At 62.3% G+C, this 50,487-nt stretch carries 52 protein-coding genes and 1 pseudogene; 29 read left to right on the top strand and 24 right to left on the bottom strand.

What is annotated here, in order from left to right; translation table 11 throughout:
- A pseudogene (locus NKH12_RS16405) lies at positions 1–100 on the top strand (IS481 family transposase); the annotation flags it as partial.
- Here the strand turns inward: NKH12_RS16405 and NKH12_RS16400 are convergent.
- The 4 genes from NKH12_RS16400 to NKH12_RS16385 form a co-directional block, all read right to left on the bottom strand.
- Positions 97–486: a type II toxin-antitoxin system death-on-curing family toxin gene (locus NKH12_RS16400; protein ID WP_352954090.1), complete on the bottom strand. Its 390-nt coding sequence runs from the start codon at positions 484–486 to the stop codon at positions 97–99. The pseudogene NKH12_RS16405 and the gene NKH12_RS16400 sit on opposite strands and share 4 nt — an antisense overlap.
- Positions 483–704, bottom strand: a complete 222-nt coding sequence (locus tag NKH12_RS16395; RefSeq protein ID WP_095496758.1) for an AbrB/MazE/SpoVT family DNA-binding domain-containing protein — start codon at positions 702–704, stop codon at positions 483–485. The genes NKH12_RS16400 and NKH12_RS16395 overlap by 4 nt, the downstream gene beginning before the upstream one ends.
- A gap of 72 nt (positions 705–776) precedes the next feature.
- Positions 777–2,900: a methylmalonyl-CoA mutase gene (scpA, locus tag NKH12_RS16390; protein ID WP_352954089.1), complete on the bottom strand. Its 2,124-nt coding sequence runs from the start codon at positions 2,898–2,900 to the stop codon at positions 777–779.
- Positions 2,897–4,339 carry a methylmalonyl-CoA mutase subunit beta gene (locus NKH12_RS16385; RefSeq protein WP_352954088.1) on the bottom strand — a complete coding sequence of 481 codons (1,443 nt, stop codon included), beginning with the start codon at positions 4,337–4,339 and terminating at the stop codon, positions 2,897–2,899. Before NKH12_RS16385 ends, scpA begins: the two co-directional genes overlap by 4 nt.
- Positions 4,340–4,597: 258 nt before the next feature.
- On the opposite strand from NKH12_RS16385, the gene NKH12_RS16380 reads away from it, so the two are divergent.
- Positions 4,598–6,142, top strand: coding sequence for a helicase HerA-like C-terminal domain-containing protein (locus NKH12_RS16380; protein WP_352954087.1), 1,545 nt, complete (start codon positions 4,598–4,600; stop codon positions 6,140–6,142).
- A gap of 103 nt (positions 6,143–6,245) precedes the next feature.
- Here NKH12_RS16380 and NKH12_RS16375 read toward each other — a convergent pair whose 3' ends face one another.
- Positions 6,246–7,070 carry a L,D-transpeptidase gene (locus NKH12_RS16375; RefSeq protein WP_352954086.1) on the bottom strand — a complete coding sequence of 275 codons (825 nt, stop codon included), beginning with the start codon at positions 7,068–7,070 and terminating at the stop codon, positions 6,246–6,248.
- Between the two features lie 272 nt (positions 7,071–7,342).
- Positions 7,343–8,005, bottom strand: coding sequence for a haloacid dehalogenase type II (locus tag NKH12_RS16370; protein ID WP_352954092.1), 663 nt, complete (start codon positions 8,003–8,005; stop codon positions 7,343–7,345).
- A gap of 157 nt (positions 8,006–8,162) precedes the next feature.
- On the opposite strand from NKH12_RS16370, the gene NKH12_RS16365 reads away from it, so the two are divergent.
- The 4 genes from NKH12_RS16365 (at position 8,163) to NKH12_RS16350 (ending at position 11,351) form a co-directional block, all read left to right on the top strand.
- Positions 8,163–9,041 (top strand): branched-chain amino acid aminotransferase, encoded by an 879-nt coding sequence (locus tag NKH12_RS16365; RefSeq protein WP_352954085.1) that lies wholly within the window; start codon positions 8,163–8,165, stop codon positions 9,039–9,041.
- A gap of 106 nt (positions 9,042–9,147) precedes the next feature.
- Entirely contained in the window at positions 9,148–9,750 is a 603-nt protein-coding gene (locus NKH12_RS16360) for a superoxide dismutase (protein WP_352954084.1), read from the top strand.
- A 197-nt stretch (positions 9,751–9,947) separates the two neighbouring features.
- Positions 9,948–10,391, top strand: a complete 444-nt coding sequence (locus NKH12_RS16355; protein WP_352954083.1) for a c-type cytochrome — start codon at positions 9,948–9,950, stop codon at positions 10,389–10,391.
- 9 nt (positions 10,392–10,400) lie between these two features.
- The gene (locus NKH12_RS16350) at positions 10,401–11,351 is read left to right on the top strand and encodes a cytochrome c (RefSeq protein ID WP_352954082.1); all 951 of its coding nucleotides are present in this window, start codon (positions 10,401–10,403) and stop codon (positions 11,349–11,351) included.
- Between the two features lie 28 nt (positions 11,352–11,379).
- On the opposite strand, the gene NKH12_RS16345 is transcribed toward NKH12_RS16350, so the two are convergent.
- Entirely contained in the window at positions 11,380–11,763 is a 384-nt protein-coding gene (locus NKH12_RS16345) for an SET domain-containing protein (protein WP_352954081.1), read from the bottom strand.
- Positions 11,764–11,924: 161 nt separating this feature from the next.
- Entirely contained in the window at positions 11,925–14,075 is a 2,151-nt protein-coding gene (locus tag NKH12_RS16340) for a S9 family peptidase (protein WP_352954080.1), read from the bottom strand.
- A gap of 33 nt (positions 14,076–14,108) precedes the next feature.
- Here NKH12_RS16340 and NKH12_RS16335 point away from each other — a divergent pair, with 33 nt between their 5' ends.
- The 3 genes from NKH12_RS16335 (at position 14,109) to NKH12_RS16325 (ending at position 15,521) form a co-directional block, all read left to right on the top strand.
- Positions 14,109–14,492 (top strand): hypothetical protein, encoded by a 384-nt coding sequence (locus tag NKH12_RS16335; RefSeq protein ID WP_352954079.1) that lies wholly within the window; start codon positions 14,109–14,111, stop codon positions 14,490–14,492.
- A 55-nt stretch (positions 14,493–14,547) separates the two neighbouring features.
- Positions 14,548–14,823 (top strand): hypothetical protein, encoded by a 276-nt coding sequence (locus NKH12_RS16330; RefSeq protein ID WP_352954078.1) that lies wholly within the window; start codon positions 14,548–14,550, stop codon positions 14,821–14,823.
- A 272-nt stretch (positions 14,824–15,095) separates the two neighbouring features.
- A complete protein-coding gene (locus NKH12_RS16325) occupies positions 15,096–15,521 on the top strand; it encodes a Ros/MucR family transcriptional regulator (RefSeq protein ID WP_023800837.1) in 426 nt (141 codons plus the stop codon).
- 144 nt (positions 15,522–15,665) lie between these two features.
- On the opposite strand, the gene NKH12_RS16320 is transcribed toward NKH12_RS16325, so the two are convergent.
- Both NKH12_RS16320 and NKH12_RS16315 read right to left on the bottom strand, forming a co-directional pair.
- Positions 15,666–16,094, bottom strand: a complete 429-nt coding sequence (locus NKH12_RS16320; protein ID WP_352954077.1) for a SufE family protein — start codon at positions 16,092–16,094, stop codon at positions 15,666–15,668.
- Between the two features lie 134 nt (positions 16,095–16,228).
- Positions 16,229–16,579 (bottom strand): DUF5330 domain-containing protein, encoded by a 351-nt coding sequence (locus NKH12_RS16315; RefSeq protein ID WP_352954076.1) that lies wholly within the window; start codon positions 16,577–16,579, stop codon positions 16,229–16,231.
- Positions 16,580–17,110: 531 nt separating this feature from the next.
- Between NKH12_RS16315 and NKH12_RS16310 the strand changes: the two genes are divergently transcribed.
- From NKH12_RS16310 to NKH12_RS16300, 3 genes are all read left to right on the top strand, one after another.
- Positions 17,111–18,847, top strand: a complete 1,737-nt coding sequence (locus NKH12_RS16310; RefSeq protein WP_352954091.1) for an ATP-binding protein — start codon at positions 17,111–17,113, stop codon at positions 18,845–18,847.
- Positions 18,822–19,589 (top strand): peptidoglycan-binding domain-containing protein, encoded by a 768-nt coding sequence (locus tag NKH12_RS16305; protein WP_352954075.1) that lies wholly within the window; start codon positions 18,822–18,824, stop codon positions 19,587–19,589. Before NKH12_RS16310 ends, NKH12_RS16305 begins: the two co-directional genes overlap by 26 nt.
- A gap of 90 nt (positions 19,590–19,679) precedes the next feature.
- Entirely contained in the window at positions 19,680–20,027 is a 348-nt protein-coding gene (locus NKH12_RS16300; RefSeq protein WP_352954074.1) for a DUF1491 family protein, read from the top strand.
- A gap of 150 nt (positions 20,028–20,177) precedes the next feature.
- On the opposite strand, the gene NKH12_RS16295 is transcribed toward NKH12_RS16300, so the two are convergent.
- From NKH12_RS16295 to NKH12_RS16275, 5 genes are all read right to left on the bottom strand, one after another.
- Positions 20,178–21,197 (bottom strand): hypothetical protein, encoded by a 1,020-nt coding sequence (locus tag NKH12_RS16295; RefSeq protein WP_352954073.1) that lies wholly within the window; start codon positions 21,195–21,197, stop codon positions 20,178–20,180.
- 502 nt (positions 21,198–21,699) lie between these two features.
- A complete protein-coding gene (locus NKH12_RS16290; protein ID WP_352954072.1) occupies positions 21,700–22,248 on the bottom strand; it encodes a DUF1254 domain-containing protein in 549 nt (182 codons plus the stop codon).
- Positions 22,241–22,825, bottom strand: coding sequence for a DUF1214 domain-containing protein (locus NKH12_RS16285; protein WP_352954071.1), 585 nt, complete (start codon positions 22,823–22,825; stop codon positions 22,241–22,243). Before NKH12_RS16285 ends, NKH12_RS16290 begins: the two co-directional genes overlap by 8 nt.
- A gap of 116 nt (positions 22,826–22,941) precedes the next feature.
- The gene (locus NKH12_RS16280) at positions 22,942–25,101 is read right to left on the bottom strand and encodes a transglycosylase domain-containing protein (RefSeq protein ID WP_352954070.1); all 2,160 of its coding nucleotides are present in this window, start codon (positions 25,099–25,101) and stop codon (positions 22,942–22,944) included.
- Between the two features lie 203 nt (positions 25,102–25,304).
- On the bottom strand, positions 25,305–25,943 hold the full coding sequence (locus NKH12_RS16275; protein ID WP_352954069.1) for a TetR/AcrR family transcriptional regulator: 639 nt from the start codon (positions 25,941–25,943) through the stop codon (positions 25,305–25,307).
- Positions 25,944–26,125: 182 nt separating this feature from the next.
- On the opposite strand from NKH12_RS16275, the gene NKH12_RS16270 reads away from it, so the two are divergent.
- Positions 26,126–27,679 carry a trimethylamine methyltransferase family protein gene (locus NKH12_RS16270; RefSeq protein ID WP_352954068.1) on the top strand — a complete coding sequence of 518 codons (1,554 nt, stop codon included), beginning with the start codon at positions 26,126–26,128 and terminating at the stop codon, positions 27,677–27,679.
- 159 nt (positions 27,680–27,838) lie between these two features.
- Here the strand turns inward: NKH12_RS16270 and NKH12_RS16265 are convergent, their stop codons facing one another.
- Positions 27,839–28,414, bottom strand: a complete 576-nt coding sequence (locus NKH12_RS16265; RefSeq protein ID WP_352954067.1) for a cupin domain-containing protein — start codon at positions 28,412–28,414, stop codon at positions 27,839–27,841.
- A gap of 18 nt (positions 28,415–28,432) precedes the next feature.
- Here NKH12_RS16265 and NKH12_RS16260 point away from each other — a divergent pair, with 18 nt between their 5' ends.
- The gene (locus NKH12_RS16260; RefSeq protein WP_352954066.1) at positions 28,433–29,125 is read left to right on the top strand and encodes a TetR/AcrR family transcriptional regulator; all 693 of its coding nucleotides are present in this window, start codon (positions 28,433–28,435) and stop codon (positions 29,123–29,125) included.
- Between the two features lie 88 nt (positions 29,126–29,213).
- On the opposite strand, the gene NKH12_RS16255 is transcribed toward NKH12_RS16260, so the two are convergent.
- From NKH12_RS16255 to NKH12_RS16245, 3 genes are all read right to left on the bottom strand, one after another.
- The gene (locus tag NKH12_RS16255; protein WP_352954065.1) at positions 29,214–29,375 is read right to left on the bottom strand and encodes a hypothetical protein; all 162 of its coding nucleotides are present in this window, start codon (positions 29,373–29,375) and stop codon (positions 29,214–29,216) included.
- An 86-nt stretch (positions 29,376–29,461) separates the two neighbouring features.
- A complete protein-coding gene (gene groL, locus NKH12_RS16250; RefSeq protein WP_352954064.1) occupies positions 29,462–31,081 on the bottom strand; it encodes a chaperonin GroEL in 1,620 nt (539 codons plus the stop codon).
- 100 nt (positions 31,082–31,181) lie between these two features.
- Entirely contained in the window at positions 31,182–31,520 is a 339-nt protein-coding gene (locus tag NKH12_RS16245) for a co-chaperone GroES (RefSeq protein ID WP_352954063.1), read from the bottom strand.
- Between the two features lie 246 nt (positions 31,521–31,766).
- Between NKH12_RS16245 and NKH12_RS16240 the strand changes: the two genes are divergently transcribed.
- Positions 31,767–32,039 (top strand): hypothetical protein, encoded by a 273-nt coding sequence (locus NKH12_RS16240; RefSeq protein ID WP_352954062.1) that lies wholly within the window; start codon positions 31,767–31,769, stop codon positions 32,037–32,039.
- Positions 32,036–32,302, top strand: a complete 267-nt coding sequence (locus NKH12_RS16235) for a DUF1488 family protein (protein ID WP_077381973.1) — start codon at positions 32,036–32,038, stop codon at positions 32,300–32,302. The genes NKH12_RS16240 and NKH12_RS16235 overlap by 4 nt, the downstream gene beginning before the upstream one ends.
- A gap of 72 nt (positions 32,303–32,374) precedes the next feature.
- Here NKH12_RS16235 and NKH12_RS16230 read toward each other — a convergent pair whose 3' ends face one another.
- Positions 32,375–32,566 carry a hypothetical protein gene (locus NKH12_RS16230; protein ID WP_352954061.1) on the bottom strand — a complete coding sequence of 64 codons (192 nt, stop codon included), beginning with the start codon at positions 32,564–32,566 and terminating at the stop codon, positions 32,375–32,377.
- Positions 32,567–32,614: 48 nt separating this feature from the next.
- Entirely contained in the window at positions 32,615–32,863 is a 249-nt protein-coding gene (locus NKH12_RS16225; RefSeq protein ID WP_352954060.1) for a hypothetical protein, read from the bottom strand.
- Positions 32,864–33,063: 200 nt separating this feature from the next.
- Here NKH12_RS16225 and NKH12_RS16220 point away from each other — a divergent pair, with 200 nt between their 5' ends.
- The 9 genes from NKH12_RS16220 to NKH12_RS16180 all read left to right on the top strand — a co-directional run bounded on the left by NKH12_RS16220 (position 33,064) and on the right by NKH12_RS16180 (position 40,964).
- Positions 33,064–33,474, top strand: coding sequence for a DUF3168 domain-containing protein (locus tag NKH12_RS16220; protein WP_352954059.1), 411 nt, complete (start codon positions 33,064–33,066; stop codon positions 33,472–33,474).
- A 175-nt stretch (positions 33,475–33,649) separates the two neighbouring features.
- Positions 33,650–33,949, top strand: a complete 300-nt coding sequence (locus NKH12_RS16215; protein ID WP_352954058.1) for a hypothetical protein — start codon at positions 33,650–33,652, stop codon at positions 33,947–33,949.
- 70 nt (positions 33,950–34,019) lie between these two features.
- Complete coding sequence (locus NKH12_RS16210; RefSeq protein ID WP_023800820.1) at positions 34,020–34,685, top strand: response regulator transcription factor; 666 nt, start codon at positions 34,020–34,022, stop codon at positions 34,683–34,685.
- Entirely contained in the window at positions 34,669–36,120 is a 1,452-nt protein-coding gene (locus NKH12_RS16205; RefSeq protein ID WP_352954056.1) for an ATP-binding protein, read from the top strand. Before NKH12_RS16210 ends, NKH12_RS16205 begins: the two co-directional genes overlap by 17 nt.
- Positions 36,121–36,296: 176 nt before the next feature.
- Positions 36,297–36,737, top strand: a complete 441-nt coding sequence (locus NKH12_RS16200) for an RT0821/Lpp0805 family surface protein (RefSeq protein WP_352954055.1) — start codon at positions 36,297–36,299, stop codon at positions 36,735–36,737.
- A gap of 116 nt (positions 36,738–36,853) precedes the next feature.
- The gene (gene ccmI / locus NKH12_RS16195; protein WP_352954054.1) at positions 36,854–37,987 is read left to right on the top strand and encodes a c-type cytochrome biogenesis protein CcmI; all 1,134 of its coding nucleotides are present in this window, start codon (positions 36,854–36,856) and stop codon (positions 37,985–37,987) included.
- A 3-nt stretch (positions 37,988–37,990) separates the two neighbouring features.
- Positions 37,991–38,434, top strand: a complete 444-nt coding sequence (gene ccmE / locus NKH12_RS16190; RefSeq protein ID WP_352954053.1) for a cytochrome c maturation protein CcmE — start codon at positions 37,991–37,993, stop codon at positions 38,432–38,434.
- A gap of 77 nt (positions 38,435–38,511) precedes the next feature.
- A complete protein-coding gene (locus tag NKH12_RS16185) occupies positions 38,512–40,503 on the top strand; it encodes a heme lyase CcmF/NrfE family subunit (RefSeq protein WP_352954052.1) in 1,992 nt (663 codons plus the stop codon).
- Positions 40,500–40,964: a cytochrome c-type biogenesis protein gene (locus NKH12_RS16180; RefSeq protein ID WP_352954051.1), complete on the top strand. Its 465-nt coding sequence runs from the start codon at positions 40,500–40,502 to the stop codon at positions 40,962–40,964. The genes NKH12_RS16185 and NKH12_RS16180 overlap by 4 nt, the downstream gene beginning before the upstream one ends.
- Here the strand turns inward: NKH12_RS16180 and NKH12_RS16175 are convergent.
- Positions 40,961–41,269 carry a type II toxin-antitoxin system RelE/ParE family toxin gene (locus tag NKH12_RS16175; RefSeq protein ID WP_352954050.1) on the bottom strand — a complete coding sequence of 103 codons (309 nt, stop codon included), beginning with the start codon at positions 41,267–41,269 and terminating at the stop codon, positions 40,961–40,963. The two genes, NKH12_RS16180 and NKH12_RS16175, sit on opposite strands and share 4 nt — an antisense overlap.
- A complete protein-coding gene (locus NKH12_RS16170) occupies positions 41,266–41,535 on the bottom strand; it encodes a CopG family ribbon-helix-helix protein (protein ID WP_352954049.1) in 270 nt (89 codons plus the stop codon). Before NKH12_RS16170 ends, NKH12_RS16175 begins: the two co-directional genes overlap by 4 nt.
- A gap of 185 nt (positions 41,536–41,720) precedes the next feature.
- Here NKH12_RS16170 and NKH12_RS16165 point away from each other — a divergent pair, with 185 nt between their 5' ends.
- The 4 genes from NKH12_RS16165 (at position 41,721) to NKH12_RS16150 (ending at position 48,720) form a co-directional block, all read left to right on the top strand.
- Positions 41,721–43,250, top strand: coding sequence for a Do family serine endopeptidase (locus NKH12_RS16165; RefSeq protein ID WP_352954048.1), 1,530 nt, complete (start codon positions 41,721–41,723; stop codon positions 43,248–43,250).
- A 352-nt stretch (positions 43,251–43,602) separates the two neighbouring features.
- Entirely contained in the window at positions 43,603–44,277 is a 675-nt protein-coding gene (locus tag NKH12_RS16160) for a response regulator transcription factor (RefSeq protein ID WP_164547000.1), read from the top strand.
- 1 nt (position 44,278) lies between these two features.
- On the top strand, positions 44,279–45,760 hold the full coding sequence (locus tag NKH12_RS16155; RefSeq protein ID WP_352954047.1) for a sensor histidine kinase: 1,482 nt from the start codon (positions 44,279–44,281) through the stop codon (positions 45,758–45,760).
- Positions 45,760–48,720, top strand: coding sequence for a bifunctional [glutamine synthetase] adenylyltransferase/[glutamine synthetase]-adenylyl-L-tyrosine phosphorylase (locus NKH12_RS16150; RefSeq protein ID WP_352954046.1), 2,961 nt, complete (start codon positions 45,760–45,762; stop codon positions 48,718–48,720). The genes NKH12_RS16155 and NKH12_RS16150 overlap by 1 nt, the downstream gene beginning before the upstream one ends.
- 93 nt (positions 48,721–48,813) lie before the next feature.
- On the opposite strand, the gene NKH12_RS16145 is transcribed toward NKH12_RS16150, so the two are convergent.
- A partial coding sequence (locus NKH12_RS16145; protein WP_352954045.1) for a PAS domain-containing sensor histidine kinase occupies positions 48,814–50,487 on the bottom strand: 1,674 nt, incomplete at its 5' end.

Here is a 50,487-nt window from a genome sequence, read left to right as displayed (position 1 = left end):
CAGATACAATTGGCATCGTCCACACGGCAGCCTAAAGTCCAAACCACCCATCAGTCGCCTCGATATAACCCTGGACAACCTGTTGAGGCTCCACAACTAGTCCTCGATCTTGACAACATGGTCGCGGAAGAAAGCCGCCGCACCGGCCTCGTCGATCTCGCCGGCTGCAACGCCCATGACGAATTCGTAGACCGTGCCGTTGTCCGCCGTCAGCGTATAGCCGTTGACAATCAGGAACGCGCCGGCGGCGACGATGGCCGTGCGCTTGTTGCCGTCGACAAAGGCGTGATTTCTGGCGATGCCGAAGATATAGGCCGCAGCCAGATCCTCGATCGATGGATCACCATAGTTCGCCTTGTTTTCGGCGCGGGCGAGCGCCGATTCGAGAGCATTCTCGTCTCTCAAACCCTGCGCGCCGCCATGCCGACGCAGCTGCTCCGCGTGCATCGCTTCCACGGCGCGCCGGCTCAGGAATTGGCAGCTCATTCAGCGAGCTTCTGAAGCGCGACCTTGTATTTATCCATCACCTCGCGGGCAGCTTTCATTTGCCGCTCGAAGCTATCGTCCACCGGCTTCAGCGCAAGGCCGTCACCTGTTTCAACGATTTGAAGCTGGTCGCCAGCCTTCAGGTTCAGACGATCGAGAAGCTCCCTCGGCAGGATCACGCCTTCGGAATTACCGATCTTGCGGATGGTCGTGTTCATAGCGCTGCACCTTGTTGCAACACAAATTATAACGCGATCCACTCTCCGTTACAACGGATATTATAACAGGGCTCAGCGCATTTGCAGCAGCCGATCAATCAGCCGTTCCGCCGCTTCCGGGATGACCGTGCCAGGCGGGAAGATTTCGGTGGCACCCGCCTGCCGTACCGCATCGTAATCCTGCGGCGGGATGACGCCGCCGGCGACGATCAAAATGCCGTCGCGTCCGAGCTTCTTCAGCGCGTCCCTGAGTTCGGGAATGAGGGTCAAATGGCCCGCCGCCAGCGACGAGGCGCCGACGATGTGCACGTCATGCTCGACCGCGAGCCTGGCGATCTCTTCCGGCGTCTGGAACATCGGCCCAACGGTGACGTCGAAGCCGAGATCGGCAAAGGCCGTGGCGATGACCTTCTGGCCGCGATCGTGGCCGTCCTGTCCCATCTTGGCGACGAGAACGCGCGGCTTGCCGCCGGACTTTTCCTCGAACGCGACGATCTTGTCCTGCAGCCGGTCGACCACCGGATTGTCGCCGAGCGCCTTGCGATAGACGCCGGAGATCGTCTGGACCGAAGCGACATGGCGGCCGAAGACCTTTTCCAGAGCCAGCGAAATCTCGCCGACCGTGGCGTTGGCGCGCGCGGCGCGAATGGCGAACTCCAGCAGATTTTCGCCGCTCTCCGCAGCGCGGCTCAGCGCACTCAGTGCGCTCTCGACGGCGCCGACATCACGCGTGCCTTTCAGCCGTTGCAGTTTCGACAATTGACGGGCTCTGACTTCGGCGTTGTCGATCTTCAGCACGTCGACCTTGATGTCTGTCTCCGGACGATAGGCGTTGACGCCGACCAGTATCTGCTCGCCGGAATCGATCCGCGCCTGCGTGCGCGCGGCGGCCTCTTCGATGCGCAGCTTCGGTATGTTTTTTTCGGTTGCGGCGGCCATCCCGCCCAGGCTCTCGACCTCTTCGATATGGGCCAGCGCGCGCGCCGCCAGATCATGCGTCAGCCGTTCGAGATAGGCAGAGCCTCCCCATGGGTCGATGATGCGGGTGGTGCCGGATTCCTTTTGCAGGATGAGCTGTGTGTTGCGGGCGATGCGGGCCGAATGGTCGGTCGGCAGCGCCATCGCCTCGTCGAAGGCGTTGGTGTGCAGCGATTGCGTATGACCCTGCGTCGCCGCCATCGCCTCGATCATCGTGCGGATGATGTTGTTGTAAGGGTCCTGCGCCGTCAGCGACCAGCCCGAAGTCTGGCAATGGGTGCGCAGCGACAGCGAGCGCTCGTCCTTCGGCAAGAAGTTCTTCAGCATCAGGGTCGACCACAAAAAGCGGGCTGCCCTCAGCTTGGCGACCTCCATGAAGAAGTTCATGCCGATCGCCCAGAAGAAGGAAAGGCGCGGCGCGAAACGGTCGATATCGAGACCCGCCGCGACACCGGCGCGAGCATATTCGATGCCGTCGGCGATCGTGTAGGCGAGTTCGAGGTCGGCGGTCGCCCCTGCCTCCTGCATGTGATAGCCGGAGATCGAAATCGAATTGAACTTCGGCATGTGCTGCGACGTGTAGGAGAAGATGTCGGACACGATCCGCATCGAAGGCTTTGGCGGATAAATGTAGGTGTTACGCACCATGAACTCTTTCAGAATGTCGTTCTGAATGGTCCCGGCGAGGTCCTTCTGCGCAACGCCCTGTTCTTCCGCCGCCACGATGTAGAGCGCCATGATCGGCAGCACCGCGCCGTTCATGGTCATCGACACCGTCATCTCGTCAAGCGGGATGCCGTCGAAGAGCTGGCGCATGTCGAGGATGGAATCGATGGCGACGCCGGCCATGCCGACATCACCGGCAACACGCGGATGATCGCTGTCGTAGCCGCGATGCGTGGCGAGGTCGAAAGCGACCGACAGTCCCTTCTGACCGGCTGCAAGGTTGCGCCGGTAAAAGGCGTTCGACTCTTCCGCCGTCGAGAAGCCGGCATATTGCCGGATCGTCCAGGGCTGCTGGACATACATCGTCGAGTAGGGGCCGCGCACGAATGGCGGCAGGCCCGGATAAGTATCGAGATGCGGCAGCCCCTTGAGGTCGCCCTGGTTGTACAGATGCTTGATGGCCAGCCCTTCCGGGGTCAGCCGCTGGCCCTTGACCTCGATCGGCGCTCGGCGCGGCGCCGACCAACCGATCTGGCTGAAATCCGGGATCATGGCGCTGCTCCGATCGATTGATCGAGGCGGATCGGAAACAGCGGCTCGCACACCGCCACGCCCTCGGTGACGGCAGGCCGCCGCTCCGCTGCCAGCGTTTCGACCGGACGTTCGGTCTTCGACGGGTGAAGCGTCGTGCCGATGATGGCCCGCTCGCCCGCTTGATAGGCAGCATTGCGGCGGGCGGCGGCCGCCTGAACTCGTTTTTGGATGTGTCCTTGCTGCAGGCTGGACAGCACGCCGCCTTCCGCCTCGATCCGTTGGAATTCTTCCCACGCCGCTTCGCAGAGTTCGGCGGTGAGTGCTTCAACGGCGCCCGAACCGCAAGCAGGGTCGGCGACATGATCGATATGGCTTTCGTTGGCCATGATCAGTTGCGTATTGCGGGCGACACGGCGGGCAAAGCCCGTCGGCAGGCCATGCGCGATCGTATGCGGCAGGATGGAGATCGAATCCGCCCCGCCGGCTGCCGCGGCAAAACCGGCGATCGCGCTGCGCTGGATGTTTGTCTCCGGGTCCGCCGAAGTCATCATGCGGAAGGACGTCTCGGCATGAATGTTGGCGGTGGAGGCGGAGATCGAGCAGGCCTCCTGAACCCGTGCCCACAGCCTGCGCAAAGCCCTGACCTTGGCCATCGACACGAACTGGTCCTGGTCGACGCTCAACGCAAAGCCGATATGGGGCGCAGCGTAGACAAGCGGCTGGCGCGCCTCTTCGAACATCCGGAGATAGGAGACTGCCGAAGCCATCATGGTGCCCAGTTCCTGCGCTTCGGTCGCGCCGGCATTGTGGAAGCCGCGTCCGGCGGCCTCCAGAAGCACCCCCGGCACGCCCATCCAGAAAAACTGCGCCAGGGACTGCGGCATCGACGCCTGCAAGGCCTCGATCGACATACGCAACCGGCCGGTTCCGGCAAAGATCGCCGCCGGATCGATGCCGAAGGAAAGGTTGAGCTTTGCCGGGTCCGACCGGCGCTTGCTCAAGAACGCAACCAGCCAGTCGGCCACGGCGCGGCTCCAGGGATGCGCGTCGATGCGGACCTGGATGCGGTTGAGCGGCACGCCGTCCAGCACCGTCTCCAGCGCCTCGGCAGTCCTCGGCAGGCCGTAGCCGAACGCATTCGGCGCGCCTTCGAAGACAAGCGACAATCCGGTGGCACCCTGGGCGACGTCTTCCAGGGCCTGGGCTTTGGCGCGGCCGATATCCGGATCGTCGATACGCTGGCTGACGATCCACGGCGATCTGGGATTTGCCCGCGCGAGCGGCTCTGCAGTGACCGAACGGTCATACAGCGGTTCGATGCGGATGCCATCGTCCGTATGGGATACGAGCTTTTCCTCGAAGGATCCGCCGGCCAAGGCTTTTTCCGCAAGGGCCAGCCACCGTTGCCGGTCAGGGTTCGGAAGTTCGGCATCGTGGTTCAAGGCACCGGCGCCCATCCGCTCTCCTCGTCTTCTCGGCCGATAGGCCTGAAACGTCAGTCTACGGTTCCCCGTCCCAGATCACAATGCAACACGCGTCCTGCAACGATGAACCGTCAACCGATTGCCAAACATGCGCAAAATCCGCAAGCTCCAAAAACCCAATTTCGACCATGGCCATTGTCGCTGCGCAATGGCGTCATTATACCTGCGGCGAGCCCCGTTACTTTCAATAGATCAGGGCATTCAACACTTCAGGTTGCGGAGACCCGACACATGGCTGACGACACCAGTATTTTCATAGGAGCCAGCCGAAAGCCCGACGACAGCTATCAGCGCGCTGAAAATCTGCTGCTGCAGTATGGCAATCGTCATGGCCTGGTCACCGGTGCGACCGGTACTGGCAAGACCGTGACCTTGCAGATTTTGGCGGAAGGTTTCTCCAATGCCGGCGTGCCGGTCTTTTGTGCCGACATCAAGGGCGACTTGTCCGGTATCGCCATGATGGGCACGGCACAGGATTTTCTGGTCAAGCGTGCCGAGCAGGTCAAACTCGATCCCTATGATTTCCAGGAATTTCCGGTCATCTTCTGGGACCTGTTCGGCGAGCAGGGCCATCCGATCCGCGCCACCGTCTCGGAAATGGGGCCGCTGCTGCTGTCGCGACTGATGAACCTGTCCGAGGCGCAGGAAGGCATCATGAACATCGCCTTCCGCATCGCCGACGAAGAGGGCTTGTTGCTGCTGGACCTGAAGGACCTGCAAGCGCTTCTTGCCAACATCGCCGAACGCGCCGAAGAAATCGGCGCTCGCTACGGCAATGTGACGAAACCTTCGGTCGGCGCAATCCAGCGGACGCTGCTGGTTCTGGAGCAGCAGGGAGCGACGAATTTCTTCGGCGAGCCGGCACTGCGGATCGCCGACATCATGCGCACCACCCGCGACGGGCGCGGCGCGATCAGCGTGCTGGCCGCCGACAAGCTGATGATGAATCCCAGGCTCTATGCGACATTCCTTTTGTGGCTGATGTCGGAACTGTTCGAGGAGCTGCCCGAAGTTGGCGATCCCGACAAGCCGAAGCTGGTCTTCTTCTTCGACGAGGCGCACCTTCTGTTCGATGACGCGCCGAAGGTGCTGATCGACCGCGTCGAACAGGTGGTCCGCCTGATCCGTTCGAAGGGCGTCGGCGTCTACTTCGTCACCCAGAATCCGCTGGATATCCCCGAAACCGTTCTGGCCCAGCTCGGCAACCGGGTGCAGCACGCCCTGCGCGCCTACACGCCACGGGAGCAGAAGGCTGTGAAGACCGCCGCCGAGACGTTCAGGCCCAATCCCGACTTCGACTGTGCAACCGTCATCACGCAACTCGGCACCGGCGAGGCGCTGGTCTCGACGCTGGAAGCCAAAGGTGTTCCGTCCATGGTCCAACGGACTCTGGTTCGCCCGCCGTCGTCGCGCCTTGGCCCGATCACGCCTGACGAGCGCCGCACGCTGATCGCTGAGAGCCCGGTTACGGGACAGTACGACCAGACCGTCGATCGCGAATCGGCCTTCGAGATGCTGCAGAAAAAGGCCAAGGACGCTCTGGACGCCGAGGCGCAGCAGCAGGAGAGCGGCCGCTCACGCTGGACCATTCCAGGCTTCGGCAATGACGATCCCGCCCCCCAGCCCACCGGCGGGAGGCGGGCACCGGCGCCGCGAGCGTCCAATCGCCAGACGGTGGCGGAGGCGGCGATCAAGGCGGTGGTTCGTTCGGTCGGCTCGTCCGTCGGACGGGCAATCGTGCGCGGCATCCTCGGCAGCCTGGCTAGGGGACGCTGAGCATCGGGTTCAAAAGTGGGCGCCGGTTTTAGACAATCCGATGGCCAGGCAGAGGGGCATCGGATTCAAACGTACGCCGGCCGCTCCAGCGCTTTCGACCAGCTCAGAAGATCGAATCCGAGATCGACCTTGCCGGGCCGAGCAGGATGGATCCATCCGGGACGCCCGCATCGATTGGAATGGCTTTGCGGTCTGCCGTGGCAACCAGTTCCTGACCGACACCGGCGGTAACGATCACCGGCGTCTTGTTGGGCACGCGGTCATAGAGGTCGATAATGTCCTGATTTATCAAGCGAACGCAGCCAGATGACACCGATTTGCCGATGGAAAACCACTCCGGCGAGCCGTGCAGGCGGTAAAGCGTGTCCTCGTTGCCCTCGAAGAGATACAGCGCCCGCGCGCCGAGCGGATTCGTCAGCCCTCCGGGCATGCCGCCATTGTCGGCGCTGTATTTTGCGAGCTCGGGCTGGCGGGCGATCATTTCGGCCGGCGGCGTCCATTTCGGCCATTTCTGCTTCCACTGGACGACGGCGTCGCCAGACCATTCGAAACCGGCGCGACCCAGCCCGACACCATAACGAATGGCTTGTCCGCCCGGACGCACGAGATAGAGGTGGTGGCCAGCCGTATCGACGACAATGGTGCCGGGCCGTTGGCCGGTCGGATCGGGAACGATCTGACGCAGAAATTGCTCGTCGATTTTCTCGAACGGTATGCCCGGGAGCTCGAACCCACCGTCGCTGACCGGAGCGTACATTGTTGCATAGTCCAGGAGCGGCGGCTCGACATTGGCTAGCGGCGGCGGCTCGACCGGCTGCCCTCCCACCGTGGTGCAGGCGGAAACCGCAATCGAGGCGGCACCGAGCGCGGCGGCGTTGAGAAAGCCGCGACGGCTCAGGCGATAGGATTCGATTTCGGTTGTGAACATGGTTGCCTTTTTTAGGTCTCAAGTCGAAACAAAACATGGATACGCCGATCAGTACGACGCCAGCCCTACCAATGCCTGGCGCGATAGGCGGTTCCGATTCTGGCCTGACGGAGGACAAACAAAGGCAAAGCTGTGACAGTTCCGCCCCTGTTGCGCCGGGGCAACAGGCCGGCAGCGCAGCACGTCCATTAGACGCGTACAGGACGCTTGTAGCACTTTCGTTTTGCGTATGATCTTTTCCAAAAATCGATTCCGATTTTTTGGATCATGTGCTAGCCAGCGGCCAGCAGGCCCTCGAGCGAGGGCAGGATCAGGGCCGGCGGAAAGTCCCGGTATTCCTCGGGCTGGTTGGAGCGGTTGATCCAGACTGTCCGGAAACCGAATTTGGTGGCGCCGGCGACGTCCCAGCGGTTGGATGACTGAAACGACACCGCATCAGGGTAGAGCCGCCAGCCTGTCGTGACCATGTCGTAGACCGACGGATCGGCCTTGAAGCGCTTGACGGCATCGACCGAATAGATGTCGTCCAGAAACTGGTCGAGCGCGGCCGATTTGACCGCCGCTTCCAGCATTGCAGGCGAGCCGTTGGAGAGGATCGCCAGCTTGGCGCCAGACGCTTTGAGCGCTTTGAGCACGGCCGGCACCTCCGGATAGCAGTCCAGCCGCCAATAGGCGTCGAGCAGCTTGACCCTGAGTCCCTTGTCCGCGGAGGGAACCTTGCGCAGGGCGAAATCGAGCGCCTGCTCGGTGAGCTGCCAGAAGTCGGCGTAGGCGCCCATCAGCGTCCTCACCCAGGAATATTCCAGTTGCTTGGCGCGCCAGATCTCCGACAGAAGCTGGCCGTCCGGCCCGATCTGGTCGGCATGACGGCGCACGGCGGCATGGACATCGAACAGCGTGCCGTAGGCGTCGAAAACGTAAGCCGCATGGTGCATGGTGACAGTTTTGCGGCGAGGCAAGGCAAGGCGCAAGCACAGATTGCGTTCGCATACCGCTGGCCTCAACAAATCTCAGCCATAACAGTTGACGGCAGACGCCAAAGCATCTTCCAATGGCGAGACAGGACAGCTTTTTGAGACGCGGAACCAAGCGATGACACTGGCGGCTGCGGCGCAATCCGCGACATGGACCTTCGTGGATGGCGACTGGTACGAGGGCAACGTCGCCATTCTGGGGCCGCGCAGCCATGCCATGTGGCTCGGCACCAGCGTGTTCGATGGCGCCCGCTGGTTCGAGGGCGTCGCCCCGGATCTCGACCGCCACGCCGCGAGGGTGAACGCTTCGGCGATCGCGCTTGGTCTCAAACCATCCATGAGCGCCGAAAAGATCGTCGGGCTGACCTGGGACGGGCTGAAGAAGTTCGATGGCAAGACGGCGGTCTACATAAGGCCGATGTACTGGGCCGAACATGGTGGCTACATGGGCGTGCCGGCAGATCCGGCCTCGACCCGTTTCTGCCTTTGCCTGTACGAATCGCCGATGATCTCGCCGGCGGGCTTTTCGGTCACCGTCTCGCCGTTCCGGCGCCCGACCATCGAAACCATGCCGACCAACGCCAAGGCCGGCTGCCTTTATCCCAACAATGGCCGCGCCATCCTCGAAGCCAAGATGCGCGGCTTCGACAACGCCTTGGTGCTCGACATGCTGGGCAATGTCGCCGAGACCGGAACCTCGAACATTTTCCTGGTCAAGGACGGTCATGTCCTGACGCCGGCGCCGAACGGCACTTTCTTGTCCGGCATCACCCGCTCGCGGACGATGACGCTGCTTGGCGAGTATGGGTTCAAGACCACCGAGAAGACGCTGTCGGTGCGCGACTTCCTCGAAGCGGACGAGATATTCTCGACGGGAAACCATTCGAAAGTCGTGCCGATCACCCGCATCGAGGATCGCAATCTCCAGCCCGGGCCCGTAGCCAAGAAGGCGCGCGAACTCTATTGGGATTGGGCACATTCGACTTCGACCGGCTGACTGGCTAAAAAGCGAACCGGCGCTTCATTCCGGAGTTGTTCCACACCAATCCAGACCTATGTTAGTCCGGTATCGGCACCGGATTTTTCCACGAGGAGTACGACCAATGGCTTTTGAACTGCCCGCCTTGCCCTATGACTACGAGGCCTTGCAGCCTTACATGTCGAAGGAGACGCTGGAGTATCACCACGACAAGCACCACAAGGCCTATGTCGACAACGGCAACAAGCTGGCTGCCGAAGCCGGGCTCGGCGATCTGTCGGTCGAAGAGGTTGTGAAACAGTCCTTCGGCAAGAACCCCGCGCTCTTCAACAATGCCGGCCAGCATTACAACCACATTCATTTCTGGAAGTGGATGAAGAAGGGCGGTGGCGGCAACAAATTGCCGGGCGCGCTGCAGAAGGCGTTCGACAGCGATCTTGGCGGCTACGATAAGTTCAAGGCCGACTTCATCGCCGCCGGAACCACTCAGTTCGGTTCGGGCTGGGCCTGGGTTTCGGTCAAGGACGGCAAGCTGGCGATCTCGAAGACGCCGAACGGCGAGAACCCGCTCGTCCATGGCGCGACACCGATCCTGGGCGTCGATGTCTGGGAGCACTCCTATTACATCGACTATCGCAATGCCCGGCCGAAATATCTCGAAGCCTTCGTCGACAGTCTCATCAACTGGGACCATGTCCTTGAGCTTTACGAAAAGGCGTCGGCCTAACTGAGTTGCAGAAAAGCCCCGGCAAAATCGGGGCTTTTCTTTTGGCTCACCGATCGGCCGCTTTTTCCAGAACAGAACGACCGTCGCAAAATTCACACAAGCGTGAGGCGAATTTCCGGAATTTTTAAGCCACTTTTGCCGTTATCGGTGGGTCCAGAATGCCTCAACCGAAACATCGTCATCATGGAGCCAATTGAATGAGAAAGCTTATCCTCGCCATCTCGATGCTCGCCTTCGCCGGTTCGGCGGCATTCGCCGACCCGATCCAGGAGCGGCAGGCTCTGATGAAGGAACGTGGAAAGATCGCCGGCCAATTGTCGAAAGTGGTCAAGGGCGAGACCCCTTACGACGCAGCGGCCGTGCTGGCGGCGTTGAAGGCGCTGCAGGCCAACGCTGAGAAATTCCATGCAAACGTCGAGACTCTTTTCCCAGCTGGCAGCGAAACCGGCGACACCACCGCTGCCCCCAAGATCTGGTCGGATATGGCCGGCTTCAAGGCGGTTGAGGAAAAATATCTCGCCGACGTCAAGGCTGCGGCGGCCGCCGCCCCTGCCGACGTCGATGCCTTGAAGGCGGGGTTCAACACCATAGGCGGCGATTGTGGCACCTGCCACCAGACATACAGGATAAAGAAGGGCTGATAGCGGGCGATGCGCCTGCTGAAAAGGCTCGTCGGCGCCACCCTCGCTCTGGGCGCCGCCGGCGCTGTCGCCGGCTGGTTCCTGTCGGCGCCGGCCAGGCTCGACGCTGAGACGCTGGCGCGGCTCGGCCCCGGCGATGTCGCCAGGGGCAAGCGCATTTTTTATGCCGGAGGCTGCACATCGTGTCATGCGAAGCCTGGTTCGCAAGGCGATGCCCGCCTTCAACTGGCAGGCGGTCTCGAACTCAAGACGCCGTTCGGCACCTTCGTGCCACCGAACATCTCGCAGGATGCCAAGGATGGTATCGGCGCCTGGTCGGTCGAAGACCTCGCCAACGCCATGATGAAGGGGGTGTCGCCGAGCGGCGAGCATTTCTATCCGGCGTTTCCTTATGCGTCCTACGTGCGCATGAAGCCGGCCGACATTGCCGATCTCCATGCCTTCCTGAAAACGCTTCCGGCGGTCGCCGGCAAGGCGCCGCCCAATTCGCTGGGATTCCCGTTCAACATCCGTCGCGGCATCGGGCTGTGGAAACGTCTCTATTTGAGTGACCAGCCGGTGGTTTCCTTCCCCGATGGCACGCCGGATCCGGTGATGGCCGGCCGCTACCTGGTCGAAGGGCCGGGCCATTGCGGCGAATGCCACACGCCGCGTGATTTTACTGGCGGCACCAAGAAGAGCGAGTGGCTGGCCGGAGCCACTGCTGCCGAAGGCAGCGGCATCGTGCCGAACGTCACTTCGGGTGAAGGCGGGCTCAGTGACTGGTCGGAGGCCGACATCGCCAACTTTCTCGAAACCGGCTTCACGCCGGATTTCGATACCGTCGGTGGCGCCATGGTCGACGTGCAGAGAAACATGGCCGAACTGACGCCCGAGGACCGGGCGGCGATATCAGCCTATCTGAAGGCCATACCGCCGCATCCCAATGGCTATCCGGCGCGCAAGCAGCCTTCGAGCTGAAGCGAAAACCGGACGGGATGGCGGCGCGTCAGCGGTCGCCGAGAAAATCGAAGCCGGTTTCGAAGAAATGATTGTAGTTGCAGGTCATTTCCTCGCCGGGCGCGATGTCGCGCGACGCATACGTCTCCTCGGGCGAGGAGACGTCGCAATTCGGGTCATCGGCATGGTTCATGTAGCGCGCGTCGTCGGCTTCGAAGACGATGTAGTTCGGGTCGCGCCGGTCGGGATAGGAATAGCGATCGAGATAGGCTTTGATCGGCCCGGTTTCGCGCTCGTAGGTCTCGACGGGAATGCGCCGGTCGTAATTGGGATCGAGCTTCCAAACCAGAGTGCCACGGGGAATGTGGTTCTTGGCAAAGACTCCGATGCCCTGGATAGGCGATTTGTCGAGATAGACGTCGACGAGCAACATGGCAGACCCTTGGCGTGACTGGATGATTTTGGTGGCGCAGCTGCGAAAAGCCGCGCATTGGGTAGCGCGCGGCCATCGCAATTGCGAGCGGAAAATCAGCCAGGCCGTGACCCGAAATTGGAATCGATTTCCCGCAGGGGATCGTGCGCAAGCTCAAGCTCCTACAGCGCCCTTTGCGCGTCCAAAAGGGTGGGCGGCGCTGTGGTGGCAAGGTCGGCCTTGCCCGCCACCTTCAGCGCAAACGCGTAGGTGAAGGCGATTTCCTCGAGCCTGGAAAACCGGCCGGATGCGCCGGCATGGCCGGAGTCCATGTTGATCTTGAACAGCACCGGATTGTCGCCGGTCTTGCGGTCGCGCAGCCGCGCTACCCATTTGGCCGGCTCCCAATAGGTGACACGCGGGTCGGTGAGACCGGCAAGCGCCAGGATCGGCGGATAGTCGAGTGCGGCGACATTGTCATAGGGCGAGTAGGCGGCGATCGTTCGGTAGTCCTCCTCCGAAGCGATCGGATTGCCCCATTCGGGCCATTCCGGCGGCGTCAGCGGCAAGGTCGCGTCGAGCATGGTGGTGAGCACGTCGACGAACGGAACCTCGGCGACAATACCGCCGAAGCATTCCGGCGCCATGTTGGCGATCGCGCCCATCAGCAGGCCGCCGGCCGAGCCGCCCTGTGCGACGATGCGGTCATGTTGCGTATAGCGTTCGGCGACGAGGTGGTGGGCGACCGCGACAAAATCGGTGAACGTGTTCATCTTGTGCGCCCGCTTGCCGTCGTCGTACCAGCCATAGCCCTTGTCCTTGCCGCCGCGGACATGGGCAATCGCGTAGACGAAGCCGCGATCGACCAGCGAAAACAAATTGGTGTTAAAGGCGGCCGGGACCGTGATGCCGTAGGAGCCGTAGCCGTAAAGCAGGCAAGGCGCTGATCCGTCGAGCGGCGTGTCGCGACGGTGGATGAGCGAGATCGGCACCAGTTCGCCGTCGTCGGCGGGCGCCATCAGCCGCCGCGTCACATAACGGTCCGGGTCGTGACCGGACGGAACTTCCTGCGTCTTCAGCAGCACGCGCTCGCGGGTCCGCATGTTGTAGTCGAAGACCTGCGCAGGCGTTGTCATGGACGAGTAGGAAAAGCGCATGATCTCGGTGTCGTATTCATAAGATCCCGACAGACCGAGCGAGAAGGCTTCCTCGTCGAAGGAGATGAGGTGTTCCTCGCCGCTCTTGCGGTCATGCACGACGATGCGCGGCAGGCCTTCCTTGCGCTCAAGCCTGACCATATGGTCCTTGAAGCCGATCACCGAAAGGATCAGCCGGCCCGCTTCGTGCGGCACCAGTTCCTGCCAGTTGGCGCGCACCGGGTCGCTCGCCGGCGCCGTCATGATCTTGAAATCCTTGGCGCCGTCGGCGTTGGTGAGAATGAAGAAGATATCGCCGCCTTCTTCGAGGTCGTATTGCAGGCCGGTCTCGCGCGCCGAAACCAGCTTCGGTTCGGCGAACGGCTCGCTGGCGCTCATGATCCGATATTCCGAGGTCTCGTGGTCGTTGATGCCGACCATGATCCACTCGTTGGAGCGCGTGCCGCCGACATTCATAAAGAAGCCCGGATCGGTTTCTTCGTAGATCAGCCGGTCGTTCTCAGGACTGTCGCCAAGGGCATGGAACAGCACCTTGGAAGGACGGTGGTTGGGATCGAGGCGGGTGTAGAAAAATCCGTCATTTCCGGCATCCCACACGCCGCCGCCACCTGTGTCCGGGATCCGGTCCGGAAACTCCTTGCCGCTGGTAAGATCGCGCACGCGAAGCGTGTAGAATTCGGAACCCTTGTCGTCGAAGGCCCAGAGAAGCTTGCGGTGGTCGGTCGAATGGTCGACACCGCCGAGGCGGAAATAGGCCTTGCCTTCGGCCTCGAGATCGCCGTCGAGCAGGATCTGCTGGTCACCGCCATCGCGCGGCGTGCGGAAATAACGCGGCTGCTCGCCGCCAAGCTTGAAAGATGAGCCATAGGCGTACGGCCCATCCTTCATCGGCACGGAAGAATCGTCTTCCTTGATGCGGCCCTTCATCTCCTTGAAAAGCTGCTTCCGCAACTGGGCGGTGTCGGCCATCAACGCCGCCTGATAAGCGTTTTCGGCTTCGAGATGGGCGCGGATTTGGGCGTCGAGCAGGGACGGATCCCTGAACATCTCTTGCCAATTGTCGGCTCTCAGCCAGGCATAGTCGTCCGTCCGGGTAACTCCATGATGCAGATCGAAGACCGGCCGCTTCTCGGGTTGTGGCGGGCTGACAGTCGGAAATGCTGGGGTTCGGGTCATTGCGTCTCGCTGTGGAAGTTATTTGAATGGAGAATGAACACGCCGATCAGCGCAGGTTCAAGAGCCGGAGTATATGTTTTGCGCCGGGTTCCAGAAGATGAGCCGGAGGCGAGAGAAAATGAAATCCCGTTTTTTCGCGCTGCCGCGGCTTTCGTAGTCGCTTCGACAGTTTTGGCCTTTACCGGCCAATCTCATGCAACCGTGTTCGCAGCTTGGCAAGTGACCAACGTTCCGTTTGGCGACACGCTCAACGTGCGCATGTATCCGGCGGGCTCATCCCAGAAGCAGGCCGCCTATCCCAACGGTGCCGTTTTGCAGATGACCGGGAAATGCACCGGCGGCATAAACCTGCTCGACATCGCCAAGCAGCCGCACTACAGCGCCGCGCGCCCTCTGGACGCGCAAAGGACGCTGTAGCACCTTTGAATCTGCGCATGATCCTTCCCGAAAATCGATTCCGATTTTCGGGGTCATGCGCTGGGAGCAGGAACAGAAGATCCGCTATCGCTGGTGCCAAGTCTGGCATGATCCGGCACATAACGGCAATTTCCTCACCGGCCGGGTCTACGGAAATACATCACCCCACATTGATGGATCGACGCCGGTCCGCAGCGCTGATTTCTGGCTTGTTTGCAGACAGCAAATCGCAACCTATGGTTTTGCAGATTCTGAAAACAACCAGATAGCCGGCGCCACAACCAAGCATAGTCAAGCATTGAGAAATTTTTACTGGCCAACGGGGATGTAACGGCAGCCCGACGGGGCGTCAGCCGTTGCTGGTCGGACCAGAAAATATCGCAAAATTACAGAGTGCACGAAAGGTTGAAGCCGATCGTGGACTATTTTATTAACATCGATGAATACAGCGCAAGAAGCGAATTGACTTACTTGACTCACTGGCTCATTAAGATTCTGCGACGCGAATCGCAGAGGCTCTTTTCCTGCAAAAATTTCGCGCCATGCCCGACCTATCAAAAATAGGGCGCAGATAGAAACAACTCTCGTTGGGGCCATGAAGCCATGGATATTATCGAAACACCTTCCAGAAATAGTGATGCGCTGATCGAGTTGACGGCCGATGTCGTGGCCGCCTATGTCAGCAACAATCCGGTGCCGGTCGGCGAACTGCCGAGCCTCATCGCCGATGTCCATGCCGCCCTCGGGCGCGTGGGCGGGGCCAGTGAACAGCCTCCTGCCGACAAGCAAAAGCCGGCAGTAAACCCGAAACGCTCCGTCCATGACGACTACATCGTCTGTCTTGAAGACGGCAAGAAGTTCAAGTCGCTGAAGCGTCATTTGATGACCCACTACGGTCTGACGCCCGACGAGTATCGTGAAAAATGGGGCCTGGACGCGAGCTATCCGATGGTTGCTCCCAACTATGCTGCTGCCCGTTCCCAGCTCGCCAAGAAGATGGGTCTCGGTCGCAAGCGCAAGGGGCGCTGAATCGGCTCTTCCCAACGTGGGTTGAACGATCAACGGCGCCTCCGGGCGCCGTTTTGCTTTGGGGGCATTGCTGGAGCAATCGATACGCCTTGCCCAATGTGGGGGCTCTTCGCCGTGCGGGGGCAATCGCGCGCTGTTGTCTATTCAGGCGGTCTGCCTCAACGCCGCCTCGGCGTCGCGCTTGATGCGCTTGACCATGGAACGAAGACCATTGGCGCGTTGCGGCGACAGGTGTTCGTCGAGGCCGAGTGCCTTCAGCGTGGCTTCCGCGTCGGTTTTCTGGATCTCGCTTGCAGGTCGTCTGGAAAACAGCGCCAGCATGATAGCAACGAGGCCGCGCACGATATGGGCGTCCGAATCGCCTGCGAAGGTCACGATTGGGTCGGGACCCGGTCCATATTGGGTCGTCAGCCAGACCTGGCTGACGCAGCCAGCTACCTTGTTGGAGGGGTTGCGTTCCTCATCGGGAAATGGCGGCAGGGCCTCGCCCAGTTCGATCACATAGCGATAGCGGTCTTCCCACTCGTCAAGCAGGGAGAAGTCGTCGCGGATCGTTTGGATCGTCGTAGTCATAGCCCCGGATGTCGTAGTCATAGCCCCGGATATAGTCATCCGGCGACGCCGCGTCACGGAAAAAGAGGAAAAACACCATAGGCGTCGAGGGGCGGACGGCCTGCGGTGCAGTGACAGACGCGCTGAAAAATACCTCAGTTTTTCGCGGGCAAGTCGACTTTCGCCGGCAAGACGATGTCTTCGGGCACGCTGCCGGTCGTTGTCGCCGTGTCGGGTTCGGCAGTCTTTTCGTCCAACATGGCGGCCGCGATCTTGGCTGTCTCCTTGGCCCGGGCGGTGATCGTGTGCATTGCAGACTTGCCGGTCTCGCAGACGTCGGGCTTGCGCTCGCATATGCCGGCAAAGTCGCCGACCGCTTCGCGTGCCGCGAACAAGGCCTGGATCGGCCCGACGCTTTGGTGGCCTGTCTCATCCGAGCCGACATTCAGCGGCAGCGCCAGAAGCACCAGCGAAAACCAGAAAGCCATTCTTATCAGAAAGCCCATCTGTATGCCCTCATGTGTGACCTGACATGCATTCGTGCGGCATGACCTCTTTATGGGTACGATAGTGGCATAGACGCGCAAAGGACGGCTTGCCCGGTCAGCGAAAATTTTCCTCAAATTTTAGGCAATTTCGAAACGAAGCGTTTTGCAAAGGATTTATCTCAAATTCAGCCGATTATCTTCACTTTAGGTTAACCATCCATCTGACTGTTTTCCATAGTTATTTCCCCGAAGCGCGGCGTGCCGGTGGCGACTGTCAGAGGCGGAAGGGCGGTCCGCCCGGATAACGCTCCATTTACTATGGCTGCAATTGCCAAGGTTTTGCCGCGCCGGCCTCCTAATATTTGCCTCAGGCCGGGCATTGATCGGTCCTCCCTTATCCATTCCTTAAACGCTGGATGCGAGTTTCAGATCAACAAAAGCAACCTGCGAAGCAGGCTGTTCACGACCAGGTGCGAGTGCGTTGAGTTGAGTTCGATAAGGGCCAGATACGTTGAGTTGCCCGGCGCCATGGCAGCCGGTTGCGAACGTATGGTTCATCCGTCGATCCTCAGACAGAACGACCGCCGGTGCCAGCGCCGGTTTATCGGTGTCATGCTGGCCGCTCCGTTCTTTGCCGCAGGTGCAGCAGTCACGCTGGTCACCTCGGGCATGGGCGCGGCCGTGACCATGGCTGCGATCTTTGCGACTTTCGGTCTCTGCTGGTTTGCCGCCTTGCTGGTGGCGGCATCGGGCAAGATGGCGTTCGCCGGCCAGGTCGCCCTGGTGATGGGCAGTCTTGCTCTTGCCGGTGTCATTGCCGCGGCGGGCGGTCTGGCCTCGCCGGTAGCCATGCTTGTCGTGGCGCTGCCGTTCGAAGCCTGGTGGATCGGCGCGTCTCGTCGCGCTGCACTCTGGGGTGTGGTGTCCGCATTTGTCGCTATCCTGCTGCAGGCCTTTGCCGGTTCTGTCATCCCGTTCGGCCCGGCGGTAACAGCCGCTTGGCATTGGCTGCTGCCGCTGGCTTGGGCGCTCACCCTCGTTCCGCGCGTCACGAGACTTGGCAGCCCGGCCGGCGCGCAGCTTGATCCGGCGACCGACGATCGGCTCGAGAAGATCATCGACGCCGTTGTCCTGCGGGCCGGCAGGCATGGCGAGGTTTTGGATGCGTCGGCAAAGGCGCGCACGATCCTGAAGCTGCAGCCGGAACTGCTGTTCGGTACCGGCCTGTTCGACCGTATCCATCTGTCCGATCGCGTCGCATACCTCAGCGCGCTGGCCGACATGCGCGACGGCGCGTCGGGGCGCCGGCTCGATCTTCGCGTCCGGCTGCCGCAAAACGGCCATGGCCCGACGGCGGACAACTACCGGCCGTTTTCCCTTGAGCTGATGCGGGCGGAGCAGCATGATGTCCTCACGTTCGTCTTGCGCGAGAACGACGAACTCGCCGGCTTGCGCGAAGAGCTTGCCGCCGCAAAAGAGGCGGCCGCATCTGCCGAAGTGGCGAAGGGACGGTTTCTGGCGGTCGTCAGCCACGAGCTGCGCACGCCGTTGAATGCCATCATCGGTTTTTCCGACATGCTGCTGCATGAGATGTTCGGCACCTTCAAGGATCCGCGCCAGAAGGAATATGTCGGGCTGGTCAAGGAGTCCGGCCAGCATTTGCTTGCCGTCGTCACCTCGATACTCGACGTGTCGAGGATGGAAGCCGGCGCTTACGCGACTGAGCCGGAACCGTTCCGTTTCGTGGAAGCGGTTGAAATGTGCCAGTCGATGATGCGCTTACAGGCAGAGGCAAAAGAGATCGATCTGCAGGCTCAGATCGCACCGGATGCAGGCGAGATAAACGCCGATCGTCGTGCCGTGCAGCAGATACTCATCAACCTCGTCTCCAACGCGATCAAGTTCACGCCCGATGGCGGCGATGTCGTCGTCGGCGCCAAGCGGATCGGCTCGCGACTGCATTTCTGGGTCAGGGACACCGGCATCGGCATCGCCGAGGAAGACTTTGCCAATCTCGGCAAGCCGTTCATGCAGATCCAGAACGACTATACGCGCCGCTTCGAGGGAACCGGGCTCGGCCTATCGCTGGTGAAGGGCCTGGTGGCGCTGCACGAGGGCACGATGTCGATCGAAAGCATGCCGGGCGAGGGCACCACGGTCACGATCAGCTTACCGGTGAACGGACCGAAGGGACGTTCGACCGACAAGCCCGGCGTGCTGCCGATGCCTGCAGCCAAGGCGGAGACGAAGGGGGACAGGCATGGCTCGCTCCGCAAAACAGCTTAAGGCGGTCAAGCGCCGCGGCAATGCCTTCCAGGGTGGCGCGGTCGCGGTCGGCAGTCTGATCTCGCGCAATCCGGTTCTGGTCGGCGGTTCGACCGCCTTCCTGGTGACGCTGTTCTATGTCTCGGCCAACGCTCTGTGGTATCAGCCTTTTCCTCATGCCGGCGCGTTTTTTGCGACCAGGAGCATAGACGGCTTTCCTCGATCAGGCGCCGACGAACCCGAAACCACCATCAACATCGTGCGGCCGGGCTCGGCCCCGATCAAGAGCGATCCGGTCGTCGAGCAGATCCAGGGCATATTGAAGGACCTGGATGTCTATTCCGGCACGGTCGACGGCATTCCCGGCCCCAACACGCGTAAGGCCATCCAAGCCTATCAGCAGAAGGTCGGGCTCAACGCTTCCGGTGAGATCGACAGCGTTCTGCTCGATCAACTGGGCGCCACGCCAGCCGCCTCGACGGTCGTGCCGCATCCGGCACCGCGCCCGGACGACATGGCCGCGATTCCCGTCTCCGCTTCGGCGCCGGCAGATGTGCCGGCGCAGGCACCCGACGCCCGCATCATCAAGATCCAGGCCGGGCTGAAGGCATTCGGCAATGACGATATGCAGCTCGATGGCGTGGTCGGGGCCCGCACCAAGGCAGCGATCAAGGAGTTCCAGTCGCTGTTCGGGCTGCCGGAGACCGGCGAGCCCGACGAGGTCGTCTACGTCAAGATGCGCGAGATCGGCCTGACCAACTGAGGCTTTGGCCCTACTAATGGTCGAAGTGATCGCTCGCGGATTGGCGAAAACCTCGCTAAACAGCATCCGGATCTCGTCCGGGGTTTTGTAATGCGCGTAACCACCGATCTGTGGGTGTCGGCCCTGTCGCGCCGGGTTTTTGGCGCTGGCGGCTTCGCCGCCGTGGTCAAGCGCGGCGCGACCGAGGCCGGCGCCGTCTTCGTGCTGGCGCGTGGCCGCCTGGGCGAGGTTGCCTTGTTTGGGCCGGCGCCGCAGACGAGCTACGATTCGGCCAAACCCGACGACCGTTTCTTCAGTCTGCTCGGCGCCGGTGACGATGCCGCCGTTTTTGACGCACGACTGGAAAGGGAAAAGAAATTCGATCCGGACATCTGGGTGGTCGAGATCGAGGCCGGCGCTGTTCCCGTCGAGGAACTTATTTCGGTCAAGTTGCTCTAACGATTATGGATGAAAACAAAGGCTTAAAGCGTTTGCTTGAATCTCTTTCAGACCCGACGCGCCTTAATGCATGTCGCGCAAAAGTGTGCAGCGGTTTTGCGATAACGACATGCATAAAACAACACCCTAAAGCGCGTCGCATGAGGCCGGTCAAACGCGACGCGCTTTAGGACTGGCGGCAGCATTATCGCTGTCCGCTTTGCGGATGTCGGCGTTTGCCGCGATGGGTCCGGCATTGCGAACGGCCTTCGACAGTGTCTCGGCCTTCCAGCCGCGTAGCCTGTCCAGTGCCGCGTCGCGATGCAGCAATCGGTAGCGGTCGAGGAAGATGCGGATGGCCTGCGGATGCGAAAACTCTGTGGGATAGAGGGCGACAGTGATCAGGAACGCTCTCTCTTCGCCGAGATCAAGCGCGCGCAGGGCGGCTAGAAGCGACGTGTAGTTCTGGTTTGCGGTGAGCGACCGCGCCGTTGAAAAATCGAGTTCGAGCGCGTCGGCCAGTGCGGTCTGGAAGAATGCGGCGTTACCGGTCAGCGCTGTCGCGCGCAGTTTAACATAGGTTTCAGTGCCGGCGAACGGATTGACGGTCGCGCCGCCGCTCTCGGCATCGGCACGCATCAACGACCGCAGCCGGCGCCGTGCATTCTCGGCGGCGGCGCCGGGCACCTGCTGGCTGTCGGGGCTGGGCGCGACGACTTCGGCGCTTTCGGGCGCCGTCTTGGCGATCGCCTCCGGCTGCCGCACCCTCACCAGCGTCGGCTTTTCAAGCGCCCTGATCAGCTGGGCGATGGTGGGGTTCAGATCCTTGCGGCGCGCAATGGCGCGTGCATGTGGCAAGCCGTGCCGTCCGATCAGCGCGATGAGGTCGATATCGCTCAGCGCGCGCGAACGGATGAGCAACGGCGCGGCAACGTCGACCGGCTCCTCGCAAAGCCGCCGGACCAGCGCAGTGGGCGCATATTCGCATTCGGAAAGGGCGGCGGCGACGTAGCGGCGCGATTCGACCGACACACTGGCGAAAAGCGGAAGCGTCAGATCCTCAAGTTGCGCGATCTCCCGGCGCGAAGGGCGGGTGAGCGAACAGAACGCCGACACCGCGGCGCGGAACAGCCTTTCGGCCTTTCCCGATTCAGCCCGTATAGCGATTTGCCTGAAATCCGAAGCTGACACGAAGGATACGCCTGACACTCGACACGATCTGGACCATGCTCGACCGGGGCTGTGTCGGTTTCGCATTGGCCTCGGGTCAGGACTTCCTGACCTCAGAACAAACATCAAATTAGCGGCGATCCGTTAGCGTTCCGTTAACCTACTGCCGTCCTTAATCAGATTGGAGGCGTTGCGTTGCGCTCCGGGGCAACCGAGAGGAATGCACGAACCATGGGCATGGTACTGTCTTTCGTGCCGCGAACGGCGGCAACCAATCGAGCAGAACGAAACACCGGAACGCCGGCGGCGGTGATCATTTTCCCCGGCGTCCGCTACGAGCCACGGCAGCTGACGGGGGAGACGCGGCCAGGCGCCGGTCCGGATAAGCCGGGCTCGTCAAGGACGATGCCGGGGTCGTCGGGGACGATGCCTGTTCCGCATCATTAGAGCGCCGCGCAGCATGGACGCGCGAAGGACGCTCTAACGCTGAATCGGTGCAGGCCGTCGCATATTTCGGCTGACGTCAGTAGTCCTGCAGCTCGCAGGAGCTCTGCTCGAGAAACCGCGACACGATCGGCCTCCAGCTGTCGTCGGGCACGAAGGAGCGGATGACGAACATGCCTTCGTCGATGGGCGCCTCGACGAAGATTGCCCCTTGCAGTTCCTCAGGAAGATTCTTGCGGATCTCGATCATCTGCGCCGGCGTCAGTACGATACTATCCAGCACCCTTCCGGTCGCACTGTGGTCGTTGAAGGAGTAGATGTTATGGCCGCTGCGGTCATAGACCGATACGGACCAGAACGGGACGTTTCCCGGTGCCTTCACCCGCACCATCCCTTCGGACAGATCGAACCGGCAAGCCGCCGCATAAAACAGCGGATCGCCGGATTTCACCACTGGCGTACCGCCGGCCCCTGCGTCCAGCCTGGTCATCCGATAAAGGTCGGAGGCCATGGCCAGCCGCGACCAGGCATTTCGTTCGGAAAATTCCGGGACAAGCAGCAGCACGATGATGTGTACGATGCCAGCGCCAAGCAGGCCGAGCAAGATCGCGTGCAGCAGCCTACGCATTGCAGCCGACCTTCACGATCTTTGGCAGCGTGACATCCGAAAGGCCCGTACTGCTGGCGATCGGCGTGTCGTAGAATGTCAGCACGAGATCCATCCGGCCGAAGCCGTCGGAAAGCAGCCAGTTGCCGGGTGCGGGGCGGTTGCTGACGGAAATCACCACGGAATTGTCGGGCTGGCGCAGCACCTGATAGGATTGAAGTGCCGCAAGCCGTGGCTTGCCGGTCTCGACCACGCCGAGCGATTGATCGGCGGCATAGAGGGTCCAGAACCGGGCTGTGGGAAAGTCGCCTTCGATTTGATAGGCGCATTGGCGTTTCAACTGTTCGCCATCGGAATCGCGTTCGGCAATAAAGGACAGGCCTTCCGCCTGCCCGAGTGCAAGGACACCCTCGCGCGCCACGCGGGCTTTCGAATAAGGATCCGCCGCCTGCGTGCCGATATCGGGGAACGCCGTCCATGGGCCGATCCTGATCGCGCCGATGCCATCCTGCGTCTTGAGAGCGTACCAGACGCTGCCGCCGCCACCGCCGAGGGCTATGGCAAGCGCGAGGAGCGTCAGGAATGCGTTCTTGAGCATGAAGAGTCGCGGGAAAGAGGGAATGCCGCTCGGGGATACGCGGGGCAGGGGGCCGTGGCAAGCGGACCTCTGTGGAATTGCCGGCGAGAAGGACAGCCTGACCGGTCGTGCCGGCATTAAAGCGCCGACAGGGCCTCCGGCGTCGCGGGCGCCTGGAGGACGGGCGCCGACTGGAACAGTCTTGTGATGTCCCTGAGCGCCCGCGTGGTTTGGCTGGACAGCACCGGCGGGCGCTCGGCGGCGGCGTCGGCCGCTGCCTGCTCGGCATTCTTCTTTTCCGCTTCCTCGGCCTTGGCGGCGATCTCTTCGTCGACGAAGGGATGATCGAGACCGGGGATCGGCTTGAGATCGATATTCTGGTGCGCATAGACCATCAGCCGCTGCCAGACCATCGCCGGCAGCGAGCCGCCGGTCATGTTGTTGGTCGGAGTGAAGTCGTCATTACCGAGCCACACAGCAGCCGTGTAGTTGCCGGTGAAGCCGACATACCAGGCGTCGCGGTAAGATTGCGTAGTGCCGGTCTTGCCGGCCGAAACGATATTCGGAAGGGCAGCGCGCCGCGCCGTACCCATCACCGGCACTGCCGCCAGCATGGTGTTCATAGATTTCAGCGCCTGCTCCGAGAGCACACGGCGCGGCGGCGGCGCGTCCTTGGCGAAATCGTAAACCACCTCGCCGGTACGGGTGACGAGTTGGGTGATGCCATGCCGGGAGCCGACAAAGCCGTTCTGGGCGAACACGCTATAGCCTGTCGCCTGGTCCATCACGGTCATGCCCGATGTGCCGAGCACCATCGTCTTGTGCGATTCGAGCGGCGATTCGACGCCCATGGCTTCCGCCATCGCCTTGATCGGCTTTATGCCGAGATGATTCTTGGCAAGCCGCACCGGCACGGTGTTGACCGATTTGGCCATCGCCGTGATCAGCGTGACCTTGCCGGCGCGTCCGTCATTGTAATTGTGCGGCGACCAGGCACCCCAGGAGATCGGCGCGCCGGAAACGACGGAGTCCGGCGTGAAGCCGTGCTCCATTGCTGTTGCGTATACGTAGGGTTTGAACGATGAGCCGCTCTGGCGCAGCGCCTTGGTGGCACGGTTGAACTGGCTGGCACCGTAGTCGCGGCCGCCGACGATCGCCCTGACTGCGCCATTGGTTTCGATGACGACCATAGCGCCTTCGGTGACGTTGTATTCCTTGCCGAACTGGCGGAGATGGAACTCCATCGATTCTTCCGCGGCGTTCTGGATGTTGGCGTCGAAAGTGGTGTGAGCGACCAACGAATGCTGGCCGGACTTTGCAGCGATCTTTTTGACCTCTTCGAATGCCCAGTCGAGGTAGTAATCCGGGCTCTTCTGCTCGCCGCGATCGACGATTTCGGCCGGATGCAGCCGCGCCTGCAGCACCTGACCCTCGCTCATGAAGCCGGCCTCGACAAGGTTGGACAGCACCACATTGGCCCGCGCCCTGGCAGCAGGCAGGTTGATGTGCGGCGCGTATTTGGTCGGTGCCTTGAACAGGCCGGCCAGCATCGCCGCTTCGGCGAGGTTCACATCCTTGACGCTTTTGCCGAAATAAAAATCGGCGGCCGCTTCGATACCAAACGTGCCGCCGCCCATATAGACGCGGTCGAGATAGAGCTGCAGGATCTCCTTCTTCGACAGATTGGCCTCGAGCCACAGCGAGAGGAAGGCTTCCTTGATCTTGCGTTCCAATGTCCGTTCATTGGTCAGGAACAGGTTCTTGGCCAGCTGCTGGGTGATGCTCGATCCGCCCTGAACCACAGAATTCGCCCGCACATTTGCGAAGATCGCGCGCGAAAGACCGAGCGCATCGATGCCGTAGTGATCGAAGAAACGCCGATCCTCGGTGGCCAGCACCGCCTTGATTACCTGGTCGGGCATCTCGTCGACCGGCACCGAATCACGCTGGATGATGCCGCGCTGGCCGATCTCGTTGCCATAGCGGTCGAGGAAGGTGACGGCGAAATCGCCCTGGGCACGCCAGTCGCCAGTGGTTTCCTGGAAGGCCGGCAAGGCAAGCGCCAGCATGACGACGATGCCGCCGGCGCCGAGCGTGAGGCCCTCGCTCAACATTTCGATGATGCCGCGGCGCCAGCCGGAGACGCGGAAGCGCCGGAAAAAAATGGTGGCCGCTTCCCAGAACCGACGCGCTTTGAAGCCGATCTCGTAGAGCGAGGAATCGAACCACGCATCCGCCGCCAGCAGCCTTGCGGCAATCGGACCTCTTCTCTTGCGTGGTTTCAAAGGACTGGCCATTCCAGGATCCGGCTGCGGCTGCGCCCCCACTGAGAAACTGCCTGCGGGCAATTTCAGGGCGGCGCGCCAGCCAAGACTATTCGTCCATTTTGGCCCCGCTCACAAGGGCGAGGAGGACTTTCGCGGCACAGTTTTTAGGTAGGAGGGTAGGGCTTGAGGGCCACCCCCTCCACCGCCTTGCAAGCGCGCGCCCGCTTTCAACATTATCGCGCCGCGATAAAGCGCATGAAATGCGCCACGTCGGCGTCGCTTGGCTCCTGGCCGGTGAAACTGCGCAGATAGGCGGCAAGATGACTGACTCTCGCCTCGACCGGTTCCTTGAGGTCGAGCACATAATAACCGATCTGCATGTAATAAAGGACACGGGCACGGATGAAGGCATCCTCTTCGTCGTAGCCATGCCGGCGATACATGTCGCGGATCGCGCCCAGTCGGTCATTGTCGGCCTGGTCGATGGCCCGGCGCACGTCGTCGGAGCGACGCGCCCATTCCCGGATGGCGAAGTCGAGCCTGGGATTGAACAGGCGCTCGTCCGCCCAGCATTCGAACACGTTCATGACGCCCATGATGATGCTTTCGGCTGGCCGCTGCGCGCGTTCGACGATCGACTTGGTGTTCGTATCCCGCCAATGGGCAAGCAACTGGTCGAGCAGATCCTGACGGCTCTCGAAATACCAGTAGAAGCTAGAGCGCGAAACGCCGAGCTTCTGGCCGAGCGGCAGCACGCGCACGCTTTCGATGCCGTCTGAAATCAATGTCTGGAGCGCAAGATTGATCCAGTCCCAACGCGTCACCTTGATGTTGCCGGGCGCCGGTTCGTCCTGCCGAGCAATCTTGATCATGGCCGCACAATAGGCATGAGTGGGAGCTGCATACAACCGTACTAGACACATATGTACAGTGCAAGTATCCTGCCCACTCAACGAACTGGGCCGAGCGGCCGGCGCACGTCATCGCGGCTTCTCCCTACGATCCCCCGGGCAGGGCAATACGGCAGGCAATACGGCAATGAGGAGTATCCGCCATGATCGATGACGCCGCACGTGATTTCAGGCGCGAACGCAGGCGCGGACGAACCGGCGAGGCCGGCAGCGAGAGCAGCCGCCGACCGGACTATCGTTCGCTGAAGAACCCGTTTCTGCCGCAACCGATCTTTTCGGCCGACCAGGTCGCCGCGATTCACGACACGGCGCTGCGCGTGCTCGAGGAACTCGGCGTCAAGGTGCTGCTGCCGGAGGCGCGTGTCACGCTTGCCCGTGCCGGCGCTTTGGTCGACGAGGACAGCCAGATGGTGCGCATCGGCCGCGACATTGTCGCGGCGGCGCTGGCCTCGGCGCCGAAATCGATCCGGGCGCACGCTGGTGACCGTGCCCGCGACCTGACGCTCGAGCTCGGCTCGATGACATTTCTGGCGGGATCCGGGGCGCCGAACGTCACCGATCTAGAGCGCGGCCGGCGGCCGGGAACGCTTGCCGCTTTCGAGGATCTCATCCGCCTGGTGCAGCATTTCGACGTGCTGCACATGCTGGGGCCTTGCATCGAGCCGCAGGACATCGACAACCGTTTCCGCCATTATGCCGTCAACCGGGCTCAACTGACGCTCTCAGACAAGTTCCCGTTCGTCTTCGCGCGCGGCACGCCGCAGGTCGAGGACGGCTTCGAGATGCTGCGCCTGGCGCGCGGCCTGTCCGAGGACGAGTTCCGTTCGGGCGCTCACTGCTACACCGTCATCAACACCAACTCGCCACGCCAGCTCGACATCCCGATGGCGCAAGGCATCATCGACTTTGCTAAGGCGGAGCAAGTGTTGATCATCACACCTTTCTGCCTCGCCGGCGCCATGGCGCCGATCACGGTGGCCGGTGCGCTGACGCTGCAGCACGCCGAAGCGCTAGCCGGGCTGACGCTGGCCCAGATCGTGCGGCCGGGCACGCCGGTCGTCTATGGTTCCTTCTCCTCCAATGTAGACATGAAGTCGGGGGCGCCGGCGTTCGGCACGCCGGAGCACGTCAAGGCGACACTCGGCGCCGGTCAGCTTGCGCGCTTCACCGGTCTCCCCTGGCGATCCGGCGGCGGCAGCGCCGCCAACATCTCGGACGCGCAGGCGGCCCACGAAACGCAGTTCGCGCTGTGGGGCTCGGTGCTTGCGGGTGCAACGGTCTGCATCCATGCCGCGGGCTGGCTCGAAGGCGGCTTGAGCGTCTCCTTCGAGAAGCTGATCACCGATGTCGAGGCGCTGCAGACGGTCGCCGAGCTCTGCGCGGCGACGCCCGGCGACGAGGACGCGATCGGCTTTGAGGCTATCGCTGAAGTACAGCCGGGCGGGCATTTCTTTTCGGCCAGGCACACAATGGCGCGCTACCGCACCGCATTCTACGAGCCGCTGGTCGCCGACTGGTCGAATTTCGGCACCTGGACCGAAGCTGGGTCAAGAACCGCGACCGAGCGCGCAACCGGCATCTGGCAACGGCTGCTGGCCGATTTTCGCCCGCCGGCTTCCGCCGCTGCAACATCAGGTGTTCTCGACGAGTTCATCGCTCGCCGCACCGAGCAGGGCGGGGCAGCGCCGGTCTCTTGAGCTTCAGCGCAGCGTCCCTGCGCGAACAGGTGGCGGCGGTTGTGAGCCCTTGCAGTATCCGAGCCGCGGAGGTGTACCTTGCCCCTGACAGTTCGGCAGTCATCCCGTTTCGCTTGTCTATCGCGACGAAATCGGGCGGAGGCGCTGCGCCGTCATTCGCTATCCTCGGGGTGGAGCCGCCGCAGCGGCGGGGCGTGCGGACGTCAGTCCAAAGCGGGCGCAAAGGTCTGGAACACTCTCGAAGTCCATATCCAGTTCGTACTTCCGCAAAAGTTCGCCGGACTTTGTTCTGTCGGGCCAGATCGCGGCCAATTCTCGGAAATAGTCCTCGAAGCCCGCCGGCGAAATCACCTCGATGATTTCGCACTGCCTGTCGCCCGCATTCCAGAACGTATGCCACTGGCCTCGCGGCTTGAACACCCATGTGCCCGGCCCGGCGGTAACGACGTCGTCGCCAAGCAACGCGCCCAGATTGCCGCTCAGCACATACGAATATTCATCTTCGCGGTGATGCCGGTGCAACGGCGCCGCCAGCGCACGGGGGGCGAGCGGATGGTGCACGATGGAGAAGCGCTCGCCGGTATGGAATCCGTCTATCTTCCAGTGGATGCCGAAACCACCCAGGTCGAAACGGTCGCAGGCTCCAGGCAGAACTGTGATGGGGCCCGATGCCTGGTTGGCAGTCGGATGAGCTGTCGTATGTTGGAGGCTCGAGTCAGGCATTGCGCGTTCCATATCATCTCCTGAAAATGGGTGTACGCTGCCGATCACCCATTTCTAGGCGTCATTCAAACCCATGTCAATATCGGTGATCACGTGAGTTCACTGAAAGAAGGCCGGCGGCGCTCATATCGATTGCAACGGCGCGCGGTCAAGCAGGCCGAGACCCATCTTGCGCTGGCCCGCGCGGCATTCGAGCTGCACAGTTCGGTGGGTCCATCGCGAACAACCGTGAGCGCCATCGCCGAGAAGGCCGGGGTGCAGCGGCTGACCGTCTACCGTCATTTTCCCGACGAGGAAGCGGTCTTTAATGCTTGCTCAGCGTATTCGTTCGGCCAGGATCCGCCTCCCGACCCTGAAACCTGGCGATCGATCGTCGAACCGGAAGTCCGGCTGCGGACGGCGCTTTTTCAACTCTACGGCTACTACAGACGCAAGCGGCAACTCCTAGCCAATCTGTATCGCGATGCGGAAATGCCGGTTGTCGCTGCCGCACTGGCCCGCCGGCGAGAGGTTCTCGCAAAAGGCGTCGCGGTTCTTTCACAAGGCTGCTTCGATCCGAATGGCGGAACTGCAAGGTTGCTCGTTGCCGCGATAGGACATGCGCTGGACTTCACGACCTGGCTGTCGCTTGTGGAGAACCAGGGCCTCTCGGACGAAGAGGCGGTGGAAACCATGCTCGTCTTCGTCCGCAGCGTCAGGTCGAGTTTGCGAGCTGCCGAGTAACACGCCGTTGACTTGAATGCCGTCGGCGCTGGAAACGGATGCTTGTCGACTTTAGCCCCCGGTCTCTGGATAAGGCCGATCCCGCGACCTACATAGGACGCTTGTCCGCGATCTTTTTCGGGTTGCGGCGTATCGTACCGGCGTCGGTTTTCCTGTGCGTGTCGGCGAGCCTGTGAATGCGATCGAAGCGGCTTTCCTCGGCCACTTTGGTCTTCGCCGCTGCATTTGGCATCGGGACGAATGCGACCATGGATCGATCTCCTTGCCGATGGGGCTCGCGCCGGGGAGGATGCCCCGGCGACCTGTCCTTCAAGGTCTGTTACCAGCAGCGGATGGTCAGTAGCCGCCCATGCCAGCCGCAGGCGCGGCATCCTTGGCTGGAATGTCGGTGATCATGGCTTCCGCTGTGATCAGCAATGCCGCGATCGAACCGGCATCCTGCAGTGCTGTCCGCACCACCTTTGCCGGATCGACGATGCCGACCTTGATCATGTCGACATAGATCTCGTTTTGGGCATCGAAGCCCTGGTTGTGATCCTTGCTGTCCATAAGCCTGCCGACAACGATCGAACCTTCGACGCCGGAGTTCTCGACGATCTGGCGAATTGGCGCTTCGAGCGCTCTCGACACGATCGAAATACCCGCCGTCACATCGGCATTGGCTCCGGTCAGCCCATTCAGCACGGCCTTGGCGCGCAGCAGCGCGACACCGCCGCCGGCAACGATCCCTTCTTCCACCGCCGCGCGCGTGGCGTTCAGCGCGTCGTCGATACGATCCTTCTTTTCCTTGACCTCGGACTCGGTCGCACCACCAACGCGAATGACCGCGACGCCACCAGCGAGCTTGGCCAGCCGCTCCTGCAGCTTCTCCTTGTCGTAGTCGGAGGTGGTTTCCTCGATCTGCCCCTTGATCTGCTGGACACGCGCCTGGATCGTGGCCTTCTCACCTGCACCGTCGATGATCGTCGTCTTGTCCTTTTCGATCAGCACGCGCTTGGCGCGGCCGAGCATGTCGACGGTGATGTTCTCGAGCTTGATGCCGAGATCTTCGGAAATCATCTGGCCGGCGGTGAGCACGGCGATGTCTTCCAGCATCGCCTTGCGGCGGTCACCGAAGCCCGGCGCCTTGACGGCCCCGACCTTGAGCCCACCGCGCAGTTTGTTGACGACCAGCGTCGCCAGCGCTTCACCTTCGACGTCCTCGGAGATGATCACCAGCGGCTTGCCGCTTTGCACCACGGCTTCGAGGATCGGCAGCATCGCCTGCAGATTGCCGAGTTTCTTTTCGTGGATAAGGACATAAGGGTCCTCCAACTCGACGCGCATCTTCTCGGCATTGGTGACGAAATAGGGGCTGAGATAGCCACGGTCGAACTGCATACCCTTGACGACGTCGAGTTCTGTGTCGGCGGTCTTGGCTTCCTCGACAGTGATGACGCCATCATTGCCGACCTTGTCCATTGCCTTGGCGATCATGGCGCCTACAGTTGCGTCGCCATTGGCGGCAATGGTGCCGACCTGCGCGATTTCACTGGAAGACTTGACCTTCTTGGCGCGTGCCTGGATTTCTCTGACGACGGCGGTGACGGCAAGATCGATGCCACGCTTCAGGTCCATCGGGTTCATGCCGGCGGCAACGAATTTGGCGCCCTCGCGCAGGATGGAAGCGGCAAGCACCGTGGCGGTGGTGGTGCCGTCGCCGGCGAGATCGTTAGTCTTCGAGGCCACTTCGCGCACCATCTGGGCACCCATGTTCTCGAACTTGTCGGAGAGCTCGATTTCCTTGGCCACCGTCACCCCGTCCTTGGTGATGCGCGGCGCGCCGTAGGCCTTGTCGATGATGACGTTGCGGCCCTTGGGGCCGAGCGTCACCTTGACGGCGTTGTTGAGGATTTCGACACCGCGCAGCATCCGGTCACGCGCATCGGTAGAGAATTTGATTTCCTTGGCAGGCATGATTTTTCCCATTCGATTGGTTGTGGCAAGGCGCTGACAGCGCCGCCTGAATCAAAAACTTGGAGCGTCCTTTGCGCGTCCAAGACGCGCGGCACTCCAATCAGGCGGCTTTCTTGGCAGCCGCGGTCTTCTCGAGGCCGCCCATCTCGCCCTTGTCGATGATGCCCATGATGTCGGCCTCCTTCATGATCAGAAGGTCCTCACCGTCAATCTTGACCTCGGTGCCGGACCATTTGCCGAACAGAATGAGGTCGCCGTGCTTGACGTCGAGCGCGATCAGCGCGCCGTTTTCGTCACGCGCGCCTGGCCCGACGGCGATCACTTCGCCTTCCTGCGGCTTTTCCTTGGCATTATCGGGGATGATGATGCCGCCCTTGGACTTGGTGTCGCTTTCGGCGCGCCGAATGACGACGCGATCGTGGAGGGGCCGGAATTTCATGGAAACTTCTTTCTGGGGCCAGCTTAGGCGGCCGCTCCCTTCTATAGGCCCGTTGGCACTCGATTGATAGGAGTGCCAAAAAATATTCATGCTCTGTCGGAAACTATTGAATAGTATTATTTTGCTGTTTCATTTTCAGAATTTCGACCAATTCAAAATAATCCGGAAGTTGAATTTTTCGTTCCGAGTACCTATTTTAGATGGGAAATTCACTTTCATAATCTCGGTCAAAAGGAGATTTTATCGATGGCGGAATTTAGCCAGAACATCATGGAAAAAGCTGAAGCGCGCTTCATGGAGAAGCAGAAGAAAACCGCGGAACGCAACCAGGCAACGGCCGAATATGTTTCCGAGGCCAAGGCCAGGACCATTAAGACGGCAAGATTGCGGGCGTTGCGGCTGGCCAAGGAAGAGGCCGACCGCGCCGCGGAGGCCCTCAATCCCGTCGCCCCCAAGAAAAAGCGGGCGTCGCGGGCGGTCAAGAAAGCATACGTTGCATCAACGGAGGTCAAGTCATGAGCCTGACATTTCCCAATCGAAGCCGCAGCTACGACGAGGCGGGCAAACGCATCCGCTTCGTCGGCCATGACGGCATGTTCCAGATTTCCTTCTCTGTCGCGACTGATGCCATCTCGAAGGCACCATCAGAGGCACCAACTGCTGAAGCCACCTATCTGGCGGCGTTCGACACCGCCTCCAGTTCCATCCATGAAATCGCCAGAAATGCCTATGCCCGCACTCGCAAGAGCATATATGTGCTGACCGCGGCCGATTTTCGCTAAATCCCGACGGGCTGCGCGATCGGGGCCAACACCCAGATTCCAACCTTGGCGCAAATGCCGCCTGAGGCCGGCTCAGGATTCGCCGTCCGCCTTTGCCCGCCGCTTGACGTCTCGGCTGTTCAGCCGATCGGCCAGCGCGTCCGCATCGCGTGTGTTCATGCCAACCATGACCTGGTGCTTCAGCTCGACGGGCTGGCCGGTGAAGACATCGAAGACGGTCCAGCTGTGCGGATGCTCCATGCGCAGTGCGTAGCGGTTTGCCATCCCGGCATCCTTTTTCGTTTCTGCCCCCGATCGATGGATGTCGATTGGTCAGGCCTGCATAATGAAGAACACTGCCGCCAGTACAAGGACCGTCCACACAACGACGGACAGCTTCAAGGCCAGGGCCCCGTGTGAAGACAAAAGCTTCCGAATGCGGATCACCATGTTCTTCGACACGGTCGGCGCCGCAGCAATGGCTGCTGGCGGCTTGATCCCAAGCTTTCCAAAGACAGGCAGCAGCGATGGCTCGCGCACGAAAATAACCTCGAATGTCCGGAGAAAACCGAGCACCTTCATAGCACCGTTTTTTAAACGCCTTGCATGCCAAATGAGAGAAGGCACGGTTGGTCACCAACCGTAAAGACATCCCTGACTCGAAAGGCCGCGTCATTGGGGTCCCGTGATCTGGCGCCAGAACTTCAACGCGGCTACGCTGCAAGCGGAAATCCCTAACGGGGTGAAGGCCCGTTCAGCCGTGACGGGCGAGGGAGAAGACGATGACCGCGCCGGCCGCCGCGCTGCAGAAGGCCTTGTTCGAAGCGCTGAACGGTGATGGTTCCCTGTCAGCTGCATTGGGCGGCGCAAAACTGTTCGATCATGCCCCGGAAAATGTCCCATTTCCCTATGTCACCTACGGCCGGACCAGCGTCTACGACTGGACGACCGGCATGGAGAACGACGCCGAGCAGCTTTTCACGCTGCATTTCTGGTCGAAGTCCGAGGCGAGGAATGAAATGCTCGATGCGATGGACCTTGTCAGCACCCGCCTTCAGGATACGGCGCTCGCGCCCGACGAGCATCACCGCGTCAATCTCAGGCTCGAATTCACCGAGGACCGTTATGACGAGGATCTTTCAGCCTGTCACGGGCTGCTGCGTTTTCGCGCCGTGACGGAAGAAAACGCCTGACGCGCTTTCAATCTGGCTGCAACAGAGTCTAGACTGCGCTTGGATGAATTTGCCGGGTTGGGGCGGCGAAAATCCTAAGCTCGGTTGTCTCGCGTTTCAGGGGGTGAGATAGGCATGTGTTGCAGGCGTTCACTGTTCATTTCACGTTCAGCACCGATGCGTTAGGACGCTGATCATGAAAACGCTTCGCTCCCATTTCCGAACCGCGACATTGGCGCTCTGCGCTGCCGGTCTGTTTGCGTCGCAGGCGACGGCGCTGCCGGTCGTCGTGCCCGAGCAGAACCGGCCAATCGTCCTGGCTGCCTCCGACTGCTACGCGATCGGTCAGCAGGTTGCCGAGCAGAATGGCGGCACGCTGGCCAAGGCGGCGCAGTCGACGCGCGGTGGCCAGCCGGTCTGCGTCATCGTCGTGCTGGTCCCGGGCAAGGACGGGCAGCGCCCGCGCCGCACCGAGATCGTGGTTCCGCTGAACTGATCCCTGCCGTTTCCCAGGCGCTGGAATCGGCCTATATCTGACCAATTCTTCAACAGGTGTTGATCCCAGCATGCGCGTACTGGTCGTCGAAGATGACAAGGATCTCAACCGGCAGATATCAGACGCGCTGGTCGATGCCGGCTATGTCGTCGACCGGGCTTTCGACGGTGAGGAAGGGCATTTCCTCGGCGATACCGAACCCTATGACGCCGTGGTGCTCGACATCGGCTTGCCGCAGATGGACGGCATCAGCGTAGTCGAGCGCTGGCGGCGCGGCGGCCGCAAGATGCCGGTCCTCATTCTGACGGCCCGTGATCGCTGGAGTGACAAGGTATCCGGCATCGACGCCGGCGCCGACGACTATGTCACTAAGCCGTTCCACATCGAAGAGGTGCTGGCCAGGGTCCGGGCGCTCATCCGGCGCGCGGCCGGCCATGCATCGTCCGAGCTGACCTGCGGGCCGCTGCGGCTCGACACCAAGGCCTCCAAGGCTGATGTCGACGGCGTGCCGCTGAAGCTGACGTCGCACGAATTCCGCCTGCTTGCCTATTTGATGCACCATATGGGCGAAGTCGTGTCCCGGACCGAGCTGGTCGAGCATCTCTACGATCAGGATTTCGACCGCGATTCCAACACAATCGAGGTCTTTGTCGGGCGGCTTCGCAAGAAGATGGGCATCGACATGATAGAAACCGTTCGCGGCATGGGCTATCGAATGCGTGAGCCGGAGGCGTAAGGCGGAACCGCTCAAACAGACTGCAAGAACGCCGCTTTCACTGCGGTTCTGGCCGCGTTCGCTGGCGTTCCGGGTGATCGCCTTTTCCACGGTCTGGGCGATACTCACCCTGATTGTCATCTTCACACTGATCACGACCCTCTATCGCCAGGCGAGCGAGCGCGGTTTCGACAGCTTGTTGTCGGCGCATCTGTTCAATCTGATCGGCTCGGTCGGTGTGTCCGAAGGCGGTTCGCTGACCGGCGCTCCCGACCTTGGCGATCTTCGGTTCTCGGAGCCGAATTCCGGCTGGTACTGGTCGGTGGAGCCTGCGTCGGAAGGCGTGCGCGGTGAGCTGCACTCCTCCTCGATGACCAAGACGATCCTGTCGCCAAGCGTCGCCGAGGTCCCTTTCAATGCCAGCTTCCAGCGCAGCTATGCGACAGAAGGCATCAATGGCGAGGAGTTGGAAGTGTTCGAGAGCGAATTCGTACTCGACGCGAAAAATCGCGCAGCGCGCTTCCGTGTCATGGGCAACAGGACCGAGCTCGAGCAGGAGATAGGTGCCTTTCAGCGTCGCCTGCTGACCTATCTTTCCCTGTTCGGCGTCGGCATGATCGCCATCAACGCCATTGCCATCCTGCTGGGCCTGCAGCCACTGCGCCGGGTCAGGGACGCTCTCGCCATGGTGCGCGAAGGAACCGCGCAAAGGCTCGACGGCCGCTTCCCAGCCGAGATCGAACCGCTCGCCAACGAGACCAATGCGCTGATTGAAAACAACAAGCGTATCGTCGAGCGCTCGCGGACGCAGGTCGGCAACCTCGCCCATTCACTGAAGACGCCGCTGGCGGTGCTGATCAACGAGGGGCGGGCGCTCGGCGGCGCCAAGGGCCAGCTCATAGCCGAGCAGGCCGCCTCGATGCAGAAGCAGGTTGATCATTATCTGCAGCGCGCCCGGGTCGCGGCGCAGCGCGACAGCGTCGTCTACCGCACGCCGGTGGCACCGCTGGTCCAACGCATGGTGCGCGTGCTGCAAAAACTCAACCCGCAGACCGCTCTCTCGCTTTCGCTGCCGGCAGTCGATATCGTCTTTGCCGGCGAACGCGAGGATCTGGAAGAATTGCTTGGCAATCTGCTCGACAATGCCATGAAATGGGCAAAGAGCGCGGTCGCCGTGTCGGTGGCACCAATCTCCGGCAAGAAGAGTGGCGCCGGCAAGGAGGGTGCGGTCAATCTGTTCGAGATCAGCATCGAGGATGACGGCCCGGGCATTCCCGAAGACAAGGCGCGCGAGGCGCTGAAGCGCGGACGGCGCCTCGACGAGACAAAGCCGGGGACCGGGCTTGGACTTGCCATTGTCGCCGACCTCGTCAATGAGTATGGAGGCGTTCTGGCTCTGGAACGGTCGAGCATGGGCGGGTTGAAGGCGGTGGTTCGATTGCGGAGCCTTCACTAGACTTATGCTTTTGCTGGGCTAGTCGACATTGATCGACGGTGCGTGATATTGCGGCATGTCGACTGGTCCCGGAGCCGTCGGCCGCGGCCAAATTTCCGACAAACATCGACACTATGGCCACGCCGACTTCCCCGATGGCGCGGCCCAGCTCTAACTCAAGAAAACCGGTTGTTGGCATGAAGATTCGCGTCGCGCTCGTCTCCGCACTGCTGGCCGTTTCCGGCTGCACGACGCTGGGCAACAGCCCGGGGCCTACGGTGGCGCCGCAGCCGGCCGCCACGCCGCCAAGTGACGGCAAGATCGCGACGACGATCATTTCCGCCATGGGGGGCGGCCTCGTCAGCGGATCGATCGGTACCGGCTTGAGCGATCCGGAAAAGCGCAAGGCGCTGGAGGCGGAATACAGGGCGCTCGAGCACACGGCGAGCGGCCAGAAGGTGACGTGGAAGAGCGATCGGTCGGCGCATTACGGTGAAGTCGTGCCCGCCCAGCCCTATCGTGTCGGCTCGCAGGACTGCCGGCAATACACCCATACAGTCTTTACCGGCACCGCCGGCGCCACCGCGCGCGGAACGGCTTGCCGCAACGCCGATGGCAGCTGGACGCCACTGACATAACGACCGGCCGGATAGCTCCGGTTGACATCCATCAAGGACATGCGACGCATCTGCCGTCAAAGCGTCGCAGGACGCCTGTGTTGGCAGGGCAGGGCTCTGCCGTTATTGGAAGAAGCATGCTGTTCTGGGTCATAGCTGCCATTCTCACGCTGGGTGCAAGCCTGGCGGTTCTGCTGCCGCTGGCTGGCGGCCCGAAGGGTGGTTCAGCGAGCAGCGATTATGACCTTGAAGTCTATCGCGACCAGTTGTCCGAGCTTGACCGGGACGTGGCGCGTGGCTTGATCCAGCCGGCGGAGGCCGAAGAGGCGCGTGCCGAGATCGCCCGCCGCATCCTTCGCCTGGACAATGTCGCCGACAAGGCAGCGGCGCGGCAGCCGTCGACGGCGACCAGACTGGTTGCGACGGCCGCGGTCCTGGCGATTCCCCTGGTCAGTTGGGGGTTGTACAGCCAACTCGGCTCGCCCGATCTGCCGTCGCAGCCGCTCAGCGAGCGGATGGCCAAGAATCCCGCCGACAGTTCGGTGGACGAGCTGGTGGTGCGCGCCGAGGCCCATCTTGCCGCCAATCCGTCTGATGGCAGGGGTTGGGATGTTCTGGCGCCGGTCTATCTGCGCATGCAGCGGTTTTCCGACGCGGTGACGGCATACCGCAACGCCATTCGCCTCGACGGCGACAGCGCCGCTCGCCAGGCCGGCCTCGGCGAGGCGATAGCCAGCGCAGCGGGCGGCATTGTTTCGGCCGACGCTCAGGCCGCTTTCGAGGCGGCGCTGAAGCTCGATCCGGCAAATCCGAAGGCCAGCTTTTATCTCGCGTTGGGCATGGCGCAGGAAGGCCGCACTGAGGAGGCGACAGCTGGCTGGCAGAAAATGCTCGCGGCCTTGCCGAAGGATTCGCCATGGCGCGGCCCAGTCGAGCAGGCACTGGCCGAATCCGCCAGGCGGAGCGTCGCTTCGGGAGAGCCTGCAAAAGGCCCGAACGCCGGGGATGTCGAGGCCGTCTCGTCGATGTCGCCGCAGGACAGGGAAGCGATGATCAACACCATGGTGGCGGGGCTTGATGAAAAACTTCGCCAAAACCCGCGCGATACGGAAGGATGGATGCAGCTTATTCGTTCCTATGTCGTGCTGGGCAAGGCCGATCAGGCACGCGATGCGCTCAATCGCGGTATCGCCGTTTTTGGCTCCGATAGTGAGGAAGCGAAGAAATTCACCGCCTTTGCCGTCTCGCTCGGCCTGACGGCGACGGAGTAAAACATGACGCGCAAGCAGAAAAGACTGTCGGTGATCGCCGGAGGGTTGGCCTTTCTCGGTGCCGCCACCGGCCTGACCTTCTACGCGCTCGGCCAGAAGGCCTCCTACTTCTACATGCCCGCCGATCTGACCACCGCCAGCCTGCAGCCAGGGCAGCGTATCAGGCTCGGCGGCCTCGTCGAAAAAGGCACGATCGAGCGCGATCAGGGGGCCACTGTCGCCTTTTCAGTGACCGACAACCAGAAGCAGGTCAAGGTCACCTACACCGGCATTCTCCCCGATCTTTTCCGCGAGGAGCAGGGCGTCATCACTGAAGGCACGTTTCGCCCGGACGGCGTCTTCGTCGCCGACAGCGTGCTGGCCAAGCACGACGAGAACTACATGCCCAAGGAGGTGGCCGACGGCCTCAAGGCCAAGGGCGTGTGGCAGGAGAGCAAGAGTGACTAAGCAGGATCCGCAAAAGTGTCTCACGGTTTTGCGGCAAGAAACTGCGGCAAAACAAAAACCTGGCGGGCTTTGCCACAATGGTTGAAACCGGACATTTCGCGCTGGTCCTGGCGTTCGCGCTGTCTTTGGTGCAGACGCTGGTGCCGCTGTTCGGCGCGCACATGAACAACCCCAGGATGATGGCCGTCGGCGGTCCGGTCGCAGTGACCGGCTTTGCCTTGACCGCTCTCTCCTTCGCGGCGCTGGCGATGGCCTATGCAACGTCGGATTTTTCGGTGGCCAATATCTGGGACAACTCGCATTCGCTGCAGCCGCTGATCTACAAGATCACCGGCACGTGGGGCAATCACGAAGGCTCGATGCTGCTCTGGGTGCTGATCCTGACCTTTTTCGGCGCGCTCGTCGCTGCTTTCGGCAGTAATCTTCCCGCGACCCTTCGAGCCAATGTGCTGGCCGTGCAAGGGGCGATCGGCGCCACCTTTTTCCTGTTCATCCTGGCGACGTCCAACCCGTTCGCCAGGCTCAATCCGGCGCCGATCGAGGGCCGCGATCTCAACCCGATCCTGCAGGACCTCGGCCTCGCCGTCCATCCGCCACTGCTCTATCTCGGCTATGTCGGCTTCTCGATCTGCTTTTCATTCTCAGTCGCCGCCCTCATCGAAGGTCGCATCGACGCGTCCTGGGCGCGCTGGGTGCGGCCATGGACGCTGGTCGCCTGGATGTTCCTGACAGGCGGCATCGCCATGGGCTCCTACTGGGCCTATTATGAACTTGGCTGGGGCGGGTTCTGGTTCTGGGATCCGGTCGAGAACGCCTCCTTCATGCCATGGCTAGCTGGCACGGCGCTGCTCCATTCGGCGATCGTCATGGAAAAGCGCTCTGCCCTGAAGATCTGGACGCTGTTGCTGGCGATCCTGACCTTCTCGCTGTCGCTGCTCGGCACCTTCCTAGTACGGTCCGGCGTGCTCACTTCCGTCCACGCCTTCGCTACAGATCCGACGCGCGGCGTGTTCATTCTCTGCATCCTGACCCTGTTCATCGGCGGATCGCTGGCGTTGTTCGCCTTTCGCGCCTCGAGGCTGACGCTCGGCGGCCTGTTTCATCCGATCTCGCGCGAAGGGGCGCTGGTCCTCAACAACCTGTTCCTGACCACGGCCACAGCCACCGTGCTGATCGGCACGCTTTATCCGCTGGCGGTCGAGGCCGTTTCAGCCGACAAGATTTCGGTCGGCGCGCCGTTCTTCAACCTGACGTTCGGGCCGCTAATGGTGCCGCTTCTGGTCGTTGTCCCGTTCGGGCCGCTGCTGGCCTGGAAGCGTGGCGACATTTTCGCCGTTGCCCAGCGGCTGGTGGCGGCCTTCGCTGCAGCGCTTCTGGCCGTGCTGGTGACGGCCTTGTTCATCGACGGCGCGTCGGTGTTCGCAGCACTCGGCGTCGGCCTGGCCTTTTGGCTGATCTGCGGGGCGCTCACCGATGTTGCCGTCAAGTCCGGCTTTGGCATTGTCGCGCCCGGCGTCATGCTCAGGCGCTTCGCCGGCCTGCCGCGTTCGGTCTTCGGCACTGCGCTCGCCCATCTCGGCCTCGGGCTGACGACGCTGGGCATCGTCGGCACGCTTTGCTTCGGCACCGAGAAGATCTTGTCGATGCATGCTGGCGAGACCGTGCAACTGTCCGGCCACACGCTGCGTTTCGAAGGGCTCTATCCGGCTCAAGGGCCTAATTACAGCGAGGATCGCGGCCGCTTCGCCCTGCTCGGCGCCGATGGAAGAACCACCGCCGTGATCACCTCGTCCAAGCGCTCCTATCCGGTCCGACAAATGACGACGACCGAGTCCGGTATCAAGACGATCGGGTTCAGCCAACTCTATCTCTCGCTTGGCGACGAGGGGGCCGACGGCTCCGTCGTGGTGCGGCTGTGGTGGAAGCCGCTGGTGACGCTGATCTGGGGTGGCGGCCTGGTCATGATGGCAGGTGCTGCGATGTCGCTCATGGACCGGCGCCTGCGCGTCGGGGCACCGTCGCGCCGCCGCAAGTCGGCGGGCGCCGTGCCTTCCGCGAGCCTGCCATGACCGCAAGATCTTCGCTGGTCTCGCTGATCCTGCTGCTGACGCTGTTATTTGCCGGCGCCGCACTTGCGGTGAAGCCAGACGAGGTTCTGGCCGACCCGGCGCTCGAGGCGCGGGCACGGACGCTCTCGGAGCAGCTGCGCTGCATGGTTTGCCAGAACCAGTCGATCGACGAATCCGATGCCGACCTTGCCCGCGACCTGCGCGTGCTGGTGCGCCAGCGCCTCGTCGCCGGCGACACCGACCAGCAGGTGATCGACTACATCGTTTCCCGCTACGGCGAGTTCGTGCTGTTGAAGCCGCGCTTCAGCCTGCGCAATGCGGTGCTCTGGGGCACGCCGGTCCTTCTGCTCCTTGTCGGCGGGATTTTCATCGTGCTGACCGCGCGGTCGCGCCGTTCGACGCCTACGGCCATGCTCACCGCCGAGGAGAGGGCAACGTTGGACAAGATGCTCGGTAACTAATTTGGCCATTCCTCCGGCGGCCAGTCCCCGGACGTGTGAATGACGTGCAAGATAACGACGCTCTCACGCCCGGCGATCGGCCGCAGCTCATAGGCAATGACGTAGGGCAAGCGGCTGATGGGCTTCTCATAGGTGCCTGTTACCCGGCCAGGCCGGCCCGTCGCCATGTCGCCAAGACCGCGGCCCGCATCACGAATGCGATCCGCAAGGCGTCTGGCGGCGGCTGGATTGTCCCGCGCGATGAAGGCGATTTGCTGTTTGATGTCGTCCAGCGCTTCTCGCGACCAGGTGACGAACCGCTTCACGCCTTGTCCGCGCGCCTGGCTTCCGACGCTTCGATGATGGCGTCGATTTCCGCCATGGCTTCGTCGTGCGGCACGACACGGCCAGTTGCCGCGTCGGCCATGCCGCGTTTGATGCCTTCGATGATCTCAAGCTCGCGATCGACATAGGCCGATATCGCCTCGGCCGCGAGGAAGGATTTGCTGCGCCGAGTGTCGGCGGCGATCCGCTCCAGCTTCAGCTTGGTTTCGGATGAAACCCGAATCGTCATGGTGGCGCTTGCAGTCATGGTGAAGGCCTTGTGCTGAACTGTGTACAATATAGGGCAAGGGACGGGCACAACCAAGGCGTTTGTGCCCGCAAACATTACGAAAGTTTCATGCACCGGAAATGGCGTCGTAATGTGCGCGCCTCTATTTCTCTTGCCCGAGGATGCCGACCGAAGCGCATCCCTTGAAAGAGGATACGAGACCCATGAATATAGCCCCCAATCCATATCCCCGCACCCGAAAACGCCTGATGGCTGCCGCCGCTTCAGTGGCCATTGCCGGCGCGATCGGCTTCGGCGCGGTTGCCACCGGGACAGCCCCGGTCCTGGCGGAGGCCGTGCGTGTCGAGGCACCGCAGGTCCCGAGCTTTGCCGATGTGGTCGAGCGCGTTTCGCCGGCGGTCGTAAGTGTCCGCGTCAAAGCCAAGATAGAATCGACCGCCGACGACGGCTCCGACCTGCCCGACGCCTTCGGCAATCTTCCCGATGATCCGCAATTGCGCCGCTTCTTCAGGGAGTTCCGCGGCTTTGGCGATCAGGATGGCCGGGATGGAATGCGACGTTTCGGACGCCGTGACCGCCAGCCGCGGCCGGTCGCCCAAGGATCCGGTTTCTTCATCTCCGAGGATGGCTACCTCGTCACCAACAACCATGTCGTCGGAGACGGCTCGTCCTTCACGGTGGTGATGGATGACGGCAAGGAACTCGACGCCAAACTGGTCGGCACAGATCCGCGCACCGATCTCGCAGTGCTCAAGGTCGAAGGCGACCGCAAGTTCACCTATGTCGACTTCGCCGACGATTCAAAGGTTCGCGTCGGCGACTGGGTCGTGGCCGTCGGCAATCCGTTCGGCCTCGGCGGCACGGTCACCGCCGGCATCGTCTCGGCCCGTGGCCGCGATATCGGTGCCGGCCCCTATGACGACTTCATTCAGATCGACGCCTCGGTGAACCGCGGCAATTCGGGTGGCCCGACCTTCAACCTCAACGGTCAAGTCATCGGCATCAACACCGCGATCTTCTCGCCGTCCGGCGGTAGCGTTGGCATTGCCTTCGACATTCCCGCATCGACCGCCAAACAGGTCGTGCAGGATTTGATGGAGGACGGCACCGTCCAGCGCGGCTGGCTTGGCGTCGAGATCCAGCCGGTCACCTCCGAAATCGCCGAATCGCTCGGGCTGAAGTCCGATAAGGGCGCGCTCGTTTCCAGCGCCCAGGACGATGGTCCCGGCAAGAAGGCCGGCATATCAGCTGGTGACGTCATCACTCAGGTGGACGGCAAGGACGTCGCTTCGCCGAAGGAACTCGCCCGCCTGATCGGCGCCTACCAGCCCGGCAAGCCGGTCGACGTCACGCTGTGGCGTGACGGCAAGAGCGAGACCGTCAAGGTAGATCTCGGCACGCTGCCTTCGAGCGACAAGCAGGCTTCGGCCGACCAGCAGCCTTCCGCTCCGCCAAAGGCCGATACGCTGGCCGATCTCGGCCTCACCGTCACCAGATCCGATGATGGCAAAGGGCTTGTGGTGACCGATGTCGATCCCGATAGCGATGCCGCCGATCGCGGCATCCAGCCCGGCGACGTCATCACCTCGGTCAATTCAATGGAGGTCAATGGCACCGACGACGTCGCCAAGGCCATGGCCGATGCCGCGAAGTCGGGCCGCAAGGCGGTGCTGATGCAGATCACCCGCGACGACAGCAACCGCTTCGTCGCGCTGCCTGTCGCCAAGAGCTGACGTTCCAGACTTTTCCGGTGCGGCGGTTTCAAACACCCCGAGCCGTCGCATGGGGAAAGCACGGGGCTTGAATACGTTAGTCAGTCATCGTGTTCCGCCCCAGCGGCAGCGGGCTCCCATCGCCCGCTGCCGCTCGAACAAAGCATGACGATATGCTCAAACAACAAAGCATGTCGCCCAAAAGTCCGCCTCGGGCTTGATCCGAGAGTGCCGGCGGCTCGGGGTCACCGACATTCCAAAACAAAGACTTACTGCGTATCCTTGAATCACTTTGTTCGCGATACGCCCTTGTGAGGCCACGACGCATATGCCGGCCACTCAATCTTCCAGCGAAATCGCGTATAACGGTCCCATGAAGATTCTCGTCATAGAAGACGATCGCGAAGCGGCCGATTACCTCCAGAAAGCCTTTACCGAGGCCGGCCACACCGCCCATGTCGCCGGCGACGGCGAAACCGGCTTCGCGCTCGCTGACTCTGGCGACTATGACGTGATGGTCGTCGACCGCATGCTGCCGCGCCGCGACGGCCTGTCGGTCATCGCCGGTCTGAGATCCAGAGGCAACACGACGCCGGTGCTGATCCTGTCGGCGCTCGGCGAAGTCGACGACCGGGTCACCGGCTTGCGCGCTGGCGGCGACGACTATCTGACCAAGCCCTATGCCTTTTCCGAGCTTCTGGCCCGGGTCGAGGTGCTGAACCGCCGCGCCAGCGCCAGGGAAGCCGAAACCGTCTACCGGGTCGGCGATCTCGAACTCGACAGGCTCTCGCATTCGGTGCGGCGCGCGGCGCGCGAGATTACCCTGCAGCCGCGCGAGTTCCGCCTGCTGGAATATCTGATGCGCCATGCCGGCCAGGTGGTGACGCGCACCATGCTGCTGGAAAATGTCTGGGACTATCATTTCGATCCGCAGACCAACGTCATCGACGTTCACGTCTCGCGGCTGCGCGGCAAGATCGAGAAGGGCTTCGACAAGCCGATCCTGCACACGGTTCGTGGCGCCGGCTATATGCTCAAGAGCGGGTAGCATGGCCCTTTCCATGCCGGCCATCATGAAGACGACGGCCGCGCGGCTTTCGGCGCTCTATCTGCTGCTGTTCGCCATCTGCGCGGTGCTGCTCGTCTTCTACATGACCTCGCTGTCGGCGCGCATGCTGACCGGCCAGACGCAGGAGACCATCAACGACGAGGTGCTCGGCCTCGCCCGGGCCTATCAGCGCGGCGGCTTGCCGCTGCTGGTCCGCGTGGTCGAACAGCGCTCCCGCCAGCCTGGCGCCAATCTCTATTTGATCGCCGACACCAACGGCCAGATCCTAACCGGAAACGTGCAGAGCCTGGAGCCCGGCGTTCTCGAGGCAGAGGGCTGGACGACGGAGCCATTTTCCTACCGGCGCTTCGGCGAGGGCGAGCTCGAGCGGCAGCGCAACCCGGTCGCCGACCCGAACGAGAACGAGATGCAGTCCGGCCAGAACGAAGTGCAAGTGGAGGGCGAAAAAGGCCACAACGCCATCGCGCTGGTGCTGCGCCTGCCGAACCAGATGATCATGCTGGTCGGTCGCGACCTCGGCGAGCCTGAGCGGTTCCGCGCCGTCATCCGCCGCGCCTTGATGCTGGCGCTCGGTATGATGGCACTCGGCGGGCTCCTGATCTGGTTCTTTGTCGGCCGCGCGGCGCTGAAGCGCATCGACAGCGTATCGGAAGCCAGCCGCCGCATCATGGGCGGTGACCTCTCCGGCCGGCTGCCGGTCACCGGGGCCGGCGACGAGTTCGACCGGCTGTCGGAAAACCTCAATTCCATGCTGGCCAGGATCGCGACGCTGAATGAAGGGCTGAAGCAGGTCTCAGACAACATCGCCCACGATCTGAAGACACCGCTAACCAGGCTGCGCAACCGCGCCGAAGCGACGCTTTCCGGCAAGCACAACCCCACCGATTACCGGCAGGCGCTGGAAGCGACCATCGCCGAGTCCGATCAGCTGATAAAGACCTTCAACGCCATCCTGATGATCTCCAGGCTGGAGGCGGGCTATTCCTCAGAAAGCACCAGCCGGGTCGATCTGGCTGCGTCCGTGCGCGATGTCGTCGAGCTTTACGAGCCGGTGGCGGAGGAGGCGGGGGTGACACTCGAGACCTCGGTGCAGGATGGCTTCGCCGTCGAAAGCAATCGCGAGCTGATCGGCCAGGCGCTATCGAACATCGTCGACAACGCGATCAAATATTCAACCGACTCGACAGCCAAGCCGACCGTTCGCGTGGCGCTCGATCGCGTCGGGAGCGAAATCAGGCTTTCCGTCACAGACAACGGCCAGGGCATTCCCGACGATGCCGATCGCGCCAGGGCGACCGAGCGTTTCGTGCGGCTGGAGAAAAGCCGCTCGCAGCCGGGTTCCGGCCTGGGCCTCAGCCTCGCCAAGGCAATCATGACATTCCACAACGGACGGCTTGATCTTCTGCCCGCCGATCCCGGATTGTCCGTTGTCATGAGTTTTCCCGAACGGGAGGATCGCTGATGGCGGTGAGGGCGGCTGCGGAGCATACCAACTGGCTTTTGAAGCCAATGGCAAAGCTCGTCCCCCTGGATCGGAACCGCGCCAGGCGGGAATTGTCGGAAATCGCTTCCGCCGCGCAGGAAGACGGGCTTACCCGGCTCGCGAAATTTCTCGCCGGCAAGGGCGCCGTCCAGGATTTCCTCGCCGCAGTGTTCGACCTGTCGCCGTTTCTCCGCGACACAGTGCGCCGCCGCCCGCAGATCCTGGACGCGCTTTTCGTTGAGACGGTCGAGGCCCGGCTGGCGTCGATCGGCGCCGTGATCGACAAGGCCGCGCGGGCCGAAGCCATCTCTGAAAACAGCCTGATGATGGAGCTGCGGCAATGGAAAGCGCAAGCGCATGTTCTGATCGCGCTGGCCGACCTTGCAGGCGAGGCTGAAACTGCAATCACAGTACGGCGGCTGAGCGATCTTGCCGACGCCTGCACCCGCGCTGCTGTCGACTTCCTGCTTCGCGACGCGCACGGACAAGGCAAGCTCAAACTGCCGGACCTCGAGGATCCGGCGCGCCGGTCGGGCTGGATACTGCTCGGCATGGGCAAGCTTGGCGCGCATGAGTTGAACTTCTCCTCCGACATCGACCTTGTCGTTTTCTTCGACCCGCAAGCGCCTGCCGTCGTCGATCCGCTCGATGCGACGGAGCTTTTTTCGCGCCTGACGCGCCGGCTGGTCCGCATTCTCCAGGACCGCACCGAACACGGCTATGTGTTCCGCACCGATCTCCGGCTTCGTCCCGACCCTGGTTCGACGCCGCTGGCGATCCCGGTCGAGGCGGCACTGCGCTACTACGAGGCGCGCGGCCAGAACTGGGAGCGCGCCGCCATGATCAAGGCGCGTCCGGTGGCCGGCGATATCGCCGCCGGTGCTACGTTCCTGAAGGACCTCCAGCCCTACATCTGGCGCAAATACATGGACTATGCGGCGATCGCCGACGTCCATTCGATCAAGCGCCAGATCCACGCCCACAAGGGGCTTGGCGAGATCGCGGTGAAGGGCCACAACGTCAAGCTCGGCCGCGGCGGCATCCGCGAAATCGAGTTCTTCGTCCAGACTCAGCAGCTCATCGCCGGCGGCCGCTTCCCCGAACTGCGCGGCCGCGAGACGGTGCCAATGCTGGGCCAGCTTGCGGCCCGCGGCTGGATCACGGCCGATGCGCGCGATACGCTCACCCGGCAATACTGGTTCCTGCGCCGTGTCGAGCATGCCGTCCAGATGGTCGCCGACGAGCAGATCCATATACTGCCAGAAGATGACGAAGGGCTCGAACGCATTGCCCTCATGCTCGGTTTTGCCGATGCGGCGACCTTTGCCGAGGCGTTCCGCGCCGCACTCCATCAGGTCGAACGCCACTACGCAGCGCTTTTCGAGACCGCGCCCGAGCTTTCGGCGGGCATCGGCAATCTGGTTTTTACCGGCGATGTCGATGACCCCGATACGTTGCAGACCCTGCAGAGATTGGGATTCCAGCGGGCGAGCGACATCTGCCGCGTCATCCGCGGCTGGCATTTCGGCCGCTATCGCGTCACCCAGTCGGCCGAGGCGCGCGAGCGGTTGACCGAACTGACGCCGGCGCTGCTGCAGTCCTTCGGTCAGACCCGCCGGGCGGACGAGGCGTTGATACGCTTCGACGAGTTCCTTGCAGGTCTGCCCGCCGGCATCCAGCTCTTCTCGCTGCTCCAGTCCAATCCAGCTCTGCTGAAGCTGCTGGCGACGATCATGGGCGCGGCCCCACGGCTGGCCGCTATCATCACGCGCCGGCCGCACGTGTTCGACGGTCTGTTGGATCCGGCCCTTTTGACCGAACTACCGGACCGCGCCTATCTCTCGGCGCGTCTCGCCGCCTTCCTCGAAGGCGACAGCGCCTATGAGGACGTGCTCGACCGCTTGCGCATCTTTGCGTCCGAGCAAAAATTCCTGATCGGCGTCAGGCTGCTTGCCGGCTCGATCGATCCGGCCCGCGCTGGCCATGCCTTTTCCGATCTGGCCGATCTCACCATCGATGCGGCGCTGCAGGCGGTCATCGCTGAGTTCGCGCTGCGCCACGGTCGCATCGCCGGCGGCACAGTTGCGCTGCTCGGCATGGGCAAGCTCGGCAGCCGCGAACTAACGGCCGGCTCCGACGTTGACCTCATCCTCCTCTACGATCACGACACCGATGCCGAGGAATCCGATGGAGAAAAGCCGCTCGCCCCGTCCCACTATTACAGCCGGATGACGCAGCGGCTGATATCAGCCGTGTCCGCGCCGACCGCCGAAGGCGTTCTCTACGAGCTCGACCTTCGCTTGCGGCCGTCCGGTAACAAGGGGCCGGTGGCGACCCATGTCGATGCCTTCAAGAAGTACCAGCGCAAGGACGCCTGGACATGGGAGCACATGGCGCTGTCCAGGGCCCGCGCGATCGGTGGCGATCAAGCGCTGTGCACCGAGGTCGAGGCCGAGGTGGCGGCGGTGCTCGCCCTGCCGCGCGACAGCGCCAAGGTGATGGCCGAGGCGGCCGAGATGCGCGCGATGATCGAGAAGGAGAAGCCGCCGCGCGATCTCTGGGACATCAAGCTGACCCCGGGTGGTCTCATCGATCTCGAATTCATCGCGCAGGTGGCGGTGATCACGGGAAAGATCGAAGCCGGCTGCCGGGTCACCGGGACGGCGGAAGTCCTGTCGAGGCTGGCGCCGGATTTCGCTGAGGCGCAGGTCAGGCAGGAGCTTTGCGATGCCTATGCGCTCTATCTGGCGCTGACCCAGATGACGCGGCTCTGCCTCACCGGCGTGTTCGAACGGGACGATGTTCCGCCGGGGCTTTTGGATCTGCTTCTGGCGGTCACTGACCTGCCGGATTTCGGTGTGCTGGAAGCGCACCTCAAGGAGACGTCGCAAAAGGTCAGAAAGGACTTCGACTATTTGCTTCGTGCGAAACGACCGTGACGGCGCAACGCCAATCGGCTGTTTCGAATGCATCGGGGGGCGCTGTCCCTACGGCGTTTCCGAAAGTTCCAACCGCTTCACGACAACAGAGGGTCAGGCGGCGGCCCTGACCGGCTGCGTCGGCTTCCTGGTCGGAATGCGCACCGACACGATCGTGCCGGTGCCTTCGGTGGAGCGGATTTTCAAGGCGCCGCCCTGAAGCTCGGCCAACGAGCGTGAGATGGCAAGGCCAAGGCCGGAACCGGCATGGCTCTTGGAAAACTGGTTCTGCACTTGTTCGAACGGCCGCCCGAGCTTGCTCAGCGCCTCCTTGGGGATGCCGCAGCCATTGTCTTCGATCGTCAGGACCAGAGCGCTGGATGTGTTGCGGGCCCTTACCGCGATGCGGCCGCCCTGTCCGGTGAATTTCACTGCATTCGACAGGAGGTTGATGATGATCTGCTTGATCGCCCGGCGGTCGGCGAACAGCGTCAGCGAATCGGGGATGCGTGTTTCGACGGTGATCGACTTTTCCGCTGCCTGCAGCGAGATGACGCGCACCGTTTCCCGCATCAGCGGGCAGAGGTCGATTTCCTCCTGATCCATCGAGAACTGGCCGGCCTCGATCTTCGACATGTCGAGGATGTCGTTGATGACGCCCAGAAGATATTTGCCGCTGCCATTGATGTCGGTAGCATATTCCTCGTAGCGCGGCGAACCCAAGGGCCCGAACAGCGCCTGTTCCATCAGCTCCGAGAAGCCGATGATCGCGTTGAGCGGCGTGCGCAATTCATGCGACATGTTGGCCAGGAACTCTGACTTAGCCCGGTTCGCGGCCTCGGCGCGCTCGGTTTCCTTCATGTATTTGCGATTGAGCTCGACCAGTTCGCGCGACCGTTCTTCCTCCGCCCGGCGGGCAAGGCTGAGATCGTGGATCGTCGCCATCAGCCGGCGCTCACTGTCGACCAGCTTCTCCTGATGCAGCTTGATCTGGGTGATGTCGGAGCCGACCGAGACGGTGCCGCCGTCCCTGGTCCGCAATTCGTTCACCTGCAGCCAGCGGCCATCGGCAAGCTGCCGCTCGAAAGTCACGCCGCCCTGCTGCCCGTTGGTGTTGGCAAGCCGGCGCTCCGAGGCGAAGGCAAGCATGCGATCTTCCAGAACGGCGCGCGAGGCGCCCGGCATCACGTCGCGGTCCGACAGGCCGTTATCCTGCTGGTATTTGGAATTGCACATGATCAGACGCTGGGCCGAATCCCAGAGCACGAAGGATTCGTTGATGTTTTCGATGGCCGTTCGCAGGCGAAGATCCGCGGCCTCGGAGCGCAGCGCCAGGTGCCGCTGCTCGGTGACGTCAACGGCGATGCCGATCAGCTGGATCTCCGGCGCTTCCGGGTCGATCACCTGCGCCCTTGCGCGCATCCACACCCATTGTCCGTCAGCATGGCGCATCCGGAACACCTGGTCGATGTGATCGATCTCGCGTGCGACGATCCTGTTGGCGAGCTGGAACAGGTCGCCGTCCTCGGGATGGATGATCTCGTCGACCTCGCCGAACGACAGCATTGTGTCGCAGGGCTCATAGCCCAGCATGTCGTACATCGAGCGCGACCAGTACATCTTGCCGCGCACCATGTCCCAGTCCCACAGGCCGCAGCGGCCGGGGGGGGGGGGGGCCGGGGGGGGGGGGGGGGGGGGGGGGGGGGTGTGGTCGGGGGGGGGGGGGGGGGGGGCGGCGCCGCGGCGGGCCGGGGGGGTGGTGGTGTGGGTCGCGGGCGGGGGGGCGCG

It is taken from the genome of Mesorhizobium sp. M1322 (genome assembly GCF_040318085.1).
Taxonomy (GTDB): Bacteria; Pseudomonadota; Alphaproteobacteria; order Rhizobiales; family Rhizobiaceae; genus Mesorhizobium.
This window is presented reverse-complemented; position numbering and strand designations above follow the sequence as displayed.

Coding starts and splice junctions, on each gene's coding strand:
- NKH12_RS16400 (WP_352954090.1), bottom strand. CDS start 486: ATGAGCTGCCAATTCCTGAGCCGGCGCGCCGTGGAAGCGATGCACGCG.
- NKH12_RS16395 (WP_095496758.1), bottom strand. CDS start 704: ATGAACACGACCATCCGCAAGATCGGTAATTCCGAAGGCGTGATCCTG.
- scpA (WP_352954089.1), bottom strand. CDS start 2,900: ATGATCCCGGATTTCAGCCAGATCGGTTGGTCGGCGCCGCGCCGAGCG.
- NKH12_RS16385 (WP_352954088.1), bottom strand. CDS start 4,339: ATGGGCGCCGGTGCCTTGAACCACGATGCCGAACTTCCGAACCCTGAC.
- NKH12_RS16380 (WP_352954087.1), top strand. CDS start 4,598: ATGGCTGACGACACCAGTATTTTCATAGGAGCCAGCCGAAAGCCCGAC.
- NKH12_RS16375 (WP_352954086.1), bottom strand. CDS start 7,070: ATGTTCACAACCGAAATCGAATCCTATCGCCTGAGCCGTCGCGGCTTT.
- NKH12_RS16370 (WP_352954092.1), bottom strand. CDS start 8,005: ATGCACCATGCGGCTTACGTTTTCGACGCCTACGGCACGCTGTTCGAT.
- NKH12_RS16365 (WP_352954085.1), top strand. CDS start 8,163: ATGACACTGGCGGCTGCGGCGCAATCCGCGACATGGACCTTCGTGGAT.
- NKH12_RS16360 (WP_352954084.1), top strand. CDS start 9,148: ATGGCTTTTGAACTGCCCGCCTTGCCCTATGACTACGAGGCCTTGCAG.
- NKH12_RS16355 (WP_352954083.1), top strand. CDS start 9,948: ATGAGAAAGCTTATCCTCGCCATCTCGATGCTCGCCTTCGCCGGTTCG.
- NKH12_RS16350 (WP_352954082.1), top strand. CDS start 10,401: ATGCGCCTGCTGAAAAGGCTCGTCGGCGCCACCCTCGCTCTGGGCGCC.
- NKH12_RS16345 (WP_352954081.1), bottom strand. CDS start 11,763: ATGTTGCTCGTCGACGTCTATCTCGACAAATCGCCTATCCAGGGCATC.
- NKH12_RS16340 (WP_352954080.1), bottom strand. CDS start 14,075: ATGACCCGAACCCCAGCATTTCCGACTGTCAGCCCGCCACAACCCGAG.
- NKH12_RS16335 (WP_352954079.1), top strand. CDS start 14,109: ATGAACACGCCGATCAGCGCAGGTTCAAGAGCCGGAGTATATGTTTTG.
- NKH12_RS16330 (WP_352954078.1), top strand. CDS start 14,548: ATGCGCTGGGAGCAGGAACAGAAGATCCGCTATCGCTGGTGCCAAGTC.
- NKH12_RS16325 (WP_023800837.1), top strand. CDS start 15,096: ATGGATATTATCGAAACACCTTCCAGAAATAGTGATGCGCTGATCGAG.
- NKH12_RS16320 (WP_352954077.1), bottom strand. CDS start 16,094: ATGACTACGACGATCCAAACGATCCGCGACGACTTCTCCCTGCTTGAC.
- NKH12_RS16315 (WP_352954076.1), bottom strand. CDS start 16,579: ATGGGCTTTCTGATAAGAATGGCTTTCTGGTTTTCGCTGGTGCTTCTG.
- NKH12_RS16310 (WP_352954091.1), top strand. CDS start 17,111: ATGGTTCATCCGTCGATCCTCAGACAGAACGACCGCCGGTGCCAGCGC.
- NKH12_RS16305 (WP_352954075.1), top strand. CDS start 18,822: ATGGCTCGCTCCGCAAAACAGCTTAAGGCGGTCAAGCGCCGCGGCAAT.
- NKH12_RS16300 (WP_352954074.1), top strand. CDS start 19,680: ATGCGCGTAACCACCGATCTGTGGGTGTCGGCCCTGTCGCGCCGGGTT.
- NKH12_RS16290 (WP_352954072.1), bottom strand. CDS start 22,248: ATGCGTAGGCTGCTGCACGCGATCTTGCTCGGCCTGCTTGGCGCTGGC.
- NKH12_RS16285 (WP_352954071.1), bottom strand. CDS start 22,825: ATGCTCAAGAACGCATTCCTGACGCTCCTCGCGCTTGCCATAGCCCTC.
- NKH12_RS16280 (WP_352954070.1), bottom strand. CDS start 25,101: ATGGCCAGTCCTTTGAAACCACGCAAGAGAAGAGGTCCGATTGCCGCA.
- NKH12_RS16275 (WP_352954069.1), bottom strand. CDS start 25,943: ATGATCAAGATTGCTCGGCAGGACGAACCGGCGCCCGGCAACATCAAG.
- NKH12_RS16270 (WP_352954068.1), top strand. CDS start 26,126: ATGATCGATGACGCCGCACGTGATTTCAGGCGCGAACGCAGGCGCGGA.
- NKH12_RS16265 (WP_352954067.1), bottom strand. CDS start 28,414: ATGGAACGCGCAATGCCTGACTCGAGCCTCCAACATACGACAGCTCAT.
- NKH12_RS16255 (WP_352954065.1), bottom strand. CDS start 29,375: ATGGTCGCATTCGTCCCGATGCCAAATGCAGCGGCGAAGACCAAAGTG.
- groL (WP_352954064.1), bottom strand. CDS start 31,081: ATGCCTGCCAAGGAAATCAAATTCTCTACCGATGCGCGTGACCGGATG.
- NKH12_RS16245 (WP_352954063.1), bottom strand. CDS start 31,520: ATGAAATTCCGGCCCCTCCACGATCGCGTCGTCATTCGGCGCGCCGAA.
- NKH12_RS16240 (WP_352954062.1), top strand. CDS start 31,767: ATGGCGGAATTTAGCCAGAACATCATGGAAAAAGCTGAAGCGCGCTTC.
- NKH12_RS16235 (WP_077381973.1), top strand. CDS start 32,036: ATGAGCCTGACATTTCCCAATCGAAGCCGCAGCTACGACGAGGCGGGC.
- NKH12_RS16230 (WP_352954061.1), bottom strand. CDS start 32,566: ATGGCAAACCGCTACGCACTGCGCATGGAGCATCCGCACAGCTGGACC.
- NKH12_RS16225 (WP_352954060.1), bottom strand. CDS start 32,863: ATGAAGGTGCTCGGTTTTCTCCGGACATTCGAGGTTATTTTCGTGCGC.
- NKH12_RS16220 (WP_352954059.1), top strand. CDS start 33,064: ATGACCGCGCCGGCCGCCGCGCTGCAGAAGGCCTTGTTCGAAGCGCTG.
- NKH12_RS16215 (WP_352954058.1), top strand. CDS start 33,650: ATGAAAACGCTTCGCTCCCATTTCCGAACCGCGACATTGGCGCTCTGC.
- NKH12_RS16210 (WP_023800820.1), top strand. CDS start 34,020: ATGCGCGTACTGGTCGTCGAAGATGACAAGGATCTCAACCGGCAGATA.
- NKH12_RS16200 (WP_352954055.1), top strand. CDS start 36,297: ATGAAGATTCGCGTCGCGCTCGTCTCCGCACTGCTGGCCGTTTCCGGC.
- ccmI (WP_352954054.1), top strand. CDS start 36,854: ATGCTGTTCTGGGTCATAGCTGCCATTCTCACGCTGGGTGCAAGCCTG.
- ccmE (WP_352954053.1), top strand. CDS start 37,991: ATGACGCGCAAGCAGAAAAGACTGTCGGTGATCGCCGGAGGGTTGGCC.
- NKH12_RS16185 (WP_352954052.1), top strand. CDS start 38,512: ATGGTTGAAACCGGACATTTCGCGCTGGTCCTGGCGTTCGCGCTGTCT.
- NKH12_RS16180 (WP_352954051.1), top strand. CDS start 40,500: ATGACCGCAAGATCTTCGCTGGTCTCGCTGATCCTGCTGCTGACGCTG.
- NKH12_RS16170 (WP_352954049.1), bottom strand. CDS start 41,535: ATGACTGCAAGCGCCACCATGACGATTCGGGTTTCATCCGAAACCAAG.
- NKH12_RS16165 (WP_352954048.1), top strand. CDS start 41,721: ATGAATATAGCCCCCAATCCATATCCCCGCACCCGAAAACGCCTGATG.
- NKH12_RS16160 (WP_164547000.1), top strand. CDS start 43,603: ATGAAGATTCTCGTCATAGAAGACGATCGCGAAGCGGCCGATTACCTC.
- NKH12_RS16155 (WP_352954047.1), top strand. CDS start 44,279: ATGGCCCTTTCCATGCCGGCCATCATGAAGACGACGGCCGCGCGGCTT.
- NKH12_RS16150 (WP_352954046.1), top strand. CDS start 45,760: ATGGCGGTGAGGGCGGCTGCGGAGCATACCAACTGGCTTTTGAAGCCA.